At 40.5% G+C, this 56,780-nt stretch carries 56 protein-coding genes (2 of these 56 only partly in view); 24 read left to right on the forward strand and 32 right to left on the reverse strand.

What is annotated here, in order from left to right:
• The 3 genes from folE2 to CWC16_RS00775 all read right to left on the reverse strand — a co-directional run.
• Positions 1–307: the 5' end (the start) of a GTP cyclohydrolase FolE2 gene (gene folE2 / locus CWC16_RS00765; protein WP_138540100.1), read on the reverse strand. Its footprint begins 602 nt before the window's first position; only the first 307 of its 909 coding nucleotides appear in the window; the start codon lies at positions 305–307; the stop codon falls past the left edge of the window.
• A 17-nt stretch (positions 308–324) separates the two neighbouring features.
• Positions 325–1,659 (reverse strand): dihydroorotase, encoded by a 1,335-nt coding sequence (locus CWC16_RS00770; protein WP_138540101.1) that lies wholly within the window; start codon positions 1,657–1,659, stop codon positions 325–327.
• Positions 1,660–1,720: 61 nt separating this feature from the next.
• A complete protein-coding gene (locus CWC16_RS00775; RefSeq protein WP_138540102.1) occupies positions 1,721–2,233 on the reverse strand; it encodes a ZrgA family zinc uptake protein in 513 nt (170 codons plus the stop codon).
• Positions 2,234–2,607: 374 nt separating this feature from the next.
• Here CWC16_RS00775 and CWC16_RS00780 point away from each other — a divergent pair, with 374 nt between their 5' ends.
• The 3 genes from CWC16_RS00780 to CWC16_RS00790 all read left to right on the forward strand — a co-directional run bounded on the left by CWC16_RS00780 (position 2,608) and on the right by CWC16_RS00790 (position 4,999).
• Entirely contained in the window at positions 2,608–3,045 is a 438-nt protein-coding gene (locus tag CWC16_RS00780) for a GNAT family N-acetyltransferase (RefSeq protein WP_138540103.1), read from the forward strand.
• Between the two features lie 25 nt (positions 3,046–3,070).
• Positions 3,071–4,489 carry a serine hydrolase domain-containing protein gene (locus CWC16_RS00785; RefSeq protein WP_138540104.1) on the forward strand — a complete coding sequence of 473 codons (1,419 nt, stop codon included), beginning with the start codon at positions 3,071–3,073 and terminating at the stop codon, positions 4,487–4,489.
• Between the two features lie 147 nt (positions 4,490–4,636).
• The gene (locus tag CWC16_RS00790; RefSeq protein WP_249929164.1) at positions 4,637–4,999 is read left to right on the forward strand and encodes a GNAT family N-acetyltransferase; all 363 of its coding nucleotides are present in this window, start codon (positions 4,637–4,639) and stop codon (positions 4,997–4,999) included.
• Between the two features lie 218 nt (positions 5,000–5,217).
• Here CWC16_RS00790 and CWC16_RS00795 read toward each other — a convergent pair whose 3' ends face one another.
• From CWC16_RS00795 to CWC16_RS00825, 7 genes are all read right to left on the reverse strand, one after another.
• Positions 5,218–5,925 (reverse strand): TOPRIM nucleotidyl transferase/hydrolase domain-containing protein, encoded by a 708-nt coding sequence (locus CWC16_RS00795; protein WP_138540105.1) that lies wholly within the window; start codon positions 5,923–5,925, stop codon positions 5,218–5,220.
• Between the two features lie 82 nt (positions 5,926–6,007).
• Positions 6,008–7,372, reverse strand: coding sequence for an ATP-binding protein (locus CWC16_RS00800; RefSeq protein WP_138540106.1), 1,365 nt, complete (start codon positions 7,370–7,372; stop codon positions 6,008–6,010).
• Positions 7,373–8,243: 871 nt separating this feature from the next.
• Positions 8,244–8,510 carry a S24/S26 family peptidase gene (locus CWC16_RS00805; protein WP_138540107.1) on the reverse strand — a complete coding sequence of 89 codons (267 nt, stop codon included), beginning with the start codon at positions 8,508–8,510 and terminating at the stop codon, positions 8,244–8,246.
• A 49-nt stretch (positions 8,511–8,559) separates the two neighbouring features.
• On the reverse strand, positions 8,560–9,060 hold the full coding sequence (gene sodN, locus CWC16_RS00810; protein WP_138540108.1) for a superoxide dismutase, Ni: 501 nt from the start codon (positions 9,058–9,060) through the stop codon (positions 8,560–8,562).
• Between the two features lie 11 nt (positions 9,061–9,071).
• Positions 9,072–9,254 (reverse strand): hypothetical protein, encoded by a 183-nt coding sequence (locus tag CWC16_RS00815; protein ID WP_138540109.1) that lies wholly within the window; start codon positions 9,252–9,254, stop codon positions 9,072–9,074.
• A 13-nt stretch (positions 9,255–9,267) separates the two neighbouring features.
• Positions 9,268–9,675, reverse strand: a complete 408-nt coding sequence (locus CWC16_RS00820) for a DUF2753 family protein (protein WP_138540110.1) — start codon at positions 9,673–9,675, stop codon at positions 9,268–9,270.
• 3 nt (positions 9,676–9,678) lie between these two features.
• Positions 9,679–10,098, reverse strand: coding sequence for a hypothetical protein (locus CWC16_RS00825; RefSeq protein WP_138540111.1), 420 nt, complete (start codon positions 10,096–10,098; stop codon positions 9,679–9,681).
• Between the two features lie 177 nt (positions 10,099–10,275).
• Here CWC16_RS00825 and CWC16_RS00830 point away from each other — a divergent pair, with 177 nt between their 5' ends.
• Entirely contained in the window at positions 10,276–11,208 is a 933-nt protein-coding gene (locus tag CWC16_RS00830; protein WP_138540112.1) for a ChaN family lipoprotein, read from the forward strand.
• Positions 11,209–11,269: 61 nt separating this feature from the next.
• On the opposite strand, the gene CWC16_RS00835 is transcribed toward CWC16_RS00830, so the two are convergent.
• From CWC16_RS00835 to CWC16_RS00850, 4 genes are read right to left on the reverse strand one after another with little or no spacing between them, the layout of a single operon-like run.
• Positions 11,270–11,989 carry a HugZ family pyridoxamine 5'-phosphate oxidase gene (locus CWC16_RS00835; RefSeq protein WP_138540113.1) on the reverse strand — a complete coding sequence of 240 codons (720 nt, stop codon included), beginning with the start codon at positions 11,987–11,989 and terminating at the stop codon, positions 11,270–11,272.
• On the reverse strand, positions 11,986–12,774 hold the full coding sequence (locus CWC16_RS00840) for a heme ABC transporter ATP-binding protein (RefSeq protein ID WP_138540114.1): 789 nt from the start codon (positions 12,772–12,774) through the stop codon (positions 11,986–11,988). The genes CWC16_RS00835 and CWC16_RS00840 overlap by 4 nt, the downstream gene beginning before the upstream one ends.
• Positions 12,771–13,823, reverse strand: a complete 1,053-nt coding sequence (locus CWC16_RS00845; protein WP_138540115.1) for a FecCD family ABC transporter permease — start codon at positions 13,821–13,823, stop codon at positions 12,771–12,773. Before CWC16_RS00845 ends, CWC16_RS00840 begins: the two co-directional genes overlap by 4 nt.
• A complete protein-coding gene (locus CWC16_RS00850) occupies positions 13,820–14,629 on the reverse strand; it encodes a heme/hemin ABC transporter substrate-binding protein (RefSeq protein WP_138540116.1) in 810 nt (269 codons plus the stop codon). The genes CWC16_RS00845 and CWC16_RS00850 overlap by 4 nt, the downstream gene beginning before the upstream one ends.
• 139 nt (positions 14,630–14,768) lie before the next feature.
• On the opposite strand from CWC16_RS00850, the gene CWC16_RS00855 reads away from it, so the two are divergent.
• Complete coding sequence (locus CWC16_RS00855; RefSeq protein WP_138540117.1) at positions 14,769–16,850, forward strand: TonB-dependent hemoglobin/transferrin/lactoferrin family receptor; 2,082 nt, start codon at positions 14,769–14,771, stop codon at positions 16,848–16,850.
• Positions 16,851–17,231: 381 nt separating this feature from the next.
• Here CWC16_RS00855 and CWC16_RS00860 read toward each other — a convergent pair whose 3' ends face one another.
• The gene (locus tag CWC16_RS00860) at positions 17,232–17,894 is read right to left on the reverse strand and encodes a hypothetical protein (protein WP_138540118.1); all 663 of its coding nucleotides are present in this window, start codon (positions 17,892–17,894) and stop codon (positions 17,232–17,234) included.
• Between the two features lie 106 nt (positions 17,895–18,000).
• Between CWC16_RS00860 and CWC16_RS00865 the strand changes: the two genes are divergently transcribed.
• Positions 18,001–18,876 carry a LysR substrate-binding domain-containing protein gene (locus CWC16_RS00865; RefSeq protein WP_138540119.1) on the forward strand — a complete coding sequence of 292 codons (876 nt, stop codon included), beginning with the start codon at positions 18,001–18,003 and terminating at the stop codon, positions 18,874–18,876.
• Between the two features lie 77 nt (positions 18,877–18,953).
• Here CWC16_RS00865 and CWC16_RS00870 read toward each other — a convergent pair whose 3' ends face one another.
• Positions 18,954–21,035 carry a TonB-dependent siderophore receptor gene (locus CWC16_RS00870; protein ID WP_138540120.1) on the reverse strand — a complete coding sequence of 694 codons (2,082 nt, stop codon included), beginning with the start codon at positions 21,033–21,035 and terminating at the stop codon, positions 18,954–18,956.
• Positions 21,036–21,196: 161 nt separating this feature from the next.
• Here CWC16_RS00870 and CWC16_RS00875 point away from each other — a divergent pair, with 161 nt between their 5' ends.
• The 5 genes from CWC16_RS00875 to CWC16_RS00895 all read left to right on the forward strand — a co-directional run bounded on the left by CWC16_RS00875 (position 21,197) and on the right by CWC16_RS00895 (position 25,425).
• Positions 21,197–21,820 carry a fused MFS/spermidine synthase gene (locus CWC16_RS00875; RefSeq protein WP_055017023.1) on the forward strand — a complete coding sequence of 208 codons (624 nt, stop codon included), beginning with the start codon at positions 21,197–21,199 and terminating at the stop codon, positions 21,818–21,820.
• Positions 21,813–22,697: a spermidine synthase gene (locus tag CWC16_RS00880; RefSeq protein WP_138540121.1), complete on the forward strand. Its 885-nt coding sequence runs from the start codon at positions 21,813–21,815 to the stop codon at positions 22,695–22,697. The genes CWC16_RS00875 and CWC16_RS00880 overlap by 8 nt, the downstream gene beginning before the upstream one ends.
• A 121-nt stretch (positions 22,698–22,818) precedes the next feature.
• Positions 22,819–23,292: a MarR family transcriptional regulator gene (locus CWC16_RS00885; RefSeq protein WP_055013517.1), complete on the forward strand. Its 474-nt coding sequence runs from the start codon at positions 22,819–22,821 to the stop codon at positions 23,290–23,292.
• Between the two features lie 8 nt (positions 23,293–23,300).
• Positions 23,301–24,365: an HlyD family secretion protein gene (locus tag CWC16_RS00890; RefSeq protein WP_138540122.1), complete on the forward strand. Its 1,065-nt coding sequence runs from the start codon at positions 23,301–23,303 to the stop codon at positions 24,363–24,365.
• Positions 24,366–24,375: 10 nt separating this feature from the next.
• Complete coding sequence (locus tag CWC16_RS00895) at positions 24,376–25,425, forward strand: DUF2955 domain-containing protein (RefSeq protein WP_138540123.1); 1,050 nt, start codon at positions 24,376–24,378, stop codon at positions 25,423–25,425.
• 140 nt (positions 25,426–25,565) lie between these two features.
• On the opposite strand, the gene CWC16_RS00900 is transcribed toward CWC16_RS00895, so the two are convergent.
• The 3 genes from CWC16_RS00900 to arfB all read right to left on the reverse strand — a co-directional run bounded on the left by CWC16_RS00900 (position 25,566) and on the right by arfB (position 27,606).
• A complete protein-coding gene (locus CWC16_RS00900; RefSeq protein WP_138540124.1) occupies positions 25,566–26,483 on the reverse strand; it encodes a histone deacetylase family protein in 918 nt (305 codons plus the stop codon).
• A 2-nt stretch (positions 26,484–26,485) separates the two neighbouring features.
• Positions 26,486–26,803 carry a hypothetical protein gene (locus CWC16_RS00905; RefSeq protein ID WP_212747434.1) on the reverse strand — a complete coding sequence of 106 codons (318 nt, stop codon included), beginning with the start codon at positions 26,801–26,803 and terminating at the stop codon, positions 26,486–26,488.
• A gap of 389 nt (positions 26,804–27,192) precedes the next feature.
• The gene (arfB, locus tag CWC16_RS00910) at positions 27,193–27,606 is read right to left on the reverse strand and encodes an alternative ribosome rescue aminoacyl-tRNA hydrolase ArfB (protein WP_138540125.1); all 414 of its coding nucleotides are present in this window, start codon (positions 27,604–27,606) and stop codon (positions 27,193–27,195) included.
• 193 nt (positions 27,607–27,799) lie between these two features.
• On the opposite strand from arfB, the gene CWC16_RS00915 reads away from it, so the two are divergent.
• The gene (locus tag CWC16_RS00915; protein ID WP_055013512.1) at positions 27,800–28,372 is read left to right on the forward strand and encodes a hypothetical protein; all 573 of its coding nucleotides are present in this window, start codon (positions 27,800–27,802) and stop codon (positions 28,370–28,372) included.
• A 273-nt stretch (positions 28,373–28,645) separates the two neighbouring features.
• Here CWC16_RS00915 and CWC16_RS00920 read toward each other — a convergent pair whose 3' ends face one another.
• Both CWC16_RS00920 and CWC16_RS00925 read right to left on the reverse strand, forming a co-directional pair.
• On the reverse strand, positions 28,646–29,236 hold the full coding sequence (locus CWC16_RS00920; RefSeq protein ID WP_138540126.1) for a uracil-DNA glycosylase family protein: 591 nt from the start codon (positions 29,234–29,236) through the stop codon (positions 28,646–28,648).
• 150 nt (positions 29,237–29,386) lie between these two features.
• The gene (locus tag CWC16_RS00925; RefSeq protein WP_138540127.1) at positions 29,387–29,743 is read right to left on the reverse strand and encodes a VOC family protein; all 357 of its coding nucleotides are present in this window, start codon (positions 29,741–29,743) and stop codon (positions 29,387–29,389) included.
• 223 nt (positions 29,744–29,966) lie between these two features.
• Here CWC16_RS00925 and CWC16_RS00930 point away from each other — a divergent pair, with 223 nt between their 5' ends.
• The 3 genes from CWC16_RS00930 to CWC16_RS00940 are packed head-to-tail and all read left to right on the forward strand — an operon-like array spanning position 29,967 to position 32,235.
• Entirely contained in the window at positions 29,967–30,305 is a 339-nt protein-coding gene (locus CWC16_RS00930; protein ID WP_055013498.1) for a hypothetical protein, read from the forward strand.
• On the forward strand, positions 30,302–31,897 hold the full coding sequence (locus tag CWC16_RS00935) for a PepSY-associated TM helix domain-containing protein (protein ID WP_138540128.1): 1,596 nt from the start codon (positions 30,302–30,304) through the stop codon (positions 31,895–31,897). The genes CWC16_RS00930 and CWC16_RS00935 overlap by 4 nt, the downstream gene beginning before the upstream one ends.
• Positions 31,894–32,235: a DUF3325 domain-containing protein gene (locus tag CWC16_RS00940; protein WP_138540129.1), complete on the forward strand. Its 342-nt coding sequence runs from the start codon at positions 31,894–31,896 to the stop codon at positions 32,233–32,235. The genes CWC16_RS00935 and CWC16_RS00940 overlap by 4 nt, the downstream gene beginning before the upstream one ends.
• Positions 32,236–32,478: 243 nt before the next feature.
• Here CWC16_RS00940 and CWC16_RS00945 read toward each other — a convergent pair whose 3' ends face one another.
• Positions 32,479–33,000, reverse strand: coding sequence for a lipocalin family protein (locus CWC16_RS00945; protein WP_138540130.1), 522 nt, complete (start codon positions 32,998–33,000; stop codon positions 32,479–32,481).
• A 120-nt stretch (positions 33,001–33,120) separates the two neighbouring features.
• Between CWC16_RS00945 and CWC16_RS00950 the strand changes: the two genes are divergently transcribed.
• Genes CWC16_RS00950 through CWC16_RS00960 form a run of 3 tightly spaced genes read left to right on the forward strand, consistent with a single transcriptional unit; the run spans position 33,121 to position 34,536 of the window.
• Positions 33,121–33,576: a YaiI/YqxD family protein gene (locus CWC16_RS00950; RefSeq protein WP_055013495.1), complete on the forward strand. Its 456-nt coding sequence runs from the start codon at positions 33,121–33,123 to the stop codon at positions 33,574–33,576.
• Between the two features lies 1 nt (position 33,577).
• Entirely contained in the window at positions 33,578–34,120 is a 543-nt protein-coding gene (locus tag CWC16_RS00955; RefSeq protein WP_138540131.1) for a DUF6942 family protein, read from the forward strand.
• A gap of 17 nt (positions 34,121–34,137) precedes the next feature.
• A complete protein-coding gene (locus CWC16_RS00960; RefSeq protein ID WP_138540132.1) occupies positions 34,138–34,536 on the forward strand; it encodes an ACT domain-containing protein in 399 nt (132 codons plus the stop codon).
• Between the two features lie 63 nt (positions 34,537–34,599).
• On the opposite strand, the gene CWC16_RS00965 is transcribed toward CWC16_RS00960, so the two are convergent.
• The 6 genes from CWC16_RS00965 to CWC16_RS00990 all read right to left on the reverse strand — a co-directional run bounded on the left by CWC16_RS00965 (position 34,600) and on the right by CWC16_RS00990 (position 41,454).
• On the reverse strand, positions 34,600–35,031 hold the full coding sequence (locus CWC16_RS00965) for a hypothetical protein (RefSeq protein ID WP_138540133.1): 432 nt from the start codon (positions 35,029–35,031) through the stop codon (positions 34,600–34,602).
• 165 nt (positions 35,032–35,196) lie between these two features.
• Positions 35,197–35,853, reverse strand: a complete 657-nt coding sequence (locus CWC16_RS00970; protein ID WP_138540134.1) for a class I SAM-dependent methyltransferase — start codon at positions 35,851–35,853, stop codon at positions 35,197–35,199.
• A 20-nt stretch (positions 35,854–35,873) separates the two neighbouring features.
• Positions 35,874–39,524 (reverse strand): AAA family ATPase, encoded by a 3,651-nt coding sequence (locus tag CWC16_RS00975; protein ID WP_138540135.1) that lies wholly within the window; start codon positions 39,522–39,524, stop codon positions 35,874–35,876.
• Complete coding sequence (locus CWC16_RS00980; protein WP_138540136.1) at positions 39,521–40,768, reverse strand: exonuclease SbcCD subunit D; 1,248 nt, start codon at positions 40,766–40,768, stop codon at positions 39,521–39,523. The genes CWC16_RS00975 and CWC16_RS00980 overlap by 4 nt, the downstream gene beginning before the upstream one ends.
• 77 nt (positions 40,769–40,845) lie before the next feature.
• The gene (locus CWC16_RS00985) at positions 40,846–41,082 is read right to left on the reverse strand and encodes a hypothetical protein (protein ID WP_004588266.1); all 237 of its coding nucleotides are present in this window, start codon (positions 41,080–41,082) and stop codon (positions 40,846–40,848) included.
• A gap of 135 nt (positions 41,083–41,217) precedes the next feature.
• Positions 41,218–41,454, reverse strand: a complete 237-nt coding sequence (locus CWC16_RS00990; RefSeq protein WP_138540137.1) for a hypothetical protein — start codon at positions 41,452–41,454, stop codon at positions 41,218–41,220.
• A gap of 380 nt (positions 41,455–41,834) precedes the next feature.
• Here CWC16_RS00990 and CWC16_RS00995 point away from each other — a divergent pair, with 380 nt between their 5' ends.
• The 4 genes from CWC16_RS00995 (at position 41,835) to CWC16_RS01010 (ending at position 46,480) form a co-directional block, all read left to right on the forward strand.
• A complete protein-coding gene (locus CWC16_RS00995; RefSeq protein ID WP_138540138.1) occupies positions 41,835–44,267 on the forward strand; it encodes a M1 family metallopeptidase in 2,433 nt (810 codons plus the stop codon).
• Entirely contained in the window at positions 44,267–44,758 is a 492-nt protein-coding gene (locus CWC16_RS01000) for a DUF6702 family protein (protein ID WP_055013486.1), read from the forward strand. The genes CWC16_RS00995 and CWC16_RS01000 overlap by 1 nt, the downstream gene beginning before the upstream one ends.
• Before the next feature lie 257 nt (positions 44,759–45,015).
• Entirely contained in the window at positions 45,016–45,633 is a 618-nt protein-coding gene (locus tag CWC16_RS01005) for an HAD family hydrolase (protein WP_138540139.1), read from the forward strand.
• Positions 45,634–45,754: 121 nt separating this feature from the next.
• Entirely contained in the window at positions 45,755–46,480 is a 726-nt protein-coding gene (locus tag CWC16_RS01010; RefSeq protein ID WP_055013484.1) for a YebC/PmpR family DNA-binding transcriptional regulator, read from the forward strand.
• A gap of 90 nt (positions 46,481–46,570) precedes the next feature.
• Here CWC16_RS01010 and CWC16_RS01015 read toward each other — a convergent pair whose 3' ends face one another.
• Complete coding sequence (locus tag CWC16_RS01015; RefSeq protein ID WP_138540140.1) at positions 46,571–48,763, reverse strand: malate synthase G; 2,193 nt, start codon at positions 48,761–48,763, stop codon at positions 46,571–46,573.
• A 236-nt stretch (positions 48,764–48,999) separates the two neighbouring features.
• Between CWC16_RS01015 and CWC16_RS01020 the strand changes: the two genes are divergently transcribed.
• Positions 49,000–50,601, forward strand: coding sequence for an isocitrate lyase (locus tag CWC16_RS01020; protein WP_055013482.1), 1,602 nt, complete (start codon positions 49,000–49,002; stop codon positions 50,599–50,601).
• A 682-nt stretch (positions 50,602–51,283) separates the two neighbouring features.
• Here CWC16_RS01020 and CWC16_RS01025 read toward each other — a convergent pair.
• From CWC16_RS01025 to CWC16_RS01035, 3 genes are all read right to left on the reverse strand, one after another.
• Positions 51,284–53,320 (reverse strand): S9 family peptidase, encoded by a 2,037-nt coding sequence (locus CWC16_RS01025; protein ID WP_138540141.1) that lies wholly within the window; start codon positions 53,318–53,320, stop codon positions 51,284–51,286.
• 139 nt (positions 53,321–53,459) lie between these two features.
• Positions 53,460–54,191, reverse strand: a complete 732-nt coding sequence (locus CWC16_RS01030) for a 5-oxoprolinase subunit PxpA (protein ID WP_138540142.1) — start codon at positions 54,189–54,191, stop codon at positions 53,460–53,462.
• A gap of 19 nt (positions 54,192–54,210) precedes the next feature.
• Positions 54,211–56,007, reverse strand: a complete 1,797-nt coding sequence (locus CWC16_RS01035) for a glycoside hydrolase family 3 protein (protein WP_138540143.1) — start codon at positions 56,005–56,007, stop codon at positions 54,211–54,213.
• Positions 56,008–56,751: 744 nt separating this feature from the next.
• Here CWC16_RS01035 and CWC16_RS01040 point away from each other — a divergent pair.
• On the forward strand, positions 56,752–56,780 hold the 5' end (the start) of the coding sequence (locus tag CWC16_RS01040) for a cold-shock protein (RefSeq protein WP_004587186.1). 181 nt of this gene lie beyond the right edge of the window; the window shows 29 of its 210 coding nt (coding positions 1–29); the start codon lies at positions 56,752–56,754; its stop codon lies off the right edge, out of view.

Below are 56,780 nucleotides of genomic sequence, written 5' to 3' on the forward strand. Positions count from 1 at the left end.
AGCTTAAGCCTTGCTGAGAGCTCAGCATGTTTTCAACTAGCGTTGTTAAAACTTGGCCATTGAGTGGCTTATTAGCCAGTTGTTCATTAAGCAATAAATACAAGCGCGACATATGTATGCCTTTTGCATCCGCTTTATTTAAGCTCACAAATACGTCGGCTTTAGCGTTTGTATGAATAGGTTCGCCAGCGAGAGGTAAAACATGCAAAGGCAGCGAAATTCCTTCCATCCCTACCCATTGTAAAGGTTGTGCATTCAAAGAGTTATTCTGCGAAGTAATATCTGGCAAATGGCTTTTAGCATTCATAAATTTAACTATTCCAATTAACGATTAAAAACAAGAGGCATGGCAGGTTTGCTTGGTTTAGAGACCGTTTTGCCATCGTAAAGGCGCTCGCCATTAACCCACGTACTTACTATTTTTGATGAAAACTCAACGCCATCAAAAGGCGTCCAACCGCAAAGGTAGCGGCAAGCGTCGTGGCTCACTTTTGTGGTTTGATGTGTACTTACCAGCACTAGGTCGGCGTAGTAACCCTCTTTTATAAAGCCGCGTTTATCTACTTTAAAACGCAGCGCGGGGTTATGTGCGGTTTTTTCTACTACTTGTTCGATGCTCAGGCGGTTGTGTTTAACATGCTCTAGTAAGCTTAAAAGTGCGTGCTCTACTAAGGGTAAGCCTGCAGGCGCGTTAACATAATCGGTTTGTTTTTCTTGCCATGTATGCGGAGCGTGATCGGTGGCAATAATATCTATTTGATTATTTTTAACCGCGTTTATTAGCGCATCGCGATCGGTTTTAGCTTTTATGGCAGGGTTACATTTTATTAAGTTGCCTAAGGCTTCGTAATCTTGCTCGCTAAAATATAAATGGTGTACACAGGCTTCTGCGGTAATACTTTTATTGGCTATATCGCCTTTAGTAAACAAACTCAGCTCTTTTTCGGTGGTTATGTGTAATACATGCAATTGCGCATTGTATTTTTTAGCAAGCGACACCGCATACGACGATGAGGCATAACACGCCTCTGCATCACGTATTTTTGGATGATCGGTAATACTAGGCACAATGCCTTGTTGCTCATAGCGCTGATTGTTTTTGCTAATGATTTTTCCATCTTCGCAGTGGGTAACTATAAGCACAGGGCATTCGCGAAATATCCCCTCAAGCGCTTGTGGGTTCTCTACTAATAAATTACCGGTAGATGCGCCCATAAACACTTTTACACCACATACTTTTTTAGGATCAAGCGCTTTAATGTCATCTAAATTATGCTCTGTAGCGCCAAGGTAAAAGGAGTAATTAGCATAAGAATGCTGCTCGGCTATGGCGTATTTTTCCTCAAGTGCGGCTTTATTAGTGGTTGAAGGATTAACGTTGGGCATTTCCATATAACTTGTAATACCGCCGGCCACTGCCGCGCGCGATTCAGTTAATATAGACCCTTTATGAGTAAGGCCAGGCTCTCTAAAATGCACTTGGTCATCTATCATGCCCGGCAGTAAGTACGCACCTTGCGCGTCAAATACATCATCGTTTATGCTCGGGGTGATATTAGCAGCAATGCATTCAATAAATTGGTTGGTAATGCGTACATCAGCACGTTGCGTTTTACCTTCGTTAACTATTTGGGCATTTTTTATTAGTTGGCTTTTCATGCTTACAGCTCTTATTTAGTCAGCAATGTATGTTTAATGGGTGTGAATTGGCGGCTAAATATTAGCTTTGCCAGCTTATTACAGGATTATTGCGCGTCACTTCTGTTGAGCCTTGCCCAGTGTTACTAATCCATTGCACGTTAAGCGCATTAAGTGAAGGCATTAACTTAAACAACGTGACCGTAAAGCCCCTAACCGGTGTTTTGCAGTTAAAGTTGTAGGTGGCTTCAACATTATGATGATCGTGGCTATGAAGGTCTGCATGTTCATCATGGCTGTGAGCAAGTGAGTTTTCGGTGCTTTGTAAAATACACTGCCCCTTTATATCAATGGCGTGGCTGCTATTTTTTAATTGCTGAGCAAGTACATCAATAGCATTTTTATCTGTTGAGCTTGCAGCTTGATGCTCAAAACCAAGCGCATCAGCAGCCGGAATAATAAACTGCATTTGCAGCACATTGCCCTGTTGAGCAATAAGTAACTCACCTTCCCCATGTACATGCTTTTGCGCATTAGCACTAAATCCCAACCCTAATAGCAGGGCAATAATGAACCCTTTTGTAAACGTTTTCATAAGCTAACCCTTATTCAAAATAGAGCTAAATATAGCAATTGTTATAATATAACATATTGATGAGATCCTAAAAAGATAATAATTAAGGCTCTTTGACTAGTGGGCTGGTAAAGCTATTTATTGTTTATAGGTACAGATACTGGTAAGTTAGTTAATCTAAAATTTGGTTAAAATACGTACCAACGTATTTGATTAAAGCAATGTTTAAATTTATTTTCTCTAGCTAAAAATTTTCAGCAAAAACAGGGCTAACTTAGGCGCCAATAGCCAGCCTATTGCAAGTAAGGTTAACTTAGTAGGCGCTGAAAATAGCTACTGAGATTTATTATTAAAAGCTCGGTTAGTTATATAAGTAATTAATTTTAAGGAAAAATATGACACTGTCATTGGAAGACATCACCGCAGATAATTACGAAGCCATATGTGATTTAGAGGTTGCTAAAACACAAGAAGAATACGTAGCGTGTAATATGTGGTCGTTAGTTGAGGCGCACTACAATAGCGGGTATACCTGTAAAGCTATTTACCTAAATGCTCTGCCGGTAGGCTTTTTTATGTGGGTACAAGAAACCCCAACAAAGGTTTCTATTTGGCGCTTCATGGTTGATCAAACTCATCAAAATAAAGGCATTGGGCGCAAAGCACTAGCGATGGCAATCGAAGAGATTAAAACAAATCCTAAGCTTGAACAAATCGAGATTTGTTATAACCCGCAAAACCCTGTTGCTAAAGACTTTTATTCAAGTTTTGGGTTTGAAAAAGTTGGCCTCGATGAGGATGAGGACGACATGTTAGCGGTTATTAAGCTATAACTTTAATTATTAAAAAGGGATTTTTATGAAACAACTTATTACTGGTTTAATTGCACTTTGCCTATCTTACTCGGCTCATAGTAATGAAGATACAGCGCAAAATTTCATTACTGTTTTTAACGAAGGTTCTCAGAGTGAAGTTATCGAGTACCTATCAAATAATATGTCTCAAAGCAGAATAGACACCTACGGCCTTGATGCTTATGTTGGGGTATTTTTAAACGAGAAAAATACTTATGGAAAACTCAAAGTATTAGAGTACCTACCAGAAAAAAATAATAATGATCGTATACGTGTTATTTCTCAAAATAATAATTTTGAGTATGAACTTGTTATAAATAAACAAAGTTCTCCTCCTCACAAAATTAACTACAGCAGTTTTAATGATGTTGAGTCAAAAAATATAAAAAGTGCTGTACTCACCCCAAAAAGCTTTAGCCAAGATTTAGCGCAATTTATTGATCACTTAGATAATAACAATGCTTTTTCTGGTGCTGTTTTAGTGGCTAAAGGCCAAGATATTTTATTTCAAAAGGCGGTAGGTTATGCCAGCAAAGAGTGGCAGGTTAAAAATAACTTAGAGACTAAGTTTTCTTTAGGCTCTATGAATAAAATGTTTACCGCTATAGCTGCGTTACAGCTTGTTGAAAAAGGCAAACTCAAACTCGACGATAAGCTAGTTAACTTTGTAGATAAAAGCTGGCTGCCTGAAGGCGATACAGATTTAATTACTGTTAGGCACCTTTTAACGCACACATCAGGATTAGGTAACTTTTTTAATGAAGAATTTAATGCCAGTAACAAAGAGGCATATCGCGACCTTTCAGCTTATAAACCCTTAGTGGCAAGCACTCCTCTTCTTTTTAAACCAGGCACACGAAACCGATACAGTAATTCAGGAATGCTAATGCTCGGGCTTATAATCGAAAGTGTATCTGAGGAGTCTTACTACAGTTATATAGATAAGCATATTTATAAAAAAGCGGGTATGCAAAATTCGGGGAGCTTTGCATTAGATGATGTAAACGATAACCTAGCAACGGGTTATTTAAAACGAATGCATAGCAATGGTTGGGTCAATAGTATTTACACCAGAGCTATTAAAGGCAGCCCTGCCGGAGGCGGTTTTTCAACGGTTGGGGACTTGCATCGCTTTTCTTTGGCACTAACACAATTTAAATTATTAAATAAAGAGTTAACACAAGCCGCTTATAGTGAAAAAACAGAATATAACTCAGCGCCTTGGTATGGTTATGGTTTTTCAGTCGGTGGAACCGATACTAATAGAATTATAGGGCATGGCGGTGCATATTTAGGTGTTGATGCGCGGTTAGATATACATTTAGACGATGACTTCATTGTTGTTATTTTAGCTAATCAGTCAGATGTAGTGTCACCGGTAAGAAGAAAAATCAATGATTTGATTTCTCGGTATGAGTCCTAACAATTTCAAATTGGAGTAACAGCCATCATAAGGCCATTCGCAGAGAACGACTTTTTAGCCGTTCAAAACATATATCAGCAAGGTATTGATACCGGCAACGCGACCTTTCAAATCAAAGCTAAAAGTTGGCAGTAGTGGAATAGCTCTATGCTTAACTGTTGTCGCCTTGTTGCCGTTGAGGATGAAAAGGTGCTTGGCTGGGCGGGGTTATCGGCGGTTTCAAGTCGTGAGGTTTACTCGGGCGGTGCCGAGGTAAGTGTATATGTTGCAAACCAAGCCCAAGGCAAAGGCTTAGGGCAGGCACTGCTTTGTGCACTTATTAATGAGTCAGAAAAAAGCGGTATATGGATGCTACAAGCTAGTATATTCCCTGAAAACTTAAGTAGTATTGCTTTACATACTCGCAATGGTTTTAGGCAGGTTGGAAACCGAGAGAAATTAGGTAAATTGCAAGGCGTATGGCGCAATGTAGTTTTAATGGAAAGGCGCAGCGCCGTAGAGGGCCTATAACCATACAAACAGCGCAATAAGTTCGTATGTGCTTTTGATTAGTATTAAACCGTATTAGCGACCACCGTGGCGCCAAAAAACTAATCATTAGAGTAAGATTCCTTGCCAATTATTATCAATATTTTATGTTGTTGAATGGCTAAATGGTACTGTGGGCGGTCATTGGTAAACTTTGATGTATGAAGTCAAGATTTGACCTCATTTGCTTTAGACTCTTGTTATATTTTTACTTTTACTGGATATTTAGTTCGTATTTGTTCAATTAAGTCTGCTAATTTTATATATGTATCAGGTTCAGGTGTGCATGACACAGCCATATTCTCCGCTATTTCAGGCTTCGGTAAGGTGTAGGTCGACAACCCTTGTTGCTTTAAGAATTTTACAATTTGAGTATAAAATGGCTTAGTTTTGTCAAAATTATTAATAAAGCTTTGTTTGGAAATCTGAGGATTAGCTTTTAAAAAGTCTGTTTCAAAACATGCATCAATAAAGTCACAAGACTTAAAAGACTCTTCAAAGGAACCTCCTTGCAACCCGTTTGGTAAAGTCACTGTCGGTTTACAAGGAACTTTGAACAAATGAACGTTACTTGGCAAAGTATTTTTTAAAGGAACTTTAGATGGGTCGTCATCGTCAAAAGTAAAAATCATTGGCCTTTCATGGCTCAATGTTTGGTTCATTATTCGGATTACATGTTTTAAATTGCCAATTCCATTGTAATTAGCGATAACGATACCGTATTTAGAAAAGTTAATTCCTAACCCTTCTTCCAACAAAATCCTAAAAGCGACTTCTTCACTTTCTCCTTCAACAAATAAATATATACACTGTTCTAGTGCTGATTCTTTACTTGCTTCATCCCATTGCATCTCTTGAGCAAGTTCTTCTTGTATTACATCATATTGAATACTTTCGAAATCAGACATGCTTCACCTAAAAATATAACGCCGCAATAAACGGCAAGTAACGCTTGGCTAATATCGGCGAGGTACGAGTGCGAGCCAAGCGTTACGCGTCCGATTTGATTGTTTTGTTAGCTTTTGTTGCTTCTTTATCATTAAGAGTTTTCTTGGTTGCTATACCTTGAGACACAGAAAGGTTTTTACGCATCGCTCCGAAAGCATAATTCAAAATATCGTTAAGTTCAGCCTGTGTTAGCCGTTTCTTAGTATTTTCTTCATCTTTATACTTAAAGAAAGCCAATGCAAATGTCCTATAAAATGGATCTGAAAAGCTATATTTATGAGAGTCCTCGTCATATTTAATTAACTCACCATACTTTTCATCTATAAGGTTTTCTAAAACTCTAACAATTTGCTTCTCACTATATCTTAAATCTCTTGATTGAAGCTCAGCTAGTAACTCAGTAACCTTGGCTCCATTTTGATCTACTCTAGATAATGAATAAATGATGTCATCTGAATCCTTTAACTTTAATGAATTATCAAATGCACGTTTAATCGTATCTGACTCTAACTCTAAATATTCAGATACAGCATACGAAATATTCGAAAAGTCAAAGCTAATATAATCAAGTTCAGAAATAGTATTGTAAATATCCATCTCTTCACACATCAAGGAGCATAATTGGTGACAGATAGAGGCTACGCCATTGGAGTGGTGGCAAATATCATCTATTAGTCCACTGTCAATTTGTATGTTTAGTAAGTAGCAACCATTACTAACAATTTTTGCAATTTCAGCATCGTTCATTAAGGGGACGTGAATTTCAGCTAGTCGCCTTCTCATCTCAGAATCATATTGAACTACTTGCCTTGCTGTATTTACAGCACCAACGGCTACTATTTTTAACTCTGGATAAGTATCGGATAAATCCATAAAGAGCTTCATTAATTGAGTTAGACGCTTTTTATCTTCGCCTTCTATTTTATGAAAGTCTTCTAGTACCCAACAGTATTTAGCTTCACCAAACAACTTTGCTAGGTTAGAACCTGTAAGTTGTGGCGGAACATATCGTTTTGATTTTGATTGAGAAGAATCTTCTTTTTTTGAAGTTAGATGAGATTTGATTAATTGGAAGTTAGCTTTAACACCGGCGTCAACTGAAATTTTTCCAGATACAACTTTCTCATCTACGTAGAAAGACTCAAGTTGGTCAAAGGCATCTAGAATTACACTATCAAAAGACATTCCCTTCATGCAGTTTGTCTTTATGTGTCTTTCATAAACTTGTTGCAGTTTATTTTCTAGGAGTGTTGTTTTACCTGAACCTGAGTGACCATAGACGACAACTTGTTTGCCTCTTGTTTTTAAAGCGCGCACAATACGTTTGTTTATCGTCTCTCGCTCAACAAAATTAACCCTTGCTGGCGAGGAAGGTGTAAATATCTCTTCTACTGAATATTTTTTCATTTTATCTGAACTCCCTAGCCTTAGCTAACAGCTTGTTGAACACCGTTTAGGTGGTTTATAACACACCTAAACGGCATAGATTACATCCCATGGATAATTCCATTAATAATTACATTTGTAAACAAGTAATTAAAACAGCTAGAAATTAAGCATGTTATTTTGCCCAAAACGGCGGTTAATAATGCTATAGGAAAAAGTTAGGCTTCTACTTAAAAAAACAGGAATAAATTTAACTTTTTCAGTGTCCAGTTATTGCTCATAACCGCCTCTGAGCTGCCGTTATTAGCTATCCATTAAAATTCTAAACTCAAGTATCACCCTCTACACATAACGTTTTAGCATTTCAAAATACTGCTCAACACCTATATTCACTGCATCCACATTATCAGCAACATAGTCTGGAAATTATACCGACAATATTCACTGCTAATACCTACTAAATTTTGATGCCTCGGACCATTTGCACTTTTATATGTTGCTTGTGCATGGGTATTAGCTGCGTGTGTAGCTAAAGGTTTTGCTGTGAGTGGTCTTATGTTCAGTCTTTAATAGTGGCGGCTTATGCGCCAAGAAGGTGTGTTGCATATGGCAATATACTTAGCGGGGGCCATAAAGGTTGTGGTATTTTGCCACTGTGTTATTAAATCTTAGGTACTTTTTTCAGGTGGGTTATTGAGTGTCTATGGTTGGCACATAGTTTTATGGGTTTATTATTACATTTATTACAGGCGGTTATTGATTTGATCTTAACCAAAAAAATACAGAGCCAATTTTAGTGAACCAGCCTGAGCATAAGTTATTAAGCGGCTTGCAAAGCAATTTATATTTGCAAGCTAAAACTTATTATGTTGTTGGCAAAGTAGTCTTATTTTTATTTTTTGTTGCGGTGCTGTTTTATGTGAAATATTACGCGTCCTAAAATATTCCTTTGCTTGATTAAACCAATCTCTTTTGTACTTGTGCTACTGACATGATCGCCGGTTAATAGGTAGGTATTATACAGCCCTATATGGCAAATACGTTTAATGATCCGCCCATATTTTGGGTGCTCTACAAGTACTACATCACCCAATTTGTAGTTTATTTTTGGCCAGCGCATACTCAGTACATAATCTAAATCAAAAAAAGTAGGAGACATACTCTGCCCCCTTACTTTGCTTATGTTGCACTTTAACACAACGTGAGAGCTAGGCGCTTTTTAGGTCTGGGTAGACCACGTGCTCGCTTGGCGGGTATGGGCTTTTTGCTTGGTAGGTTGCAATGCCTTTGGTTTGCCAAAACGAGTCTGCAAATTGATTTACTAGCACGAGTAATTGTTCAGCGTGTTCGCGTTCTATATGTTGTTTACACTTTGATGCAGTGAGCATAATTGAATGCACTAATGCATGCGTATCTGGATACTGATCAAACTGAGGTTGTTTAAAATAGTCGCCCCAAATTACGCGTACTTCTTCTTTTACTTTAGCTGCATGAATTTCTTTTTCGCGCACTAACCGCGCAAGTTGTGCACTATTTGCCATTGATAGCGGTTGTTCTAATTCGTTAATAATATCTGTAAATCTAATTACGCTTAATGCTGCAATTTGTGCGGTGCTTGGGTCGTATATTTTGCAAGGAATATCGCAATGTGCTGCTGCACTTTTAAATTTTAATAGTTTATCTAGGCTGTTAATTAATGAGTAAAGCATACTGCGTTTCCTTATGATTTATTGCGCTTAACGCGTTTGTAAAACGAAAACGAAAAAGCGGCTACTACGGCTATAATTGCGCCATAAAACAATAGGTGTAAGTACCCAGCAGACCAATGCGCGTGGTCATGACCTTCGTGGGCTAAAAGCGGCAAGCTCACCATGGCTATAAAAATAACGAGTAAGTTTTTCAATTGTTTATCTCCTTTAATTAAGACTCTGTGCTGCAAACGATTGGGGTGTATATGAATGCGTTTTAACAAACACCATAAGCTCACTGCGGTTTTTGCTGAGCCCCCACAATAAAGCTGATAAGTCGTTGTGTTTATGGCTATTGCTAAGCTGTTTTTCTAGGCGCTGTTGGGCTTGTTTTAATAAACTGTAAGCTGAGCCGTATTGCGTTTGCTGCGCCAGTAACGTTGCTAAATTATGATGAGCGACCAACATGGCACATACAGCGGCTTTGTCTGTTGGGTGTGCGCTTAACAAGTTATTAGATAACGATAAAGCAACATGGTAGTGGCTTTTAGCACTGTTGTTATTGCCGTTGTTAAAGCATTCGTTACCTGCTTTTGTATAGTTTTGCCATTGCTGGTAATCGCTTAAATTACGCATATTTTAGTGCTCTGTAAGGTATTGTGGGTGTTGTAATGCGAGTTGTTTAAGCTGCGCAATACACAAAAAAACAAAATCACTGAGTTTGTCGTCACAATAAAAAAGATCGTATAGCAGACTAATTGATTGTGCTAAGGCGTTATGGGCTGCGTGTTTTTCGCCTAAAAAATACAGCGTGGAATAGAGGCGCTCTGTTAGTGAGGTTATTTGTACAAGCTGCGTTTTATCGGCGTAATTATGCATTTGCGTTAGTAGCGTAACGCTTTCTAGCGCACTACCTAAATGCGGTAAAGCCTGTGCAAACTGGTACTGTTTAAATAATGCTTCGCCACTTAATTGTGCGGTTTCAATATCTATAAGCGCTTGCTCAGGTTGGCATAAAACATGTTGTTTATGCCTAGCGCACAGAAATGGCAAAGCCATAATATGTTCCTCATTTATTTACTTGCTAAAACTGTAAAGCAGAAACACAAATAGATCAAATGATAATTGTTTTTATTTGTATTTGCTTGGGTTTATGTTTTATTGGGGTGGTATAAAGCGGATTATAAATATATGATATTGATTATTATTTGTATTATCGGGTTATGAAAGGTGTGTATGAAAAAGTCTATGTTAACTCTGGCGTTAGTTATGGGTTTGAGTGGTTGTAGTACAACCACTGTGCTGCCCGATAAAAGCTCATCGCTGTATTTCTCAGCACTTTATAATGCCAAAGCAAAGGCTGTTAGCTCTGTATTATTAGAGCCCACGCTATTAAATGCCGATGTGGTTTTAGTAGGTGAATGGCATACGCACCCGGGCGTGCATTTATTTCAGGCTGAGTTATTTGAGCAATTAAGCAAAAGTAATAAACGCACTGCCCTTTCGCTTGAACAGTTTAGCCGTGCCGATCAGCCTATCTTAAACCAGTATGTTAAGGGTGAAATTGGCGAGCAATACTTAATTGATAACACTCAAGCGTGGCCTAATTACAAAAGTGACTACCGTGCGCTTATAGAGCTGGCAAAAACAAACAATAGCGATGTAATAGCTGCAAATGCGCCAAAAAATATTGTTACGTGTATTGGCAGGCAAGGCATAAGTTACCTAAATAAACTTGATGATAAACAACGCCGCTACATTGTAGCCACTATTGATACGTCCCCCAGTGATTACAAACAACGTTTTATGACCTCAATGCACCACGGCTCACCGAGTCAAAACGAAAACTATTATGCTGCGCAAGTTACCTGGGATGAAACCATGGGTGAGTCTATCGTTAACTATTTAAATAATCATAAAGATGCGCAGGTAATGCATATAGCGGGCGATTTTCATGTAAAAAATGGCGAAGGTATAGCACGTGTTATTAAGCGTCTAGCGCCAGAGTTAAATGTTGTTTGGGTATCGCCGGTAACAAGTGTGCAAGCTAATCAAAGTGGGTACCAATTGCAGGTTAACCCTTTGCCTACTCGCTATGTACAAAAAGAACATCAACAAGCGGCTTTTAAGGCTTTAGCCAAACGAGGCGAGCAAACAGCTTGCTTATGAAACAACGACATAGTTAGTGAATCTCTTAATCAGAGTTCAGGTTAACTATGTCGTCATTTATTTAGTCACTTCGAGCTTGGTTAGTTAACGCAACCAGCGCTTTACGTACCTCTAACGGGCTGTTGCACTGGGTTTTAAAGTTAATAAAGTAGTTACGCTTTTGGCTTTGTATATAAAAACCTGTGGGTAATAAGCCGCTCATTATTGGGGTGTTATCAGCAACGTTATAGTGCTGCATTAATATGAGCGACATAGCATCTTGATGATCGTCGTTCATATGGCTTATCATGCTTTGCTGCTGGTTTTCGTCCCAGTTTTTTGCCTCGCCTTGCCATTCGTTTTGTTCAAGCCAAAATATTTTTCCAAAGCCGCCAATGTAGCGCACGCGCACTACGTCTAATTGCCATAACTGAAAGTCGTGCGCGTTGCGATAGCTAGCGGCTTCGGGATATAGGGCAATATAGTTATTAAGTAAAGTGTGTGCGTGCTCACTTGGCACAACAGAGCCATCCCCTACAAGCGTTACTCGCCCGTGCTCGTTTTGATCGCCGTAGTCGGCAGCATCAAATACGGTAAGGCTCATGCGAGAGTCGTGCTTTAGGTTTTTAGTGTGCTGGGCTATATCGCTAATAAAAAAGTAAACACGGCCTTGTTCGTCGCACATATAAGGGGTTACTGATCCAAACGGGTAGCCGCGTAAATTATTAGAAATAGTCGACATTACACCGGCATTGGTTTTGTAAACCAAGGTGCGTGCATCGTTTAATGCTTGCTCTCTCATAAAAACTCCTGACGTTGAGAAAAAACCATGGGTGCATCGTTATAAGGATGAGGATTTACATGCAGTTTCATGGCGTACATTTGTTGTAAGTTTTGTTCAGTTAATACGGTGTTTATAGGCCCGCTTTGCAGCACTTTTTTGTTGTGCAGTAAAATAGCATCGGTTGCATAAAGGCTGGCCAAATTTAGATCGTGTATTGCAATAATGGCGCTGTTACCCTGCTCCACAAACGCTTTAACGCAGCTGAGCAAAGCATGTTGGTGGCGCATATCAAGTGCTGATGTAGGCTCGTCGAGCAACATGAGTTTTGGCTCGGCCGATTGTGTAAAGGCGTTTAGCTGCGCTAAAGTACGCGCCATATGCACGCGTTGTTGCTCCCCGCCCGAAAGCGCACTTACGCGGCGAGTTAAGTAATTACTTAAATCCATAATTGCGGCGTATTTATGTACTTTTTCGCTTTGCATTTTTAATGACTCTACATACGGGTAGCGGCCCACTGCAATAAGCTCAAATACAGTAAAATCAAACCCTACGTGGTTTGCTTGCATCATCACCGCGCGCTGTGTGGCTAGGCTTTTTTTAGCGTGAGAGGCCAATGGCTTGTTATTAAAAAGTACACTACCTGTAAAGGCATGCATACCCGCTAAGGTATGTAGCAAAGTAGACTTACCAGCGCCATTTTCACCAAGTAGTGCAACAAGTTGCCCTTGTTTAGCACTGCCATTAATGGTGTTTAAAACGCTATGGTTGCCAAAGCCAACGCTTAGATTACTAAACGCGATCATGACCAACCTCGCTTATTTTTAACGATTAAATAAATAAACAATGGCGCACCTAAAAGCGCAGTAATAATGCCAATAGGTAGCTCTGCAGGCATAACGACTAAGCGTGCTAACCAGTCTGAAAGTAGCAATACTACTATGCCAATTAACATACAAAGCGGCAGCATATTACGTAAATGCGGCCCCACCATTAAGCGGGCAATATGCGGGACTACTAAACCAACAAACCCTATTAAGCCGGTAAGTGCTACAACCGCACCTACCCCTAAGGCTACAAGTATAATTACGTATAATTTAAGCTTATTTGTGTCTACTCCTAGGTACTGAGCTTGTGACTCGCCAATAAGAAGTAAGTTCATAGGATTTTTTAAACGCCACAGGCCAATTAGGCTAATAAGCAGTAATGGCGCAGCTTGAATAATTGTGCTCCAGCTTGCTCCGCCTAATGAGCCCATGGTCCAGTAATTTATTAATCGTAATGCGCTGTCGTCGGCAAAAAAGCTCAGTAGCCCAATAACCGCAAAGGCTAATGCATTAATAGCCACACCCACTAATATAAGTGTGGTGATATTAATTTGCCCTTGTTGCTTGGCAATAAAATATACCAGCGAGGTAACACCAAGCGCCCCTAAAAACGAGGCATAAGGTAAATACAGCTGCGCGTTAAAATCAAACTGCGCGCTAAGTGCTATAAACGCCACAGCAACCATAGCCGCGCCTGCACTAATGCCAATAATAGATGGGTCGGCTAATGGGTTGCGACACAGCGCTTGCGTTGATGCACCCGTTTGAGCAAGCACCAATCCTACAAGCACTGCAAGCATAAAGCGTGGCAAACGTATTTGCATAACCACGTTAATTTGCAGCGCATCAAACTGGTTAAAGTACTCGGGCGCAAGCCAAGCAATGGCTAAACGCCAATCCCATCCTGCAGGGCCGTATCCTATACTTAGTAGCGCCAAAGCAAAAATAAAAACAGAGGCTAATAGCATCCATTTATGGGGTTGGCTAAGTGTTATGGGCACAAAGCGGCTTAACGTTAGGGTGTTCATAAGTGGGCTTTGTACTCGCTAAGCTCATTAATTGCCGTGGCAATACGCGGCGACATGCCAAGCGAAAGCAAGCTATCCATTACAAGTAAGTTACAGCTTTGCGCGGCTTTTAATAAACGTAGTGTAGGTTGCTCACAAAATGCCTGCTTACCGCCAAGGCTTTGCACAACATGCTTTGGTGCAACTAAAAAGTCAGGCTGATTTACTGCAAGTACTTCATTATTAATTGCTTTAAAGCCTGAATGTGTAGCCCCTATATTGGTAATGCCTGCATAGCTAAATAATAAATTAGGCACAGTTTCTTGCCCTGCAGCAACAAGCCCGCGCTCATTAGCTGAGAGTAAAAATAGCGCACTGTGCGTTTGCTGTTTTGCTTTTTCGGGCAGCGATTTAGTAATTTGAGTAATAAGTGACTGTGCTTTTTGCTGGGCCTTTAAATCGTCACCCAGGCGTTTAATTAGCGCAAGTAGCTCGTTAACTGAGGTGGGCTTTTTATAATGAATGAGCTTAACCCCTGTTGCCTCAATTTGCTTAAGTGCTTGGCTTCGCCCTGCGCCTTCAAGCGCTAATAAGGTAGTTGGGCGCATAGAAAGCACGCCTTCTGCTGCTAAATCGCGGTAATAACCCACTTGCGGTAATTGCGTAGCTTGTGGCGGGTACATGCTAGATTGATCAACCGCTACAAGGGTACTTTGTTTGCCTAGCGCATAAATTATTTCTGTAAGGGTGCCGCCCGCGCTAATAACGCGTTCTTGCGCAAGTGCAGGTTGGGCCATTAAAGCAAACAATATAAATAGGTATTTCATTCCATACTCCGGTTTTATTTTTTGGTTATTATAACTAATACAATCTAAATGAAAATGATTATCATAACCAATTGATCTTATTTTGACTTAGTTGTAACATTCCCGCCATAAATAATAACTATTATCATTTGGAGTTGATATGAATCCCTCTGCTTTTAAATTTACTGCTATAGCAACCTTATTACTTGGCTCGGGCACTGCATTTGCCGAAAACATAATTGACGATCATATTGTTGTGAGCGGCTCTCGCTTTGAACAAAAACTTAAAGATGTAACAGGCTCAGTTACTGTTATTACCGAGCAAGACATAGAGCGCCAGCTAGCTGTAGATTTACAAACCATGTTTAAGTACGATTCAAGCATTGCAACTACTGGCAGTGGCGCAGGCGCGCAAACACTTACCGTACGTGGTGTTGGCGGTAACCGTGTTGTATTTATAAAAGATGGCCGACGCACTAACGATGGCTACGCAGGCGGAGGGGGTTATTTAGTTGGCCGCAATTACTTTGATGTAGCTGGTGTAAAACAAGTAGAAGTCGCCAAAGGCGCTGCATCGTCTTTATATGGCTCTGACGCACTTGGTGGCATTGTTGTTATAACCACTAAAGATCCTAGTGATTATTTAAAAAATAACGACAGCTTTGTAAAAATGGCACTTGGCTACCAAGGCCAAAGCAACCAAATTGCTGCTGATATTACCGCGGCAAAAGATTTAGGCGATATTGCAGTAAGCGCGGTTTATAGCCACCGCGACAGTGAAGAAGTACAAAACTATGACGAAAACCTACCCGGTTATGATGCAAAATCGGATGCTTTATTAGTTAAATTTGAGCAGCAACTTGATGAAAAGCGCACACTTAAATACACCCTCGATTACTTTAATCAAACTATTGATCAAGTAATTACTCCTGCCGTTCAAGAAACCGAAGAAGACGACACTAATTGGTCGCTGGCGCTAGATTACCATTCACAGGTAGCAACCGCTGCGTTTGATAAATGGCACGGGCAAGTGTCTTATAGCAGTTACGAGCAGCAAAGCGATCAAATTAGTGGCGCAAGCTCCTACACCGATTATAACGACTATCGTTTTGAGCAAAATATTTTAGGTTTAAAAGCGGTATTTAATAAAGGGCTTAAAGGAGAAACGACCGATCACGAAGTGGTATACGGCATTGATATAGACTTATACGACACCACTCGCCCACGTTTTAAAACACGTATTTTAGCCGATGGCACCGTTGATTTTACCGATCAAAAACAAAAAGCGTTTCCGGGTGCTGATACTTCTTTAATTGGCGCTTATATACAAGATAGTATTTCGTTTAATAACAGTGCCTGGTCGGTTATTGCTGGTGTGCGGTATGATTACTACACCCTAGAGGCTAAAAGTGATGAGCTATACGCCGATGCACAGCTTGATGATATTACCGAGTCTGCCTTTTCGCCTAAGCTAGGTGTTATTTACCAAGTAGATGATAACTTATCGTGGTACGGGCAATACGTACGAGGCTTTAAAATACCGCCGCACGATCAAGCTTATCAAAGCCACGGCGTTGAACCGTTTTATCAAATATTACCAAATGCCGATTTAGACCCAGAAAGCAGCGACTCATTTGAACTTGGGCTTAGATACGCAAGCAGCGATATTAGCGTAAATGTAAGTGCTTTTTATGCAGCCTACGATGACTTTATAGAAACGGCTGTAGTGGGTGTTGAGCCAACGTTTATTCCTGGTGTAAACAAAACGCTGTACCAATATCAAAATATTAGCGAAACACAAATAAGTGGCGTAGAAGCAGGAATTGCCATGTATGTCGCTGAAAATATACTACTAGAGGCAAACGTTGCCTACGTTGATGGTGAAAATAAAGAAACCGATCAACCACTTACCAGCATTAGCCCGTTAAATGGCTCAATATTGCTAACCACAGAGCAGGGTAATATTAATTGGACCGCTGCGTGGCGTTTAGCTAAATCGCAATCTGACGTAGTACTTGATGCAAACGGCGATAAAACCACACAAGGGCATGGCTACGGTATTGTTGATTTATACGCAAACTACGAGTGGCAAGCATGGCAGCTTAATGTAGGCGTACTTAACTTGCTTGATAAAGAATACGTACCTTTTGAGCTAATTGCAGGGCAATCACAAGGCGCTGATTTTAGCCAATACACCCAACCTGGGCGTAACTTTTCAGCCAAAATAAGCTATGAATTTTAATTAGCGTTTAACGCAGTACATGACATAAAACGCTGCATAAAGCTGTAGCGTTTTATGTTTATTTTTGAAATAACACCCATCTTTATTTTGAGTAAAAGCGGTGTTGACTCCGACAATTGGCAAATAAAATAGCCCAGCGTAATATTGTATTTAGATTTAGTTAAAATGACACCCATTTTAACTTATCGGTATTAACTGGAATAATTATAAGGTGACACCCATCTTAACTTTTCAATCGATTGATTGGGTTAACGACCTAAGCTTATAAACTTAACAAGACACCCACTTGAATCTGGCAATGGCTAAAGTACAAAATTAACAGTGGGTGTCACTGTAAACTTTTAGCTCTTTATCATCTTAAACTTACTAAATAGTTACACTTTATAAAACTGTAAAGTCTCGGGTTTCTAAATAACTCGGCGCATTTTTAAAACAGGCCTCTAGCTTACTTTTAAGTGCAGTATTTATCGCAGTATCACACTTTAACTCTGCGTTATATTTACCATTTCGCAAAGGTACTAAGCTTATTGAGTCATAGCTTGGCTTGCTTTGTATTTTATGAATTACCAAACCTTGTTGCGCTGAAATCTTTATTAAATCAAACTCTGCTTTTTTGGGTTTAGTTATAGCGAGCTTTTTTACATATAACGGATTTTTGAAAGTAAGTTTTGTTGAAAACAGTGCGCTGCCTCCACGCTCAAAATGGCCATTAAACACAATCGTTTTTAACGTGGGTGTCATCTTATTTATTAATAAGCTCAAATCAAATTTAGTTGGTAAAATAGTGATCTGAGTTTGCTTTATAAGTGATTCGTTTAGTGCATCTTTGATTATTTTAAGATGGGTGTCATCTGTTGTTACTTCATACACTATTTGGTAGTCGTGTGGAGGAGCGTATAACGGCATGTGGCTAGCCAGTACTTTATCGCCCGCTAATATAAGTGCCATACCATGAAATCCCACGTAGCTGTGGGTTTTGTGTTGATGTGTGTTTGCAAGTGCTGTGCTCGTTAATGAAATAAAAAGTAGCAGTATGTATTTCATGTTAATTCTCAAAAATAAATATAGCGCTACTATAAGCTGGTTTTTGTGTATAAATAATCGATAATAAATAACTTGTTGTTTCCTTTTAATCAATACGGCTTGGCGCATGCACATAGATGACATTGAAAAAGTAATACATATGGCGGGTTCGCAAAATCTGCATACAACCGCTAAGCATTTTAATATTACCCCAGGAGCGTTGTCTAAAACGCTAAAAAAGGTTGAGGCAAACTTAGCCACGGAGCTGTTTAACCGTGTGGGTAAAACCTTAGTACTTAATGATAAAGGCAAAGAGTTTGTTAAGCACAGTAGCGATTTAGTTCATAATTACCAGCAGCTCACTAGCCGTTTTAAAAGTGATAATCATAAATTTAATGCGGTTATTGCAGGCCCTGCCATGTTACTTAAAAGTGGCCTTAAAAAGCTGCTTACACCTCTTAGTAACCTGTCCTGCTCGGTGAGTATTAATAATGTGTTTGAAGGTGAAGCCATAAGCCAAGTTGCGTCTGGTGCGGCGCATATTGCGTTAGTGACTCGCGAGGTATTAGTTAATAGCTCACATACTAATTTAGTGGCGGTTGATTTATTTAATACTGGGTTTAGTGTGGCTGCACACGCTTCGCACCAGCTAGTACAAAAAGGGGTATTAACGCTTAATAAAAACCAATTACTGCAGACGGCTTTTGCATGCCCTTTGTTTTCGCCTTTATGCGGCTTAGAGCAAGGTATAGGTTCCGACGGCTGGCAAGATGAAATAGCCCCGCGCAATATTGTTTTTAGATGTAGCGACTACAGTGCGTTAATAGAGGTTGTGCAAAGTGGCTTGGCGTTGGCGTATTTTCCTAACTTTGTGATTGACGATTTAGGGCTTACAAAATTAACTGTAAAGGGGGTTAACAGTCACTACAGTGAAAGCATTGTAATGATATACAAACCTTCAAAGGCTGATGGTTGGCTTAATAAACTTATGCATTCTTTATAAAAAAGCGCTTAAAAATATAAAGCGCCTTAACCACTACATTAAGACGCTTTAGGATGAAAACTTTAAGTTGCTAGCTATTAAAAATTATAAGCTAACGACATTTTAAATTGAGTTGGCGCACCTGGGTAAACCCATAAAGCGTTGTAGCTGCTTTCGGCGTAATCTTCATCAAAAATGTTATTAACACTGATATTAAGCTCGGTTTGCTCGGTTAAGTTTACGTTGCCAAACAGGCCGACTAATTGGTAGCTTGGTAGCCTAAAACTTAAATCGGCGGCATCACCTAAACGGCTACTTGTGTATTGGTAACTTGCGCCAAACTTTAGCTCTTTGCCCATTAATGCTGTTTGATGGCTAAGCGTAAGGTTGAGGTTGTTTTTTGGCACATTAACCAGCGGGCTGCCTTTTTTAATTGGTACGCCCCAATCGGCATTAATAATGTCGTTTGCTGTGGTGGCATCTATATAGGCGTACGATAAGTTAAACGCGGTTGCATCAGTAATATAGGTATTTAAATCAAGCTCAAACCCTTTGCTATCGGCTTTACCAATAGGGGCTGAAAAACCGACGTTTACAGGGTCTGCCACTAACATATTGCTTTTAGACGCGTCAAAAATAGCCACAGTACCGTTTACGCCTAGGTACTCAAACTTAGCGCCAACTTCAAACGAGTCGCTGTACTCAAAGCCAAACGGGTCGCCACTTGCATCAGTGCCACTTAGTGGTAAAAAGCCTTCTGAGTAGCTGCTGTATAACGTTAATGCATTACTTAGCTCGTATACTACGCCAACACGCGGGCTTACTTGGCTTTCAGAGCTGGTTGAAAACACGCCGCTGTTGGTTTCTAAAATGTCTTGGTCAACGCTGTCAAATCTTAGGCCAACTAACAGCTTAAATTTGTCGGTAATATCCATTTGGTCTTGAACATAAATACCGTATGCGTTTTGCTCTTCGTCGTTTTCGTAAAGTAAGCTAACTGCTGGGCGCTCAACATCGTAATTTGGCTCAAAAATATCAACAGTATAAGTACCATTACCGCCACGGTAGCGTGAAAGCGCTGTACGTAAATCGTATTTATATGCATCGGCACCTATTAATAAGTGGTGCGTAATGCCAGCTGTATCTACACTGCCGCTAACTTCAAATTTAACGCTTGTGTCTTCTACTTCGTAGTCGCGATAGCGCTGTTGGCGAGTAAGTGTGCGGCCATCGTCAAATAACGATTGGCGCGACGGCGAAAGTTCAGCATCCGACGAAAACCCCGTTAATGTAGAGCTGCGGTAGTTTGCACCTAAAACTAACGACCATTCGTCATTAATGTCGTGATTTAACGTAATTTGGTGACCGCGCGAATACACCTGCGTGTCGCCATCGTTTGGATTACCTAAATAGCGCGAGTTTGGTACGGTGTTAAAATCGTTATTAAGTACTACAACGCCACGGTCAAATAGCTGGGCTAAATCTACGTATTCAAACTCATACGTTACACTGGTCGATGCGTTTATTTGATGATAAACAGACGGCGTAATCACCTTTTTATTGGTGTACACCTCATCGCGGTAGCTGTCGCTATCTTGCCACGCGCCATTTATTCTAAACGCAGTGTTATCGTTAATGCCGCTTGTGTAATCGCCTTCAATACGGTTAAAGCTGTCGCTGCCTAAGCTTAGTTTTAGCTCACCTTGAGAATCAAACTGTGGCTTTTTAGTCACAATATTAACAGTACCGCCGGGCTCTGAGCGCCCATAAAGTGCTGAACCTGGGCCTTTTAATACCTCAATGTAATCAATGTTAGATACATCACGCGGGCCGCTAAAACCACGCCCACCGCTAAAGCCATTAATTAAATAGCCCGATGGCATGTTTTCGTTACCCGAAAGGCCACGAATAGAAAAGCTATCCCATAATGCACCGCTGTTATTTTTGCGAGAAATACTCGCCGAAAAATCAAGCGCGTCTTGTAATTCAGTAATGCCTTTTTGATCAAACGCGGCGCTGCTAACACTTACAATTGACTGCGGCATTTGCTTTTGAGGAATGTCGCCACGGTATGCTTGTTTATAAGTAACCGATATTTTTTCAATTTCGTCGGTTTGTGCTTGAGCAAGTGTTTGCGCACTAATGCCCAAACAGGCTAAGTAAATTAAAGAGTACTTCATGATTGATAATAGAGAATATACAAATGTGATGTTATAACGATAAGTTTAGCATGTGTTACTTTATAACAAAAAGACTTTTTTGAATTTAAAAATTGCATTAGCAGCTTTGTATACATCACGTTAGTATGGTGTTCTATTTAGGTTACATAACGATGATTTTTATGAGCATAAAAACAAACGCATTAATTTACTTTTTAGCCTTTTGCAGTGGTTTTTGCATTATGGGTATTGAGCTTTTAGGTGGGCGCATATTAGCGCCTTTTTTTGGCAGTAGTGTGCATATTTGGGGCAGTATAATTACCGTATTTATGCTCAGCCTTTCTTTTGGTTATTTACTGGGTGGTAAGCTCAGTACTAAAAATGCATCGCTTACAAAGTATGGTTTAATATTTTTAACCGCCAGTATTATGGTGGTGCCTATTGCGCTGTTTTCGCAGCCAATAATGGAATTTATTTTTACCCACATTGAAGACACACGCTATGGTTCATTGCTTGCCTCTACAGCTTTATTTTTTGTTCCAACGGTAATTTTAGGCATGATCTCGCCTTACTCGGTGCGTTTGTTAGTTACCGATAGCGAAAAAAGCGGCCAAGTGGCGGGTATTTTATATTTTGTAAGCACGCTAGGTAGTGCCCTTGGCACTATTATTACCTCGTTTTACTTTGTACTGGCGTTTGATGTAAATACTATAATTAGCGCATTTGCGTCTACGCTTGGTTTACTTGGCGTACTGGCTATAGCTATTAATAGCTTGGCTGGTAATAAGGAGTTGGCTCATGCTTAAATATTTGCTCTTAGCTGTCAGTGTGTTCTCAACCGCGGCGCTAAGCGATGTAATACACGAGGAGCGCTCTTTATATCGCAATATTATTGTTGATGAAACACGCGACTTACGTTGCTTAAAATTTAATACAAAAAGTAGCCAAACCAGCCAAAGCTGTATGTATAAAAACGACCCCGACAAACTGGTTTTTAACTACACCAAGCTTACTTTTGCCAGTTTGTTAGTAACCGAAAATCCTAAAAACGTGCTTATTATAGGACTAGGTGGCGGGACGCTTTCTAATGTAATTCATGAGCTTTACCCTGCGGCTAAAATTCATAACGTTGAAATAGACCCAGCAGTTTTAAAAGTAGCCCGCGATTATTTTAACTTTATAGAAACCGGCAACGTTACATCAAGCGTGCAAGACGGCCGTATATTTATTAAACGCGCTGCTATTAAAAAGCAAAAGTACGACTGGATTATTCTTGATGCATTTAATGGCGACTACATTCCAGAGCATCTGCTTACTAAAGAGTTTTTTGAAGAAGTTAAAAGCGTACTGGCCGAAGGCGGTGTTATTGCAGCTAATACGTTTTCGAGCAGTAAATTATACGAGCACGAGTCGGCAACATACCATAGCGTATTTGGTGACTTTATAAACGTAAGCCGCCCTAACCGCTCTAACCGTATTATTTTAGCAGGCGTTAAAACGATGCCAACCCAGGCGCAACTTAACAAGCGTATTAAAGCCCTTGCGCCACGTTTAAAAAAATACGATGTAGATATGAAAGCAATAAGCACCTATATGCAAAGCACCAAAAACAATCAAGACTGGCCTGCTAACACCAAAATATTGACTGATCAATACTCCCCCGCTAACCTTCTTAATTTTTAAACGTACAGAATTTACTTAGCCCCAGTTTTGGGGCTTTTTTATTTTTGAAAAACACCACACATTTACTTAGCACGCTAACTAATGTTAAAATGCTTAGCATGCTAACTAATTTGGAGTGGTGATGACGACTCAAAAACCTTTTCACGAAACGCTCGATTTAACCTTAATTGGTAATATGGGCCGGGTCCATAGGCTATGCCGCGAAGCAGTTACCATCGCAGTAGAGCCCTTAGGGCTTACGCAATCACGTTGGACCGCACTCATGCATATAGATATGCATGGCGAAGGATTAACACAACTTGAGCTTGCTAACAGCTTAGGGATAGAAATGCCCTCTCTTACCCGCACATTAAAACAATTAGAAGAGCAGCAATTAATTACCCGTAAAGTAGATGAGCACGATAAGCGCAGTAAAAAGATTTACTTTACTAATAAAGGCGGCTCTGTTTTACAGTCGCTAAACAAAAAGCTCGTTGATATTAAAAGCCAGCTTTACAGCGGTTTAAGCACTGAGCAGCTCGACGCACTCGCGCGTGGCATAGTTGAAATAGAAAAAAACGCACTAAACTGTATTCAAAACCAAGTTAAAGGGTAAAGCACGTAATGACCCCGGATCAAAAATTTACACGTTATGTAAGGCTCTCATTAGGGGCTTTTGTAATTGTATTTATTTATTATTTAATGGCCGACATGTTCATGCCGGTAACACCACAGGCACGGGTTTTTCACCCTGTTGTGCAAATAGCGCCGCAAATAAGTGGCCGTGTAACTAACGTATTAGTAGCTAATAACCAAGCTGTAAAAGCGGGCGATGTACTATTTGAAATAGACCCAAAACCGTATAGATTAGCACTAGAGCAAGCACAGCTCGCCCTCGACGACGCCAAATTACAAAATAAACGCCTAGATACCAATGTAAAAGCACTTGAGGCGCAAATTTCGGCGGCCAAAGCAAAGCTACACGAACAGCAATTACTCAATAATCGTGGCGAAGCATTATATAAGCAACGCTCTATTTCTGAGCAAGAGCTTGAAAGCATTAAAGCTAACTTTGAAGCAAGTAAATCAAATGTCGCCTCATTAGAAGCGCAATTGGCCGAGGCAGTGCTTGCACGTGGCGAAAGCGGTGCACAAAATTTAGCGCTTCGCCACGCTGCAAACCAATTAGCACAGGCTGAGCTTAACTTATCCTACGCCCAAGTACGTGCGCTAAGTGCGGGTGTGGTGTCTAACTTACAACTGCTTGACGGCGCATATGCTGTAACCGGTAGCCCGCTATTAGCTATTGTGGCTAATAAGGCCGACTTAGTTGCCGATTTTAGAGAAAAATCATTACTCAATATGAAACCAGGCAGCCAAGCACGAGTGGTATTTGATAGCCGCCCAGGTGAGGTTTACAACGCGTATATAAGTACATTTGAGGCAGGTGTTAGCGACGGGCAACTCAACGCCAATGGCGCGCTAAGTAGCACCGAAACCAGTAATCGTTGGGTGCGCGATGCACAGCGTCAGCGTATTCATTTAGTGATGCCAGATAACGCCAAGTTAATTGCAAATATGCCAAGTGGCGCACGTGCTACTGTACAACTATTGCCAGAGTCAACAATTGGCCAGTGGTTAGCATCGGCGCAAATTAGGTTTATTAGCTGGCTACACTATATTTATTAATGGAGGGAGTATGACTCAGGCAGTTAGCCAAGCACCTCAATTAGACTCAAATGGATTACGCCAAGCGCTACGCATAGCCGGTGGTTGTACCTTAGGGTTTACTATCAGTAAGTTAATGAACTGGCCATACGGTATATTTTTTACTGTTTACCCTATGTTACTACTCGGTTTAGTGCCAGTGTTAAATAAACACATTGTGCGCCAGTTTTTAGCCAGTGCCGCCATTAGTATTCCTATGGTGTTAATTATGCAGGGCTTTTTTTCTCACCTGCCTGTTTTAATGACCATTATTGTATTTTTAGCGTTTTGCTTTTTGTTTTATCAAATGAGCTCAGGTGCGGCTTTTTTATTTGGCGCATTAGGTGTGGTGGGGTTATCTATTCAGTTGCATTTTTCAAGCTATGTAACCGGTACAAGTAGTGTTTACCCACTTATTTTAAGTAATGGTTTGGCGACCCTACTCTCTACGGCTATCGCTTTTGCTATGCATGGTATTTTTCCTGATGTAACCGCGCGTGCTGTAAGGGCGGTACCTGCAAAGGCAAAAGAAAGTATTCGCCATGAGGTACTACTGTGCGCTACGGTCGCTACGCTTTCGTTTGTAGTATTTCAGGTGCTTGATTTGCAAGATTCAATATCGGCGCAAGCCTCATCCGTTTTAATTTTGTTTTCGCTGTGCTGGAAAGCGGCAGGTATGGCGGGTTGGCAGCGTGCTATTGGCACACTCATTGGGTGTAATGCGGCGTTGTTAGCACAAGTGTTATTGTATAACCACACCGATTTTTTATTGTTTCCGGTATTAATATTGTGGACACTTTCGTTTATTTTTAGCCGCTTTCATATTTTAGGTGGAGGCCCACCAGGTATAGGGTTTGGTGTATTAACTACCTTTGGTATTTTGTTTGGCAACTCACTCGGCCCAGGGCAAGATTTAGTTTACAGCGCGCTGTATCGCTTTAGCTCGGTTGCTGTAGCCATTGTGGCAAGCTTATGTGCAGTTTACATAATGCATCATATATTAAACCGCTTTAGTGCAACCCGCCACCATACCTATGAGTAGCTTGTTTACGCCTAGAGGTAATTTTACCTGTAAGCGGTGCAGCCCACTACGCAAACAAGTTTCGCGTCTACAAGTAATTTAAACTCAAAGGTTAGGATTATGCCGTAGGCGCAGAGCTTGCTCGCGCGAAAAGCGAAGCTTTACAGTTCTGAACATGCCTTAATTGATGCAGCTATTGCTGAGGCACTTTGTTTTGAATATCCACCGCCACCAGTAACTACAGTAGGTATATCTAGGTTTTTCAAATATGTAAGTATGGCTTTCTCTCGCTTAGCAACATCTTCAACAGTAAGCTCAAAACCACCTAACTTATCAACGGCTAACACATCAGTTCCAGCAATAATAAATGCTAAAGCATAATCAGTTTCTACTAACTTTAGCGCTTGATTTAACTTATCCAAGTATTCATGGCCTTCAATGCCACTTTTCAATGGAACGGGGAAGTTAACTCTATTACGCGTAAAATCAGAGGTTGGATAAATATCTGCGTTGTATACATCTAGTAAATGTACATTTTGGTTATCCTTGAAAGAGTATGCATTACCGTTACCGTGATGAGCATCAACATCTATAATTAATACTTTATCCGTTTCACTTAATTGGCCATTTTTACGTAATTGCTGATAACTAATGCCAATATCATTATAAATACAAAAGCCTTCCATATTAACATTGCTAGCGTGATGGAAGCCTCCTGATAAATTCCACATAATATCGCCAGAGCTTAATGCTTTTTCAGCACCTAGCAAAGTTCCCGCAACAGCTAGGCGCATAGGTAGCAAAATTTTATTATCTAGAAAATTAAAACTAACAAAAGGAATTTTTGGAACTTCCAAAGCCCTAAGTATAAGCGTTTTACTTAAAACTAATTTTCGCATTAATTCATTGAGATATTCATTAATCTTGACTGACGAAACAGGCCCCTGTGGGTAGATGATTTCAATATCTAAGTTATCAAGTTCTGTAATTACTTTTGCAAACTTTTCACCATCAAATGGGTGTAAGTATTTTAGTAATCCTAAATGATAATTAAAGCGGGGCTCATAAATAATTTTCATGTCTATGCATTTTCCGTTTCTGCAAGTTCCATAGCGTAACGTAAAACTTCATGGGGCGTCCATATACCGCCACCTAACGTTCTTGCTAATTTACCATAGGCACCAGCATTAGGTATAAAGCTAGGCTCTTTAGCACAAGCTACTCGTAAGCAATCAGCTACAACATTTGAACAATTGAATTTAGCTAGCTGATATTGAGGTATATTTTCCATTAAAGAAACAACATAATCTTCTAAGGCGCTAGTGTCTGCACTTGAAATAGTAACAGTTATTGGGCGGCGGTTACCCTCACTTTCAATATCAAACTCTAGTGCTTGCATGAAGTGACCAGGACGTCGACGTTTTATTTTTAAATCTTTTTTACCAGCATCATCAGCTGGCCAAAAGCTAATCTAAGTAGTGCCAAATGAAATTGAAGCATGACCTACCATTTTTTTGTGAGGTAACCAGACGTGTACTTTTAATATATTAAAATCCTTTTTTGTATTTTCCTAATTGAGGTTCAATTTATATACTTGCAGACTAAAAATTAATACATAGAATTAGAAGCTTTCTTACAGTGCGTTACGTATCATTAATTTACACTCTTACACTCTATCTCCTATTTCGCTTTGCTAAATAAACCAGCACGTTATTTATGGGTTTTGCTCATTACGCAAAAAGGTTTCGCGTCTACAAGTAATTTAAACTTATTATCCAAAGCTTTTTATTAAAACTTAATGTTGCCGCGCAGGGCTTTGGTTTGCCCGTGCTTGGTTTTTTTATCCATGCGTTTTCGCTGCGAGCTGCGGCTTGGTTTGGTTGCACGGCGGGCTTTATTTACTTTAGTTGCGCTTAAAATTAAATCTTTTAAACGCTTTAGTGCATCTTCCCGGTTTAGCTCTTGGGTGCGAAAGCTTTGAGCTTTAATTACCACCACGCCCTCTTTTGTAATGCGTGAGTCGTTTAGTTTCAGTAATCGTTCTTTGTAAAAATCGGGTAACTTTGAGCGGTTAATATCAAAGCGCAAATGAATGGCACTGGCTACTTTGTTAACGTTTTGGCCACCGGCACCTTGCGAACGAATAGCAGTTAGCTCTAGTTCCCATTCATCTATAGTGACAGTATTTGAAATAGTTAACATTACGTTCAGCTCTTATCGACAAAAATGCAGTATAACATTAGTAGCTATATTTTTGCTGAATCAGCTTAAGTTACAGCACTTTAAAGTATTTATACTACTTTATAACCTAAATACACCTGTTACTTTAGTTATGTATTGGCAAGCGCTTACATTTAGTTTTAAATAGCGTTAAATAAATAATAGGAAAAGCCCCATGAAAAAAATACTTGTATCTCTTAGTTTATTAGCAATGAGTTTTTCAAGCCTTGCAGAAGATATTAGCGAAGGCCAATTACAAAGCTACATGAAAGCACTACCGGCTGTTTCTAGCTGGGCTAGTAGCCAAGATTCGTTAAAAAACCTTGATTTAGCAAGCATGCTAGGTGGCTCTGCCGAGCAAAGTGTTGAAGAGCAAAGCTCGCTTGCTAATAGCGCATTAAGCATGATTAAAGAGCAAGGCTTATATAAAAGCTTTGCCGATATTACTAACCGTTACGGTTTTTCGCCTGAAGAATTAGTTTCTGTGGGTTCTGAGGTATCTATGGCTTACATCGAAAACCTCAAATCGGGCCTTTCAGCTGAAAACCAAGAAACAGCAAATAAAGTAATGGGTGGCCTACAAAGCCTTAAAAGTGCCAAAAGCAGTGATGCTAGTTCACTGATGGGTGCGTTTGGTAAAGCTTCAAGCGCGGCTGAAGAATCTACTGACCCACTAGTAAGCGAAAACAACCTTGAGCTTGTGGGCGAGTACATGCCACAGCTGCAAAAGATATTTGCACTACTATAACTTTACAAATAACCTAAACTGAGGTTAAGTAGACACTTACACAAAAGGTGGTATTTACCACCTTTTTTAATGCCCAAATTTTAAATAATTACGACATTTATTAAGCGTACTGAGTGGCGCTATGTGTAAAGTCCAGCGCATGAGTACCCTTAGCCAGCGTGGCACAAAGCTGTTGGCTTTTTCATAATAAGTTTCTTTTTAACATGTGCTGTTTGTATAAACAGCACATGTAAAGCCCCTTTACAAGCATATAACCATCAGTTTTATAGCTATTCATAGTGGCTCTTTATTTAATATTTTAGCTACACGTTCGCTTAGCTCTGGCAATACTGTTTGCTCAAACCATGGGTTCTTTTTAAGCCAAATATTATTGCGTGGGCTTGGGTGCGGTAGCAACAAATGTGCCGGCCAATATTCACGCCACGATTTTACTAACTCGGTTAAAGGCCTATTTTTTGTGTGAGGTAAATGGTACGCCTGCGCATATTTACCAAGCACTATTGTCAGTTCTAAATTTGGCAGAGCATCCAGTAATTGCGCTCTCCATGCCGGTGCACATTCTTTACGCGGGGGTAAGTCGCCCGACTTACCTTTACCAGGGTAACAAAAGCCCATAGGTAAAATAGCTATTTTTTGGGCATCGTAAAACTCTTCAGCACTGAGCCCTAGCCATTCTCGCAGGCGATTTCCGCTGGCATCGTTAAAGGGCTTGCCAGTTTCGTGTACTTTTATGCCCGGTGCTTGGCCGGCAATTAAAATACGCGCATTGGCATTAAATTGTATAACGGGGCGAGCACCTAACGGTAAATGAGGTTCACAGATCACGCATTTACTAACTTGCTCAATTAAATTGATCGGATCCATATAAATCTGGCCTTAAATGCTTAAATGTTGTTCTAAATGGCCATTTAGACCTAATGAGTTGGTAAAAAATCGGTTTATTTTACTCAAATTAGTTATTAGTTGGTAAAATCGTGATCTCACCTAAAAATAACAACTAATCACTTGATATATTTATTTTTTTTCTGACCATACGGCAAATTCGTTACCGCTTGGCTCGGTAAAATGAAAGCGGCAACCACCGGGGAACTCAAAAATAGGTTTTACTATTTTGCCGCCATATTGCGCTACTTTTTCATAGGTTGCGTTAATGTCGTTACTGTAAAACACCAGCAGTGCGGCCCCATGTTGTGTAAGTGATTTAAGCGGTGCTTTAAAAAAGCCACCATCCAAGCCTTGGCCGCTAAACGCCGTATATTCTGGGCCATAGTCGGTAAATTGCCAGCTAAACACGTTAGTAAAAAAGCTTTTTGTGGCTGTTAAATCGCACGCGGGAAACTCTACATAATTTAGTTTTTCGTGGTTGCTCATCTTTAATTTACTCTTTGGCTTGCCAGTATTGACCACTGTAAACCTTCGTTATTAGCTAAGCAATATAGCTAAACCGCTTGAGATCATTATTTTACTAACATGCTAAGGGTTGTTATTAAATTATCTAAAATATACAAATGAGAATCGCTATCTTTTGTATTTGTAAGCTTTATAATAACGCCTTATTTTTTATCCTCGTATTCGAATAAGGGATTTGTTAACTATGCAAGCACCTTTGCACATTGCACCTTTTACAAAAAATAGACTAGCTGGGCTTTTTAAAGCTGCGCAAAGCTATAGAGTGTTAGTGTTTTTGCGTTTTTTTATTGCCATTTTTGGGGGGTATGCGTTTACTTCAGCATGTATTTCATTATTAAGTGTAGTGCTGCCAATTCCTAAGCAAGATGCCGTATTGCTGTGCGTGTCTATCAGTATTTTAATTTATGCTTTGGTGTTTATTTATGCGTTTGCGATTAAGTCATTAAAAACTGTATGGATCAGTATTTTACTAAGTAGTGGCTTTTTTGTTGTTGTATTAGCATTACTTAAGGGTTGGCTATGAAAGACAGTTTTTTTAGGTCGATGACCTGGCTACATACGTGGGTTGGTTTACTTACGTGCTGGATTATTTACACAATATTTTTTGCAGGCACGGTTAGCTTTTTTAGAGACGAAATAAATCTCTGGAATCAACCTGCTATACACAATGTGCAAGCCCAAACCGACAGGGTGGCCGCACAAAGGCAGCAAATTATTAAGGGCTTTGATTACTTAAATCAGCATGCTGCAAATTCCCCAAGTTGGCGTATTACCTTGCCCGAAGAGCGTATACCGTATTTAGTATATGGTTATGCAAAACCTAAAGAGCCAGGGCAGCGACGCAGCCAATTTGTAAATACCCAATTAAACCCAAACACCATGCAAGAACTAGCACCTTTTGTAAAAACTAAAGGTGGTAACTTTTTTTACCGATTGCATTATCAGCTTTACTATTTAGATGCCATAACCGGGCGCTGGGTCGTGTGTTTTGCCAGCTTTTTTATGTTGCTGGCAATAATTTCGGGCGTGGTTATTCACAAGCGAATATTTAAAGATATGTTTACGTTTAGGCGTAATAAAGGAGTACGTAGCTGGTTAGATGCGCACAACTTAAGCTCGGTACTGGCTTTGCCGTTTCATTTAATGATTACCTATACAGGCATTATTACCCTTATATTTATGTTGTTTCCTTATCCTGTATTAACCAATTACGACAATGGTATACGAGGCTTTTTTAACGAGGTAAGCCCTAGTAATAAGGTGACTAATAAAGCGCAAGGTAGCGCAGATATGCTCTCTATAAACACTATTTTGGATCAAGTTTATACTAAGTGGCCAGATGCAGACATTACGCGTGTTCAGGTTAGCAAACCTAATATGGCGGCTTCAACAGTAACAGTACTGGTGAGTCCGAAAAAGGCCCTTCGCGATCAAGCACCGCGGCTTTTGTTTAGTGGCGCTACAGGAGAGTTAGTAGCGCAAACAGATGACGAGCTTAGCAATAGTAAAGCACTTTACGAGTCACTTAACTCTATGCATACAGGGCGCTTTGCCACACCTTTATTGCGCTGGTTATACGTGCTTGGTGGCATTGCAGGCTGCGTGATGATTGCCTCTGGCTGTATAATGTGGGCTAAACGTATACGCGAGCGTAACAAAGGCAAAGCCTCGTTTGGTTTACAACTGGTAGAAGGGTTAAACCTTGCCACCATTATGGGCTTACCATTGGCCACTTGCGCCTTTTTTATTGCCAATAGATTGCTAAGTCCAACCCTCGCTGGGCGCGCTGATAAAGAAGTAGCTGCGTTCTTCTTAGCGTGGTGTGTAGTTGCCGTTATGGCACTTTTAAAGCGAGATAGGCTGCAATGGCGTGTAATGGCGAGTATAAATGCATTAGCGTGTTTAAGTGTGCCCGCCATAAATGCGCTTACTACGCAGGGCAATATAGTGAGCTACTTACTAAATAAGCAATGGGACTTGTTTATTTTCGATGCGTTATTTTTACTATTTAGCATACTGTTTTTAGTACAAACCGAAAAATTACGTACTGCTTCTAATACATCTAATAAAACAGCAAATAGCTCAACCAATCATAAAAGGAGGAAAAAGGCATGATTGACTTACTTAGCTTTAGCCTCTGTTTACTGGCTTTTAATGGTTTTGCCTTAGCAAAACCAGCGCATTTTAAAACGGTATTTAAAACGCGCCCCTCTGAGCAGCAAAGTAATTTGCTGCTAATTGTTGCTTGGATCAGTATTTTACTAAGTTTAGTGTTTTGTGTAGTTGCCCAGCAGGGATACGGCGCTTTACTTTTTTGCGGCTTCATGAGTCTAAGTGTATTAATTATAATGCTTTTTTATAATTTTATAGACTCATTAGTAAAGCCATTTAGCATCTTAAATATGCTATTAATTGGAGCATCAGGGTTATTATTAGTAATAAATGCACTTTAGTTAGTAAAAACCTGATCCAAAAAAGACTGTTAATTTTAGGCAAAAAAATGGCAAGCTATAAAGCTTGCCAACAATAGGGGGATGTTCAGTATGTCCAACACTTGCATGTCTCGTTGCAAGTGCAGCTAATATAGCCCTAACATATTTAACTTACCTTACAGTGAAATGAAGGTTTTATTACAGCTGTAACAATCACAATCACATTCACAGCAACTGTAAAGCCCCTTTACAAAGCTATGGTGTTTACTGCTCAACCCAAATAATTTGCTCTGTAGCAAAACCAAGTTGTTTAGCTTTCGCTATAAAATGCTGTTTTAGTTCATTACTCACCGTTGGCGTGCGAGATAAAAACCATAAATAGTCGCGGTTATAACTAGTAATAAACGCGTATTGGTAGTCGTTTTGGTCGAGCTCAAAAATCACATAAGCGCCATAAAATGGGCCAAAAAATGATACTTTAAAATGGCCCGTATCACTGCCTTCTACAAATTTTGCTAAACCCTGCGCTTCATCCCATTTTTGCTCTTTAGTGATAAACCCTTTGTTGAGCACCTTTACTGTTCCATCATCGTTTACTGTGTAAGTTGCGGTTACTTGTTCCATGCCCTCTTCAAATGAGTGGTCAAGGCGGGCAATTTCGTACCACTTACCTTTGTATTGCTCTAGGTCAAAGTTTTTAACCGGCGTAATACCCTCTGGTGCACTTGTGCAGGCGGTGAGTAAAAATAACCCTGTAATGAGTAAAATAGTCGTAATGGCCTTCATGAAAGCTCCCTTTTAAAAGTGATAGTGTTTGTACGGCGCTAAGCCAATAAAGTTTGCTAGCCGATTAAAATAAATTGCTATAGGATCAGCTAAATACTAGAGCAATTAAAAGATTACAGCATGAAAATATGGGTAGATGCCGACGCGTGCCCCGTGGTTATAAAAGAAATTCTTTTTAGAGCCGCTGAACGTACGCAAACACCAACCATTTTAGTAGCTAACCATGCAATGCGCATTCCGCCTTCAAAGTTTATAAGCCGCGTACAAGTTTCAAGCGGGTTTGATGTAGCCGATAACGAAATAGTAAAACGCGTAGAAAAAGGTGATTTAGTTATTACTGGCGACATCCCCCTTGCCAGCGAAGTGATTGATAACGGCGCCCAAGCACTCAATCCGCGTGGTGAGCTTTACACGCCAGAGAATATTCGCTCGTTATTAAACGTACGCGACTTTATGGATACTATGCGCTCAAGCGGCGTTGAAATGAGTGGCGGACCACCACCGCTTAGCCAAACCGACCGCCAAAACTTTGCCAATAACCTTGACCGTATTTTAGCGCAAAAAAAGGCGAGTTAGTGTGAGTGAGCAACTAATAGGCTTAGGTGAGCAAGCCTTTAGCGTAGCCGTGTATGTTGCTAAAGCGCCGCCTATGCCCTACTTTCAAACACTACAAAGTGTTGAGCCCGTAATAAACGAGCAAATAAATACCATAAATCAGCACTGTGGAAATGGCTGGCGCAAGGTGTTTAACGTATACGCCAAAGTATTATTTGCGCTACCGAGTGAGCATTACAGCTTTGCAAAACAAGCCGATAGTTGGCAAGCGTATCGCGATGCATTTTTACTGCAAAAAAACAGTAAAACAGCATTGTTATTTAGTGCACCCATTATTAACGGCACCAATAAAAACCAGCTGCATATTATTGCAGGTCGTATGCACGCTAAAAACTTACTACAACAAGGTAAGCTTAAAGCGCAATTTAATTGGCTTGATGATGAGTTTGCAATTGATACGACGAATAACATTATTGTGTGCCCGTACTTTGATTATAGGCAGTTAAGTAATATTAAAATAGCCCGATTAAGCGAGTTGGTTGCTCAACTAAAAATGGCTAAATAAACATTGTAAGGACAACCATGGCGGGAATTTTAGAACTAAACACTTTGCTTAAAACAATGAACCCTGAGCTTAAACAAGGTGAATATATATTTTGTTGTTTAGCAGGCAGCCTTGCCGACTACGTTCATTTAAACCCGCTTGCCAGTTACGTTGAAGATGAAGGCCTAACCCTTATTTTAAATGCTAACACCGCCGATAAAGCCGGTATTACTTACGAGGGTAAATATAATTTAATTACCCTTAATGTGCATTCAAGCCTTGAGGCTGTTGGGTTAACCGCTGCGGTATCGGCCAAATTAACCGAGCACAATATTAGCGCGAACGTAGTGGCTGCGTTTTATCACGATCATATTTTTGTACAAACCGATAAAGCGCAGTCGGCCATTAAGGCACTAAGCGAGATTGGTAAGGTTTAGTTGGTAAAAATCTGATTCACTTAGGTAAAAGTCAAAGCCGGTATTGCAGTACCGGCTTTTGTTTTATTTATCGCTGCAAAAGTGCTGCGCTACAGACTCTAATTTTACTTTATCACCTGCAGTTACGGCTACGCATTGCGTATTTTTATCGAGTTTTTGCTTTTGAATAACAGTAAACGCCCCTTCGTTAGCAGCGTATAAGTTATATTGATAGGCATCATCGCCCCCTTCAAACAGTGCGGTAAATAGTCCTCCCACTAAGCCGCCAATGATGGCTCCGCCGAGCATTTCTTCAGTGTTACCATCTAAGCTGTCTACAAAGCCAACCCCGGCGCCTGCTGCTATGCCTGTGCCTACTTCAGATGAGAGTGTTACGGGTTGCATTGATTCTACCGATGCATAGTAGCGCTTAACTATTTGGTTTTGATTGTTTCTATCGACCCCCTGTGATGCACAGCCAGAGAGTAGTAATACCGCAATAAGATACTTTTTCATGTTGAACCCCTTAAATATTTAATAGGGAGATAGTAAGCGTGTGAGCATAAAAAATATGTGAGGAGTTTGTTTGTAGCTGTCAGGAAATGTAAGGATGTGTATAAAATAAAACACCGAGTACGCATACTCGGTGTTTTGGGATTACAGTAGGTAAATTTTATATTATTAAACCACGTAACCACTAAAACCAAGCGCTTTAAAATAAAGCTTAGGAATGCCGTATTTACACTCGTTAAGTAACTCGCTAAAGCGCATTCTATCAAGCGGGTAAAATTCACTCTCTAAGTTTTGAGCTGTGTAGGCTTGCCCTGCATCACTTAAGCCTAGATTGGCACACACAGTAATTTGCGCTTCACGTTCAAAGTCGGTTTCGGGTTTCATTAAATCGCTAATAAATAGGTTTGCGTCTTTATTTAAATTAGCTTTAATGTTTTTAAGTAGCTGCTTTTTGCTGCCGTCGTCTTCTAAAAAGTGCAGGACGAGTAGGCAAAGCGCCGCATCGGCCTTAGTAGAAAGTTTATCGAGCTCGCCTTCAATAACCTTAACACGCTTTGTTATGCCATGCTGTTCAAATGCTTGTTTAGCAATAGCAAGCATATCACCTGAGGTATCTTGTGCGGTAAATTGCCAAGTTGGGTTAAGCGCTGCGAGGGCGAGTATTTCTTTACCTGTGCCAGCCCCTACCACTAAAATATGTGCGTTATCGTTAAGAGTTGCTTTAAGCTGTGCATTGGTAAGTTGGTGTAATAACTCATATCCTGGTACTAAACGGGTAATGCGATTGTCGTAATGCGTTGCTTGCTCGCCTTTAAATGTTGGCATTTTTAACTCCTTTAATCAGCTTATATAACTTCAACAGTGGAGTATCCACCACTTTTTTTACTTACATGTACTTGCGTAGCTACGCGTTCACTCATTTCACTCACATGCGATATAACCCCTACTTTGCGGCCTTGTGCTTGTAATGAGTCGAGTGCGTCCATAGCAACGCTGAGTGTTTCGCTATCTAACGTACCAAACCCTTCGTCAATAAACAAAGAGTTGATTTGGACTTTGTTTGATGAAAGCGATGCAAGCCCTAATGCCAGTGCCAAAGATACTAAAAATGATTCCCCCCCAGAGAGCGTATTAACCGAGCGTTGTTCGTCGGCCATGTCGCGGTCAATAATGGCTATATCGAGCGATTGCGCAATAGCTGTAAGCTCATAGCGTTTATTAAGGGTTTTTAAATGGCTATTAGCATAATGCAGCAATATTTTAAGGGTTTGTGTTTGTGCTAAATTGCGCATGGTTTTACCGGTTGCATCCCCTAATACTTTATTAAGCACGTGCCACTGCTCTACCTGTTTTTTAAGAGTAGTAAGTTCAGCGTGTTTGCTCTTAAGTGCTTTGGCGTTTTGATTGTGTTGCTCAAGCGCGGTATTAGTGCCAAGCAAACTATTTTGTAGTTCAGTTTGCTGATTAGCTAAAAACGTTTCTTGCTCTGCTAATTGGCTTTCGCTTTTGTCTGGCTTGTTAGTATTATGGTGATCTGTTTGCGCTTTTTGTTGTTGTTTAAGCGCTGCATTTGCGTCTGTAAGTGCTGTTAAACGCTGCTCAAACTGCATTAATTGCGCTTTTATTTGCTCACTAGTCAGCGTTAGTAAAATAGCGATCTGTTCGTGGTTTACCTCGCTATACTGCGCTTTAAAGTCGCTAAACCAAGCATTGTAGCGCTCTTCAAGTGTGCTTTGCTCTTGAATTTGCTCTGCCAATCGCTGCTCAACGTTTTTAAGTGTTATAGCGTGCTCATCGCGTTTTTTAATGGCGTTGTCGTGGGCTTGTTGGCTTGTATGTAACTCTTTTTGGCATTGCTCAAGCTGCGCATTAAGGTTTGCTTGGTAATCATCGGCGCTTAATGGCTCGTTGTTAAATAAAGCAAGGCGCGCAGTGTGCGTGGTGTTTTGCAGTTGTTGTGCTTTGGCTAAGTCGTCTTTTAACACTTTAAGTGCCTGCTCACTTTTAGCCATTAACGGAGTGAGTTGCTGTAATTGCTGTTCAGCGCTGTCTATTTGTTTTTGACTTTGTTCAAGTTGAACGTGTGTTTGCTGGTACTGCTCAACCTGCTGGCTTAAATCGCCCATATTAAGCGTGTTATTTTGCAATTGTTGCCAAAAGTCACTGTGCTCAAACTGCGCGTTTAGGGTACTAGTAAGCTCGTTAATTTGCGCACTTAGCTCTGCATGCTTTGTGTTTATTTGATTAAGCTTATTGGTTAATTCAACATGCTGATTATGCAATTGCTGTTGTGTGTGTTGCTCAGTTTTTAAGTTATTTATTAGTTGGTTTACTTTTTCTTGCAGGGCTGTTTGCTGTTTTTGCGACTCAAAATAGTGCGACTTTTGACTGCTTAGCCGGGCATGGGTGTCATCAAGCTGCTGTGCTGTTAACTCGTTAAGCTCTGTACGTGCCCCTTGCATTGTCGTTTTAATCTCTAGCTGCTTAGCCTGTGCGCTTTGTATGGCTTGGCTATGCTGGGCGTGCTCAGTGATAAGTACCGCATGTTGAGTTTGGTGCTGATGCAGCTTAGCTTGGGCGCTATCGTGTTGCTCTTTAGCTTGGTTATAACTTGTTTCAAAGTCGGCTATTAGGTTATTTAATTGCGGGTTTTGGCTGCTGGCATACGGGTGCTCTTTTGCACCGCACACAACACAGGGCTCGTTAGGGGTAAGCTGCGTACGTAAATGCTCTACGTTTTCGCTGGCACGCAGGCGAGCTTGGTTTAATGCATATTCACTGTGTTTAAGTGCTTGCTCGCACGAGGCTAAGCTTTGTTGCAATGATGTTTGCATTTGCTCACTGTGTAAAAGCTTCGCGGCCACCGCGGCTTGTTGCTGTGTACTGGTTTTTATTTCTTGATTAAGCTGCTGATAGCGCAAGCGCTGATCTTTTAAATATTCAATATTTTTAAGCGTGCTATCGCATTGCTCAATATTAAATTGGTGTTGTTGCTCAGTTAGCTGACTTAAGTTTTTCTGTTCAGATGCTAGTTGTTGCTCTTGCAATTCTACTTTTTTAGTTTGATCTGCTAGCAGCGTCGCTTGTTTAGCTTGTTCTGCTAACAGCTGTTTATTTTGAGAAGCGGCCGCTTTTAGTTGCTCATTGGCACTTAAATACGTATTAAAGCTATGTTGGTAATAATTCCAATCAGTGGCTAATGGTTTTAGCTGCGCGTACTCGTTTAACCATGTTTGATGCCCTGCGTTGAGTTTTTTTGCTTCATCAAGTGCATTTTTGCTTTGCGTGTACTGCGTTTGTAATTCGCTAAGTTGCTGCTGCTCTTTTTCGCTTTGCTGAGTCAGGCTTGTGATTGTTTGCGTATGTATAGCAAGTTGGCTATCAAGCTCACGAGCTTTAGCAATAATAGGCTCTGCCGTTTGTTTTTGTTGCGTGGCAGTTTGCAGTGCAGCTTGGTGTGTTTTTAATTTTTCGGCTTGTTCACTTATTAGCGCTGCATGGTCAATCGCTCTTAAATCGCTTATTTGCGTGCTAAGTGTTTTGTTTTGCGCCGTTAAGTATTCATGTCGTTTGCGGTTGTCTTTTATTTCAAGGGCGCTTTGGGCTTGTTTTGCTTGCTCACTTTGCTTTGCTATTGCATCAAGCTGTTGTTGTGCGTGTTTTTGCTGCTCTACTGCGTGTTCAAGTGCCTGCGATAAGCGAGCTGCTTGCTTGTACCAATTTAAGTCTTGCTCTGTGGCTGCATGTGTTTTTTTAGTTTGCTCAATTTTTTCAAGTAACTCATCACGCAGGGTTTGTTTAGCAGTTAATTCGTCATCGCTTAGCAAGGTGTAGCTTGCAAGGCTTGCATTAAGTAATTCATATTGATCTTTTAGCGCTTTATTGCGCTCAAAAATACGTTTACCAATTAGGCTAAATTTATCTGTGCCGGTTAAACACTCTAAAAGTTGTGCGCGTTCATCGCCTGTGGCTTTTAAAAAGGCGGCAAATTCGTGCTGTGCTAATAAAACCGCACGGGAGAACTGATCAAAGCTTAGCCCTATTTTGTTCTCTATTGTTTTTATAGTTTGGCTTTTATCGGCTATCAGGGTTTCATTGGGCAAGGTCACTAACGTATGCTCGGCTACTTTTAGTTTGCCTGTTGCCTTTTTGTGAGTACGTTGTATTGAATAACGTGCACGGTAAAGCGCTTTGTCTTGCCCTACAAAATCTACTTCGGCAAAACCTTCCCACTTTCCTCTGCGTAATAAGTTACGCGCATCGTTTAATTTTATACTGTCGCCATTAAAATCTATTAAGTTGCCTTTATCACCTTTTAAGCGTGCAGTTTTGGTATAAAGCGCTAAACAAATAGCGTCTAAAAAGGTACTTTTACCTGCACCGGTGTCGCCGGTTATTGCAAATAAACCAGCGTCTTTTAGTGGAGCTTGGGTAAAGTCGATTTCGGCGTCAACTATTGAGGCTAAGTTATGTATGCGTACTGCGGTTATTTTCATAGTTGCGCTTGCTCCGTCAGCTCACTTATTACATCGTTTAAAAGCGTTTTAAGCTCATCCGGTACAGTTTGGCCGGCCATGTCTTTGTCGTTCGCAAAGGCTTGTTCTAATAAGTTTAATGGGTTGAGCATTTCAATTTCGCTTAAATCTTCAAACACGGCGCAGTTATCGCTTGTTGTGGTTTGTTCTCGCACCCGTTCGATGCCACAAAATTTTATGTGTTTACCCTCAAGAGCTTGCTCTATTTGCTCTCTAAAGGTGGTGTCGGTATCACTTGATTTAAGCTTTACGCGTAAATAAGGGGCAATCGTATGTTGTGATGTATCAAGTGCTTTAATTTGCTCGCATAGCTCGCTTAATGGCACACACTCTCCCTCTGGTAGAATAATCACCTCAGCAGAGCGTGGAATGTAAAGGGGGTTTACAGATGTGCTAATAGATTGTTTTTCATCATTTTTAAATTCGACGACATTAACTTGGTGTGTGTACTTACGTTCCGAAAACGACATAGGAATAGGCGTACCGCTGTAACGTATAACGTCTTTTTTAGCAACTTGCTGCGCTTTGTGTAAGTGACCTAGGGCTACGTAGTCTGCTTGACTGCCAAATACATTAGCCGAAATAGACTCCTCCCCACCAATTACTAAATTACGTTCTGAATCACTTGAAATATCACCGCCTTTGGCATGTAAATGCCCCATTACAATTAACGGCGAATTTTGCGCATTAATGCTATAGGCGTGTTCAAGGGCAAGCTTATAGGCTTTTTCTACGCCTTGTGTGTAACTAGGGCCATTTTTAGTGTGACTAAGTGAACTTATATCGCTGGTACGTAAAAAAGGCATAGCGACGATTACAGCGCGTTTATTTTGCGTATTTATTTCGATCACTGTATTGGCTGGGTTGGTTATGTCAAAGCGCCCAACCACATGGGTGTCAAACTGAGCAAGCAATGGCAGCGCTGCTAATATACGATTTGCTGAGTCATGGTTGCCGGCAATAATAACAACATGTAGTTGTGGGCAACGCTTTTTAGCATCTTTTATAAATTGGTAGAGCTGGTTTTCGGCGCTGGCACTCGGTGTGGCTGTATGGTAAATGTCGCCTGCAACTAAAAGTATATCTATGTGTTGCTCTACGAGGGTGCTAAGTAGCCAAGTAAAAAATGCAGCGTGCTCATCGCGGCGGTCATGTTCATAAAATTGTTGGCCTAGGTGCCAATCAGAGGTGTGGAGAACTTTCATATCGCGCTCTTAAAAAACCATAAGAGCGCCAATATACCCAAGGCAAGTAAAGATGCAAGCCTCGGGAGGGCTTTAGTTTAGGTAAAACTATATATTGCAATAATAATGACAGGAAGCGCTAGCAAAGCCATGCCTAGCGGCATTTTTAAACTTTTAGTTTGCTTTGCTTGCAATGCTTTTATGGCATTTGTTTCGTTACAGGCGGCTACTTTATCAATATAAAAATAACCTGAGTCTAGATACTGCTTACAACTTTGCTGATTTGCTGGAATGGCTATTAGCTCTTGTTGTTTTTTTAGGATATAAAAATCCATACACCCACCACATTGCTTACCGGTAATAAGTACATATTTGAGAGTAATCGTAACGATTTTATTATGCTCAAATAAAAAAAGTGGGCGATTTTAAATATAAAATGCACTAAATATCAACCTTAAATTTCACTATTTTTAATTTATCGTATAAATAGTTAATATTAGTGAGAACACGGCAATATTTGCGCCAATTATTAGCCACATTTTACTGTGTTTTTGTTCAGTATGAAGGCGCTTTAGCGCATCTTGTTTGTTGCATGCCGACACCACATTCACATACGAATATTGGTTTGATTCGTAGCGTTCTAGTAAGTCTTTATCAGCAGGGATCGCTTCGAGCTGATGATCTTTTTTAACAATGTAAAATTTCATATCGGGCTCCTTAAGTTTAAATGTGCTGATTATTTACATTGAGCTTAAGCGCATTAAACCTTGTAAACAGCGCTCACGCTATAAATTTAAGTTCACCTTAAACAACATATTTTTACACCTTAATTTAATCCTAAGCTAATGGCATGAATTAGGCCTGAACCCTCATAAATACAGTGCTTGTACCTTAATTTATACATGCTCTTTCGGTGCAAGGTGTAAACCCCCTTTACAGTTTTAAAAGCAGCTTAATTTACTGATTGAAAAAGCATGTTAAAACAACGTGAATATTACCGTGTTTAATAGGCGGTTGGTCGCTAATTAATTGAACAAAAATAGTAACTTTGTCAAAGTACGCTCACAAAATCCCACTAGGACTCATAATGAAAAAAACAGTTCTTACGCTTAGCGCTTTTGTGTTGCCTTTGGCAATGTCGAGTGCTGTGCTTGCATCATCCGTTGAGCAAACTAAAGGCTCATTTGTTGATAAGTTTCGTCAGTTAGACGAAGCCCTTCCTACCCCAAATGTTTATCGTAGTGCTGCAGGTGAGCCTGGCGAAAAATATTGGCAGCAACGTGTTAATTACGATATAGACGTAAAGCTTGACGAAAAAAAGCGCCGCTTAACAGCAAGTCAAAGCATTGAGTATAAAAATAACTCGCCGCATACACTTAAATATTTGTGGTTACAGTTAGATCAAAATATTTTTAAAAGCGACTCAATTGCCGAAACCACAAAAACCTTTAAAAGCACGCTAAATAGTTTACCTGCACAAAAGCCGGCTAAATTAAGCTTAGGTGAGCTGCGCCGTCAGCAATTTATGAGCGACAACGAACTTGGCTACACAATTAGCAATGTAAAAGACGACAATGGCGATGAGCTGCGCGTTACTGTGGTTGATACGCTAATGCGCATTGATTTAAACGAGCCGCTAAAACCAGGCAAAGAAGTTGAGTTTAGTATGAACTTTGCTTTTAACATTGTTGAAGAAGATGCTGTAGGTGCACGTTCTGGTTACGAGCATTTTGAAGAAGATGGCAACGATATATTTTTACTTGCGCAGTGGTTTCCGCGTTTAGCTGCTTACACTGATTACGAAGCATGGACTAACAAGCCGTTTTTAGGTCGTGGTGAGTTTACCCTTGAATTTGGTGACTACGATGTAGAAATTACTGTGCCTGCTGATCATATTGTATCAGCAACGGGTAAGTTAGATAACGCAAGTAAAGTACTTACGCGTACACAGCGTAACCGCTTAGAAAAAGCCGAAACGGCTAAGCGCCCAGTGTTTATCGTGACAGAAGAAGAAGCGCTCGAAAACGAAAAACAAGGCACCGATAAAACAAAAACGTGGCACTTTAAAGCAGAAAATGTACGTGATTTTGCTTGGGCGTCGTCACGTAAATTTATGTGGGATGCAAAGGGTTACCAGCAAGGTGGTGAAGAACAACCTTTAGTGATGGCTATGTCGTTTTACCCTAAAGAAGGTGGCGATTTATGGAAAAAGTATTCAACTGAATCTGTAGTGCACACCATGGAAGTGTATTCTCGCTATTCATTTGACTACCCTTACCCGGTAGCGCAATCGGTTAATGGCCCAGTTGGCGGCATGGAATACCCAATGATCACCTTCAATGGCCCTCGTACTGAGCTGCAAGATGATGGTACGCGTACTTATTCTCAAGCTGAAAAACGCTTTTTAATAGGCGTGGTTATACACGAAGTGGGTCATATTTATTTCCCTATGATTGTAAACTCTGATGAGCGCCAATGGACTTGGATGGATGAAGGCTTAAATAGCTTTTTAGATGGCGTTGCTGGGCGTGAATGGGACCCAACTATACCGTGGGGTGTTGAGCCGCGCGATATTGTAAGCTACATGAAATCGCAAAACCAAGTACCAATTATGACACAGTCAGACAGCGTATTACGTTTAGGCCCTAATGCTTATACTAAACCGGCTGCAGCGCTTAATATTTTACGTGAAGTTATTTTAGGTCGTGACTTATTCGACTTTGCTTTTAAAGAGTACGCACAGCGCTGGAAGTATAAACGCCCTACACCAGCTGATTTTTTCCGTACCATGGAAGAAGCATCAGGGGTTGATTTAGATTGGTTTTGGCGTGGTTGGTTTTACAGCACCGACCATGTAGATATCTCGTTAGATAAAGTGTATCAATTACGTTTAGATACCAAAAACCCAGATATTGATTTTAAACGCTTACGCGATATAGAAGCCGACAAACCAACATCACTATTTGTTAAGCGCAACCGTGAAGAAGGTAAAAAAACGTGGGTTGAAAATAATCCAGATATTACCGACTTTTACGACGAGAACGACCGCTTTACTGTTACCAATAAAGAGCGTAATGCGTACAATAAGTTTTTAAAAGGCTTAGAGCCGTGGGAGCGTAAAACGCTAGACCGTGCGCTTGAAGAAGACAAAAATTACTATGTAATGGAGTTTTCGAACCTCGGTGGTTTAGTAATGCCTATTTTATTAGAGCTAACGTATGAAGATGGCACTAAAGAAGATCGTTACATTCCAGCCGAAATTTGGCGCCGTAACCACAAAAATGTACAAAAGCTTATTGTGACAGATAAAAATAAGCCGTTAGTATCAGTAACCGTTGACCCACGCTGGGAAACAGCTGATGTAGATGTTGAAAACAACAACTACCCTCGTCGTATTATTCCTTCACGCATCGAAGTGTATAAAAAGGAAAAGAGTAAAGCGAAAGTGAGTCGAGATATTATGCAAGACATTAAAACTGAGCTTAAAAAAGACGACAAAAAAGGTGAGGAGCAACAATAATGCGCTTTTTGCTTATTATTGTTTGCCTTTTAGTTGCTGCGCCAAGTTTGGCGCATCAGCTAAAGTCATCGGTTACTACAGTGCTTTTTAATAAGCGTACCCACAATATTGAGCTCATGCATCGCTTTTATCTACATGATACTGAGCATGCGGTAGCGCATTTATTTGATGGAAAAGCCGATATCATTAGTAATAAAGCAGACCAACAACGTTTTGTAGACTATGTTGAGTCGCATGTTGCACTGCAAACCTTAAAAGGCGAGCCATTAACGCTTAGCCAAGTAGGTGCGCAAATTGATGGAAAGTTTTTTTGGGTGTACCAAGAAGCGCCTATCCCTAAAGGGATTAAAGGTATAAAAATGAGTAACGGAGCACTGCGTGACCTATGGCCTTCACAAGTAAATATGGTAAACGTAGAAGGTAGAGGCAAGATTAAAACCCTTCATTTTACCCAAAATGATACTTGGCTTGAGGCTAAGTTCGAACAATAAATGCTTCCCCAACCTACGCGCACTGCAGTAAATGTGCGCGTATTCTTCTTTTATTTATACTGTGTTCATTTTTGATCTGTTACTAATAGATGATCGTAGAATTTTAGTAATAAACTGCTGTTTACAAAGCTTAGTATTAGATAAGCGATTACTTTTCTAATAATTTGTTTGATAAACATTTGCTAAATTATTCTCATGAAGTAGAGTCATTATGTTTACGCATGTTGTATTGATTTTTACCCCATTCAAGGAATGATATGAAAGCACAAGTAGAGGCTATTCAGGGAGTTATATTTGATTTAGATGGTACACTAGTATCGTCGGAGTTAGATTTTTCTCTTATAAAAGCACAAATAGGTTGCCCTTGCGAGGAAGACCTACTTGATTATATTGCCCAATTGCCATCGCCCTACATGCGCGAAGAGGCGATGAATATAGTGCATCAACATGAGCTACAAGATGCTCAATTTGCGACTATATTGCCAGGGGTTACCGAAGCCGTTAATGCTCTAAAGGCTAAAAATATTCCTATGGCAATTGTGACTCGTAATTTTGATAAAGCGGCGGCAATAAAGCTGCAAAATAATCCGCTCCCCATTGAAACAGTATTGACCCGTAGTGATGCTCCTGCCAAACCCGATCCCAGTGCCTTAAACGCAATTGCAACACTTTGGAATATCAGTGCCAGCAATTTGTTATATGTTGGGGACTTTTTATACGATATCCAGGCTGCACATAATGCCAATATGCGCGCTTGTTTGTATGCGCCTAATATGGTGCCTGTTTATGCCGATCAGGCTGACTACGTTTTACGCGACTTTATTGAATTAGTGACTTTAGTTGAAAGTTACTCTCAAAAAGTTGAGTTATGTTAAATAGGCTTTCAGTGGTTTTTTTGTGTAATAAACCTTGCTTTATTTAAATATCATAACTAGCCCAATAGGATTTGAATTGGTAAAATATTGGTAAAATTAACGTATTGATTAGAGGCACAAGATGGGCAGAGCATTTGAAGTCCGTAAGAGCTCGATGGCTAAAACAGCCAACGCAAAAACTAAAGTTAACTCAAAGTACGGTAAAGAAATTTATGTTGCCGCTAAAAATGGCGAACCAGATCCCGATGTCAATCAATCACTGCGTCGCCTTATAGAAAAAGCAAAAAAAGACCAGGTACCCGCTCACGTAATAGAAAAAGCAATCGAAAAAGCAGCCGGCGGGGCAGGGGAAGATTATTCTCCTGCACGTTACGAAGGCTACGGCCCAGGCAATTGCATGGTTATTGTTGACTGTTTAACAGATAACCCAAACCGCACAATTAAAGATGTTCGTTTGCCGTTTACTAAAACAGATTCAAAAATTGGTACTCCGGGCTGTGTTGCACACATGTTCGATCACCTTGCTGTACTGGGTTTTGCTGGTGATGACGACGAAGTCGTACTTGAAGCACTCATGATGGCTGATGTTGATGTAACCGATGTTGAAGTTGAAAATGGCAAAGTGTCGGTATTTGCACCACATACTGAATACTACAAAGCAAAAAAAGCACTTGAGGAAAACTTTGAAGGGATCAACTTTGAAGTAGACGAAATTACATTTGTGCCGCAAGTACATGTTGAAATCGAAGACGAAGAAGTAATTGCTAACTTTGATAAGTTCATCAATATGCTTGAAGACTGTGATGACGTACAAAACGTATATCACAATGCAATTGTTAAAAATTAATTTAAAGCAAAACTACAGTTAGCTTTAAATAAACAAAAAGCGCGTTTTGTGTAGGCAAAACGCGCTTTTTTTGCATTAAAGAAATGTTAGCTATTCAGCTAGGTTATGGTGTTTTGCTTTATATTTTAAGCGGTAGCTGTGTAATAGGGGCTCGGTGTAGCCACTTGGCTGCTTAGCACCTTCTAATACAAGCGCTAAAGCGGCTTGATAAGCAATACTATTTTTAAGTGACTCTTGGGTTTGCGCCATTGGCTTATACGCACTATCGTGCTCATTTTGGCCATCGACTACCTTGGCCATTTTAGCCATAATCGACTCTATTTGTTGCTGTGTACACACCCCATGCTGTAGCCAATTTGCCATATGTTGGCTTGAAATTCGTAAGGTTGCTCTGTCTTCCATTAAACCTATGTGATTAATATCAGGCACTTTTGAGCAGCCAATGCCTTGGTCTATCCAACGTACTACATAGCCTAAAATGCCTTGTGCATTGTTCTCAAGCTCACTTTGAATATCTTCTTTACTGAGCGTTTGCGGCTGGGCCATTAAAGGCGGTGTAAGTAAATCTGTAAGGCTTGCCATGCCGCGTTTGGCAATTTCTTTTTGCTCGGTAAATACATCTACATCGTGATAATGCATAGCGTGCAAAGTGGCAGCGGTAGGCGAGGGCACCCACGCGGTATTAGCGCCAGATTGCACATGAGCCAGCTTTTGCTCCATCATAAGGGCCATTTTATCTGGCATTGGCCACATACCTTTGCCTATTTGCGCTTTACCACTTAGGCCGCAGGCAAGGCCTGTATCAACATTACGATCTTCGTACGCTTTGATCCACGGCTGAGTTTTAATAGCAGCTTTTGGCAAAGCAACCCCTGCGTGCATTGATGTATGAATTTCATCGCCGGTGCGGTCTAAAAAGCCGGTGTTTATAAATACTGCGCGCGCTTTGGCTGCATGTATACACGCCTTTAAATTGACTGAAGTACGGCGCTCTTCATCCATAATTCCCATTTTAAGGGTGTTTCTTGGCAAGCTAAGCGCATCTTCTACCATGGTAAAAAGTGTATTTGTAAAAGCAACTTCTTCGGGGCCATGCATTTTTGGTTTTACAATATTGATACTTTGCGCACTGGTATTTTTAATGCCTGAGTGTTTATTTAAATCGTGCAGGGCGGCGGTCGCTGTAAACATTGCATCCATAATACCTTCAAATACGTTTTGACCGTAAATGTCGGTAATGGCGGGGTTTGTCATTAAGTGGCCCACATTACGGACAAACATCATGCTGCGGCCTTTTAGTGTAAGGCTACTGCCATCAAGGGCGGTATATTGCCTATCGTTTTGTAAGGTACGCTCTATGGTTTTATCACCTTTTTTAAACGATTCAACTAAGTTACCTTGCATCAAGCCAAGCCAATTTTTATAAACTTGTACTTTATCCTCGGCATCTACTGCGGCAACAGAGTCTTCGCAATCCATAATGGTTGTTAGAGCAGCTTCAAGCCGTACGTCTTTTAGGCCTGCTTTATCAGCTTGACCGATAGGGTGATGGTGATCTATTTGTAGCTCTACATGCAGGCCATTGTTTTTTAATAAAATTGCGCTTGGGTTTTGCGCCTCCCCTTGGTAACCAATAAGTTGCTCGGGGTTTTTTAGTTGGGTATGCGAGCTGTCTCTTAGGGTGATAGACAAGGCTCCTTCAACAATGGAATAGTTAGTGCTTTCTATGTGTGAGCCATTTTTAAGGGGCAGGGCTTTATCTAAAAATTGGCGCGCATACGCCATTACTTTAAAACCACGCACAGGGTTATACGTAGTGCCTTTTTCGGCCCCGTCGTCTTCACTGAGTACATCTGTGCCGTAAAGGGCGTCGTATAACGAGCCCCAGCGTGCGTTAGCCGCATTAAGCGCAAAGCGTGCGTTACTAACAGGCACAACAAGCTGAGGGCCTGCACTAAGCGCTATTTCGGGCTCTACATTTTGCGTTTCTATGGCAAAGTCTGCAGGCTCGGGTACTAGGTAACCAATCTCTTTTAAAAATGCTTGGTAGTGCGCGCTATCCCACGTTTTATGTTCTTTATGGTAGTTATCTATTTGTTGCTGTAATTGCTCGCGCTTAGCGAGTAGGGCGTTATTTTGTGGTGTAAGCGTTTGTACTATATTTGCAAAGCTTTGCCAAAACTGCTGCTCTGATAGGTGCGTGCCTGGGAGTAGCTGAGTTTTTACAAAGTTGGCCAGCTGTGTATCTACGCTTAGCCCTGAGTGTGTGAGAGTGTGTGCCATATTTACCTTCCTTAAACGGTCGCGGTGTTGTTGTGTGCGTTAAAGCAACCATAACGCAAAAAAGCCTCAGTGCGTGCTTTTTAACCATTCATAAAAAATATAGCGGTAATAACAACTATAAATTTACTAAATCTAAAAAATAAGCCTAATGTTGAATTAAGCGATACGGAGCACACACTCCTAGCCACTCTCACAACAATTTAAATAATTTATAGACCCGTTCGAAGGATTTTATTATGACAACATACACACGTGAAACCGATACTCTAGCAACACTTTGCCAATCTCAAGGTAGCGCATGGAAAGCCATTAACCCAGAGTATGCAAGCCGCATGCGTTTGCAAAACCGTTTTCGTACTGGGATTGAAATTGCACAATACACCGCAGATGTAATGCGTGAAGATATGGCCGCTTACGATAAAGACACCAGCCAATACACGCAGTCTTTAGGTTGCTGGCATGGTTTTACTGCGCAACAAATGATGATGGCAATAAAGCGTCATCAAAAAACAACTAAGCGCAGTTATGTTTACTTAAGTGGTTGGATGGTTGCTGCGCTTCGCTCTGCGTTTGGCCCGTTACCGGATCAAAGTATGCACGAAAAAACCTCTGTGCCGGCACTCATTGAAGAGATTTATACGTTTTTAAAGCAAGCCGATGCACGAGAGTTAGACCACTTATTTAACGAGCTTGATGAAGCCAAAGCCAATGGCGGCGATGTGCAAGCGGTACTTAATAAAATTGATAACTTTGAGACACATGTAGTGCCCATTATTGCTGATATTGATGCAGGTTTTGGTAACGAAGAAGCAACCTACCTACTTGCTAAAAAGATGATTGAAGCGGGTGCCTGCGCTATTCAAATAGAAAACCAAGTGTCTGACGCTAAACAATGCGGCCATCAAGCAGGTAAGGTAACAGTACCGCACGAAGATTTTTTAGCAAAAATTAATGCTGTACGTTACGCATTTTTAGAGCTAGGAATTGATAACGGTATTATTGTTGCGCGTACCGACTCATTAGGTGCAAGCCTTACGCAAAAAGTGCCTGTGTCGCAAACACCAGGCGACTTAGCTAGCCAATACAATGCGTTTTTAGAAACCACGCCTATTAACGGTGTAGATGATTTAAACGAAGGTGATACGGCAATGAAAATTAATGGCCAATTATGTAAGCCAACGCGTTTAGAAAACGGCTTGTACCAGTTCCGCGAAGGCACTGAAAAAGACCGCGTAGTACTCGATTGTGTTACAAGCTTACAATCAGGCGCTGATTTATTGTGGATTGAAACCGAAAAACCACATGTTAAGCAAATTGCAGAGCTAGTAAACCGCGTTAAAGAACAAGTACCGGACGCTAAACTTGTTTATAACAATTCACCATCATTCAACTGGACACTTAAATTCCGTGAGCAAGTGTATCAACAGTGGGTAGAAGAAGGTAAAGATGTAAGCGCGTACCCAACTCTTGGCGATAACAAAGGATTTATGGCACCAGAAATGGACGCTACAGAGCTTGCAGCCGAAGCGGATGTACTAGTACAAAACTTCCAGCGTGATGGCGCACGTGAAGCAGGTATTTTCCATCACTTAATCACGCTACCTACTTATCATACGGCTGCACTAAGCACCGATATTTTATCAGAAGGCTACTTTGGTGACATGGGTATGCTTGCCTATGTTCGCGATGTACAACGTCAAGAAATACGCCGTGAGCAAGCTTCAGTTAAGCACCAAGATTTAGCTGGCTCAAATATTGGCGATACACACAAAGAGTACTTCTCTGGTGAGAACGCACTTAAAGCCGGTGGTGAAGATAACACCATGAATCAGTTTTAACGTTTCTAGATAGTGTTACTCAAGGGCCTTACGGCCCTTTTTTTGTGGTTGATTATTAATACTATTCAGCAATAAGGCTTAATCACTTCGAGAGTTAAACGTGTCGTTATTGGCGTTAAAAAAATCTCATTTACGACTGCATGGAGGCAAAGCAAGGCAGGGGCAATTTCCAAGAGCAACTAAATAGCTAATTTTTGGTTAGCTATTTACACGTTTTCCATCTTCAAAATTGTTCACTTAAATAGGCGGATTTGTATGACTGTTTGAGGTTTAGATCAGCTTTTAACTAGCTCAGTTATTTTGAGATCAGAATTTAACTAGCTTTTAAGTCGGCCTGATTTAATAGCTTATTTTTACTTTAAATACGATGAAATAGAGGAAAAAACAAAAGAAAACAGCCGTTTTTAAGTTTATAACAGGTAATAAGTAAAATAATAAACCGAATTTTTACTAACTAAGCTCTGTTATAAAACATTTTTTTACTAACTGAGCGCTTATAAACAGTGACTCAAACCGATTTTTTACTAACTCAAACCATTAAAAACACAATAAACCGAAATTTTACTAACTGAAAACCACCTAAGTCCGATATGGTTAAATATTAAAACTGTAAAGGGGGTTTACAGTTTTAGCAAAATATTAGCCACGCAGAGGTGGCTAATATTAAATTTAGTCACAGTACTTACTTTTTGTTTGTATGTTTATCAAACCACCATTGGATATAAGCGACTTTGGTCATTAAATTAGAAGGGCGAGCTGTAATTCCATGCGAGGCATTAGGTATACGTACCATCGCAGTATCAACGCCTTGGAGCTTAAGAGCTTGGTAAAATTGCTCAGTTTCTGAAATTGGAGTACGGTAATCAGACTCACCTGTTAAAAGCATAGTGGGAGTTGTTACGTTCCCTACATAGCTAATAGGAGAGCGTTTCATGTAATGCTCCATATGATCCCAAGGCTTACCCGGAAACCAGTAATCAGCGAAGAATGGATAGAAATCGGCAGTTAGTACAAAACTGATCCAATTAATAACAGGTTTTGCAACTACGGCAGCGGCAAACCTATCAGTGTGACCTACAATCCATGCGGTTAATACACCACCGCCTGAGCCACCTGTAACAAATAGTTTAGACTCATCAATAAAGCCTTTTGCTATTAGCGCATCAACACCGGTCATTAAATCGTCAAAATCGTTACTGGGATAATTATGATGAATTGTCTGCGCAAAGGCTTTACCGTATGAATCGCTGCCACGAGGATTCATGTATAAAACCACGTTACCTTTGGCTGCAAATAATTGCACCTCGGTACTAAAATGCGGGCCGTAGTTAGCTACAGGGCCGCCGTGAATTTCTAGTACCAGTGGGTATTTTTTTGATTTATCAAAGCCTGGTGGATAGGCTACCCAGCCTTGAATCGGTAATTGATCGTGGCTTGATTTAAGCCAAATTTCTTCTACTTTTGCCAGTTGTTTATCGCCTAGTGCATCGGCATTGAGTGTGGTGAGGCGCTGAACTTTACCGCGTTTTATAGTGGCTATATCTGCAGGACGCTGAGTATCGGCAAGTGTAAAAGCAATGTCGCCATCTTCGCTTATATCAAAGTCACCCCCAGAGTAGGGGCGGCCAAAAGCAACACTGCCAATTTGCTCAGTGATCACTTTACGTTTGCCACTGCGAGGCTGATAGGCAAGGGTGGTTTGACCTTCATCTGCGTAGCTAAAGTAAACCCCTTTAGAATTAGCACTCCATTTAATTTGCCCCACGCTTCTATCAAAGTTAGGGGTTAGGCTTGTTGTTTTACCAGACTTTAAATCGCGTATATAAAGTTGCGTGTTTTCGTAATTAGTACGTTTATCGTCATACCCTGTATACGCTAAGTAACGCCCATCGGGAGATACTTTAGGTTGTTGATCTGGCCCATTGCGGTTGGTAATGGCCTTGATGTCTAGGGTGGTTAAATTAAGTTGGTATATTTCACTGTTGATTGGTTTTAATTGATTTTGTTCATGGCGATTGGCAGAAAAATAAAGGGCTTTACCGTTTTTACTGAAACTTACTTCACCCGCATTATCAAACTTATCGTGTGTAAGCTGCTTTGCATTACCGCCGTTGGCATCTATAGCAAATAATTGATTATAGCCTTTTTGTGTGTAGCCTCCACCGTCGGCTCGGTAGTAGACATCGTCTATAAATTTTGCTGGTTTGGCCCACGTCGCGCCTTTAGGCTTTCCAGGCAAACTTACAGGTGCGGCACTGCTACTGGGCACAAACATACTAAAAATAAGCTGATTAGAATTAGGGCTCCAAGTAATTGCACGTGGGCTGCTGGTTAGGTTACTTATTTTTGCTACAGCACCTGTTTTAAGCCATTTTATATAAATTTGGCTGCTACCATCGCGGTTAGATATAAATGCAAGGCGCTGGCCATCAGGTGAAAGTACTGGGGAGTGATCCATATGTACGCCAGAGGTAAGCGGCTGTAGTTGTTTGGTTTTATAATCAACTGACCAAATATTACTGACTTTACGGTCGGTTTTTATATCCATACGATTACGTACAAAGTACACCGTTTTACCATCGTCGGTTATATCAATTTGATTGGCATATTCAAGATTAAACACATCTTGTAGCTGTAATGTGTTGTCCTTTGCAAAAGCTAACTGGCTACTAGCTAGTAATAAACTGCTACTTAAACTTAGTGCTATAAGCGTCTTCATTTGTATTCCCTGTTGTGTTTTTTGTATACATAGTTATATGTCAGCAGGGAAAGGATGAAAAGCGCAATGCGGTGAAACAATAATTTGTAACTACGAGTTAAAGCTGTAAAGGGGCTTTACAGCTCGAAAGTATGAGTTATTAAGTTAATTCACACAGGGATTTAATTTCTTTAATAAGTGCAATACCGGCTGCATTGTCGCCATGTACACATAAGCTGTTAGCGTTTAAATTAAGTGTACTGCCTGAGCGGGTGGTGACTGTGCCATCGTTTAAAAGCTGTTTTACTTGCGCTAAAAGCGCTGGTTTATCGTGAACACTGCCCTCAAGGTGGCGAGATACTAAGTGTCCTTTATCTGTGTATTGCCTGTCGGCAAAGGCTTCTAAAATTAGCTCAACGCCTAAACTGTTTGCGGCTAAAGAGTGTTTAGCAGAGTCTTTAGTGGCTAATAGCATGAGCTTTAATGGCGACGGGTAGTGCGCAACGGCTGTAATAACCGTTTGTAAAATATGATCGTTTTTCATCATATCGTTATACAAAGCACCATGTGGCTTAACATAGCTAAGTGTTAAGCCTTGCACTTTGGTCATGCCATCAAGGGCAGCAATTTGGTAATGTAAGCAATTAGTCAGTTCTTGCGCACTCAGCGCCATAGAGCGCCTACCAAAACCTTGTTGGTCGGGATAACTTGGATGCGCACCTATTTGAACGTTATGCTGCTTTGCTAAATATAATGTATCAGCGATGACATCTGAGTCACCAGCATGAAACCCACAAGCAATATTCGCCATATCAATATGAGGCATTACCTCATCATCTAACCCCATTTTCCATGCGCCAAAGCTCTCGCCTAAATCGCAATTAAGTTTCATTTTATATCCCTTGTTTTTATTATTTTATGGTAACAGGCAGCACGCCGTGAGCCGCTACATTACCCAACAATACCTTTGCTAGCGCTGTAAATGCAGGCCCTGCAACCGCATTGTTTTTATCTGTATCTATATTGTACGCATAAGAAGCAAGCACTGCATCAGCTTTGCTACCAAACTGCGCTATGTCGTAGGGGGCACGTAAGCTTATAAAAATTGTTTTTTTATTCACTGATGCTGCAATATCCAGTAAAGATGCCAGCGCTTTAGGTTGCTCTGCCGTATTGAGCGCAAAGCGAGGATTGTCTTTTAAATCATCCATTCCGCCAATCTCTACTGCACTTTGGTTTGGTGTGGCGTTGCCCGCGATAACAATATCTGCGTTTTTAATTAAGTTATGTGCTTTTACTGGGTCAAAGCCTTGCAAACTGCTGCAACTATATTTAAGCGTAATGGAGCTTGTTGCGCTAAGTGCTTGTTGCATAGCCATGCATTTTCGTGTGTCGGGCATAATAATATGTACATGCTGCCCTTTAGTTAAGTTAAGGGGTAATGCGTTATTATTATTTTTAACCTCGGTAATGGCGTTTACGGCAAGCTCAGCTTCTATTTTTCGATGAGCTTTAGAGCCAATAATATTTTTTGCTTTAGCTAAGGTGCTTAATGGGTCTAACTTGGTCGTTAATTTAAACTTATTTTTTAACGTTGTTATACGCGCAGCCGATTGAGCCACTTCGTTTTTATTTAGCTGGTTGCTGTTAACCGCTGCGATTAGTTCATCCATGAGTTCGTCTAGTGCGTTTAAATCATCCGGTGTTCTTATTTCTATGGGCATTAGGGCTAAATCTACGCCTGCTGCAAAAGTATTAATAACCGCTTGGGTAGGAGTGAAAAAATCGCTAATGCCAGCCATATCAAGTGCGTCGGTAACAACTACGCCTTGATATTTTAACTCGCCTCGTAAAATATCAGTAATGATAGTACGCGACATAGTTGCAGGCTTAATCATACTTTTGCCTTTAGTACTAACAAATGTACTGCTATCGAGCTGTGGGTATTGAATATGCGCCGTCATAATCATCCCCGGGTTTTGCGTAGCAGTAATATCCTTAAATGGAGCGAGATCTTGCTTGTAAATTTCTTCTTTAGAATGGTTAACTTGTGGCAAGCCTGTATGGCTATCTACGTTGGTATCGCCGTGCCCTGGGAAGTGCTTTAACGACGTTATTACCCCATTGTTTTCGTACCCTGCAACTTGGGCTGCGCCAAGCTTACTGACCAAAGCTGGATTTTCACCAAATGAGCGTACATTAATTACAGGGTTGTCTGGGTTCATGTTTACATCTACGGTGGGAGCGAAGTTCACATTAATACCTAAAGATTTAAGTTCTTTTGCTATAACCGTCGCTATTTGCGTCGCGTATTTTGTATCGTGCTTTTCATATGTAGCCCCAATAGACATGTTACCAGTAAATGAGGTGGCCACGTCGCGAGGCAGTCTAGCAACGCGCCCGCCTTCTTGATCTATTGAAATAAATAAGGGCAGCTTAGAGCTCGACTTGCTAGCAGCATTTTGTAATTGGCTATTAAGGTTAATGGTTTGCTCAATAGATTGGGTGTTTTCAGAAAATAAAATTACCCCACCAATATTATGCTTTGTAATGGCCGCTGCTAGTTCATCAGGGAGAGACGTAACCGGTGTTCTACATTGTTTGCTTGACCCTTGTTGGCAAAAATAGCGTAAATCGAGTATTAGTTTTTGCCCCAGTTGTTGCTCAAGAGACAGAATAGGCTTAGCAAAAGAAGATTGTAATGGCATTAAACACCCAGATAAAAAAACAACAGACGAAATAAAGCATTTATTTAGCAAAACACACTCCAGCGCTAAATAGATAAGTACCAGTAGCTTATCTACTTTTTTATACAACTGCAAAGTGCAGCTGCTTGTATGAGCAGGGTAATTTATTAGGCGTGTATCATTGCTGAATACAGGTATTAGTTTGTACCAACATGTACAGCTAAAGTGCTTTTGGAGTAAGTAGTAATGCACTTTGCGTAAGCCACAGTATATATTTACACCGTTTGGTAACAATACACTTTTAACGCATGCAGTGGATGTTACAAAGGCGCTAACGTACATAGGTTTTGGCGCAATTAAACGTGGCAGGTGAGGGTGATGTTATTTCCAATGGTGGGTATGCTTATAAATAGGGGCTCTGCAAAGGGGATGATAAAAAGCTGAGAATTTAATAGTGTGCAGTTTAAATAAGTTCGTTAACTGCAAAAGCCTTGCTGTGGTTAGGTTTCAGGTTAGTTGCGAGGCTATTTATAGCAAAGCCCAAGCACTATTTATAAATTGTATTACCATAAAGGCTTGACATAAATAGTTAACTCTATATAGTGGGCCGCAGCTAGAAAGAAAGCATGATAGTTTATAAATCTTTATTTCGTTGTTGTATAAGTAATACTTGTAGTACCGTCCTGAAGTTTTTAAGTACCATCTCATTTTTTGCTACACCCGCTCTTACGAGCATATTTTTTATTTTTATATCAGGATATTACAATGTCTAACATCGTATCAGGTACAGTTAA

The sequence above is a fragment of the Pseudoalteromonas sp. S3776 genome, from assembly GCF_005886915.1.
GTDB lineage: Bacteria > Pseudomonadota > Gammaproteobacteria > Enterobacterales > Alteromonadaceae > Pseudoalteromonas.

What these genes read in the sequence shown, in the direction of transcription:
- CWC16_RS00915 (WP_055013512.1), top strand. Translation starts at nt 27,800, where the DNA reads ATGAAAAAAATACTTGTATCTCTTAGTTTATTAGCAATGAGTTTTTCA.
- CWC16_RS01020 (WP_055013482.1), top strand. Translation starts at nt 49,000, where the DNA reads ATGACAACATACACACGTGAAACCGATACTCTAGCAACACTTTGCCAA.
- CWC16_RS00780 (WP_138540103.1), top strand. Translation starts at nt 2,608, where the DNA reads ATGACACTGTCATTGGAAGACATCACCGCAGATAATTACGAAGCCATA.
- CWC16_RS01025 (WP_138540141.1), bottom strand. Translation starts at nt 53,320, where the DNA reads ATGAAGACGCTTATAGCACTAAGTTTAAGTAGCAGTTTATTACTAGCT.
- CWC16_RS00835 (WP_138540113.1), bottom strand. Translation starts at nt 11,989, where the DNA reads ATGAGAGAGCAAGCATTAAACGATGCACGCACCTTGGTTTACAAAACC.
- CWC16_RS00795 (WP_138540105.1), bottom strand. Translation starts at nt 5,925, where the DNA reads ATGTCTGATTTCGAAAGTATTCAATATGATGTAATACAAGAAGAACTT.
- sodN (WP_138540108.1), bottom strand. Translation starts at nt 9,060, where the DNA reads ATGCTTTACTCATTAATTAACAGCCTAGATAAACTATTAAAATTTAAA.
- CWC16_RS00900 (WP_138540124.1), bottom strand. Translation starts at nt 26,483, where the DNA reads ATGAAAATTATTTATGAGCCCCGCTTTAATTATCATTTAGGATTACTA.
- CWC16_RS00870 (WP_138540120.1), bottom strand. Translation starts at nt 21,035, where the DNA reads ATGAAGTACTCTTTAATTTACTTAGCCTGTTTGGGCATTAGTGCGCAA.
- CWC16_RS00865 (WP_138540119.1), top strand. Translation starts at nt 18,001, where the DNA reads ATGCACATAGATGACATTGAAAAAGTAATACATATGGCGGGTTCGCAA.
- CWC16_RS00875 (WP_055017023.1), top strand. Translation starts at nt 21,197, where the DNA reads ATGAGCATAAAAACAAACGCATTAATTTACTTTTTAGCCTTTTGCAGT.
- CWC16_RS01005 (WP_138540139.1), top strand. Translation starts at nt 45,016, where the DNA reads ATGAAAGCACAAGTAGAGGCTATTCAGGGAGTTATATTTGATTTAGAT.
- CWC16_RS01035 (WP_138540143.1), bottom strand. Translation starts at nt 56,007, where the DNA reads ATGCCATTACAATCTTCTTTTGCTAAGCCTATTCTGTCTCTTGAGCAA.
- CWC16_RS00785 (WP_138540104.1), top strand. Translation starts at nt 3,071, where the DNA reads ATGAAACAACTTATTACTGGTTTAATTGCACTTTGCCTATCTTACTCG.
- CWC16_RS00990 (WP_138540137.1), bottom strand. Translation starts at nt 41,454, where the DNA reads ATGAAATTTTACATTGTTAAAAAAGATCATCAGCTCGAAGCGATCCCT.
- CWC16_RS01000 (WP_055013486.1), top strand. Translation starts at nt 44,267, where the DNA reads ATGCGCTTTTTGCTTATTATTGTTTGCCTTTTAGTTGCTGCGCCAAGT.
- CWC16_RS01010 (WP_055013484.1), top strand. Translation starts at nt 45,755, where the DNA reads ATGGGCAGAGCATTTGAAGTCCGTAAGAGCTCGATGGCTAAAACAGCC.
- CWC16_RS00950 (WP_055013495.1), top strand. Translation starts at nt 33,121, where the DNA reads ATGAAAATATGGGTAGATGCCGACGCGTGCCCCGTGGTTATAAAAGAA.
- CWC16_RS00890 (WP_138540122.1), top strand. Translation starts at nt 23,301, where the DNA reads ATGACCCCGGATCAAAAATTTACACGTTATGTAAGGCTCTCATTAGGG.
- CWC16_RS00805 (WP_138540107.1), bottom strand. Translation starts at nt 8,510, where the DNA reads ATGTCTCCTACTTTTTTTGATTTAGATTATGTACTGAGTATGCGCTGG.
- CWC16_RS00960 (WP_138540132.1), top strand. Translation starts at nt 34,138, where the DNA reads ATGGCGGGAATTTTAGAACTAAACACTTTGCTTAAAACAATGAACCCT.
- CWC16_RS00940 (WP_138540129.1), top strand. Translation starts at nt 31,894, where the DNA reads ATGATTGACTTACTTAGCTTTAGCCTCTGTTTACTGGCTTTTAATGGT.
- arfB (WP_138540125.1), bottom strand. Translation starts at nt 27,606, where the DNA reads ATGTTAACTATTTCAAATACTGTCACTATAGATGAATGGGAACTAGAG.
- CWC16_RS00925 (WP_138540127.1), bottom strand. Translation starts at nt 29,743, where the DNA reads ATGAGCAACCACGAAAAACTAAATTATGTAGAGTTTCCCGCGTGCGAT.
- CWC16_RS00825 (WP_138540111.1), bottom strand. Translation starts at nt 10,098, where the DNA reads ATGGCTTTGCCATTTCTGTGCGCTAGGCATAAACAACATGTTTTATGC.
- CWC16_RS00945 (WP_138540130.1), bottom strand. Translation starts at nt 33,000, where the DNA reads ATGAAGGCCATTACGACTATTTTACTCATTACAGGGTTATTTTTACTC.
- CWC16_RS00880 (WP_138540121.1), top strand. Translation starts at nt 21,813, where the DNA reads ATGCTTAAATATTTGCTCTTAGCTGTCAGTGTGTTCTCAACCGCGGCG.
- CWC16_RS00930 (WP_055013498.1), top strand. Translation starts at nt 29,967, where the DNA reads ATGCAAGCACCTTTGCACATTGCACCTTTTACAAAAAATAGACTAGCT.
- CWC16_RS00800 (WP_138540106.1), bottom strand. Translation starts at nt 7,372, where the DNA reads ATGAAAAAATATTCAGTAGAAGAGATATTTACACCTTCCTCGCCAGCA.
- CWC16_RS00860 (WP_138540118.1), bottom strand. Translation starts at nt 17,894, where the DNA reads ATGAAATACATACTGCTACTTTTTATTTCATTAACGAGCACAGCACTT.
- CWC16_RS00905 (WP_212747434.1), bottom strand. Translation starts at nt 26,803, where the DNA reads ATGCAAGCACTAGAGTTTGATATTGAAAGTGAGGGTAACCGCCGCCCA.
- CWC16_RS00850 (WP_138540116.1), bottom strand. Translation starts at nt 14,629, where the DNA reads ATGAAATACCTATTTATATTGTTTGCTTTAATGGCCCAACCTGCACTT.
- CWC16_RS00980 (WP_138540136.1), bottom strand. Translation starts at nt 40,768, where the DNA reads ATGAAAGTTCTCCACACCTCTGATTGGCACCTAGGCCAACAATTTTAT.
- CWC16_RS00965 (WP_138540133.1), bottom strand. Translation starts at nt 35,031, where the DNA reads ATGAAAAAGTATCTTATTGCGGTATTACTACTCTCTGGCTGTGCATCA.
- CWC16_RS00935 (WP_138540128.1), top strand. Translation starts at nt 30,302, where the DNA reads ATGAAAGACAGTTTTTTTAGGTCGATGACCTGGCTACATACGTGGGTT.
- CWC16_RS00830 (WP_138540112.1), top strand. Translation starts at nt 10,276, where the DNA reads ATGAAAAAGTCTATGTTAACTCTGGCGTTAGTTATGGGTTTGAGTGGT.
- CWC16_RS00985 (WP_004588266.1), bottom strand. Translation starts at nt 41,082, where the DNA reads ATGGATTTTTATATCCTAAAAAAACAACAAGAGCTAATAGCCATTCCA.
- CWC16_RS00995 (WP_138540138.1), top strand. Translation starts at nt 41,835, where the DNA reads ATGAAAAAAACAGTTCTTACGCTTAGCGCTTTTGTGTTGCCTTTGGCA.
- CWC16_RS00775 (WP_138540102.1), bottom strand. Translation starts at nt 2,233, where the DNA reads ATGAAAACGTTTACAAAAGGGTTCATTATTGCCCTGCTATTAGGGTTG.
- CWC16_RS01015 (WP_138540140.1), bottom strand. Translation starts at nt 48,763, where the DNA reads ATGGCACACACTCTCACACACTCAGGGCTAAGCGTAGATACACAGCTG.
- CWC16_RS00840 (WP_138540114.1), bottom strand. Translation starts at nt 12,774, where the DNA reads ATGATCGCGTTTAGTAATCTAAGCGTTGGCTTTGGCAACCATAGCGTT.
- CWC16_RS00820 (WP_138540110.1), bottom strand. Translation starts at nt 9,675, where the DNA reads ATGCGTAATTTAAGCGATTACCAGCAATGGCAAAACTATACAAAAGCA.
- CWC16_RS00790 (WP_249929164.1), top strand. Translation starts at nt 4,637, where the DNA reads ATGCTTAACTGTTGTCGCCTTGTTGCCGTTGAGGATGAAAAGGTGCTT.
- CWC16_RS00885 (WP_055013517.1), top strand. Translation starts at nt 22,819, where the DNA reads ATGACGACTCAAAAACCTTTTCACGAAACGCTCGATTTAACCTTAATT.
- CWC16_RS00920 (WP_138540126.1), bottom strand. Translation starts at nt 29,236, where the DNA reads ATGGATCCGATCAATTTAATTGAGCAAGTTAGTAAATGCGTGATCTGT.
- CWC16_RS00845 (WP_138540115.1), bottom strand. Translation starts at nt 13,823, where the DNA reads ATGAACACCCTAACGTTAAGCCGCTTTGTGCCCATAACACTTAGCCAA.
- CWC16_RS01030 (WP_138540142.1), bottom strand. Translation starts at nt 54,191, where the DNA reads ATGAAACTTAATTGCGATTTAGGCGAGAGCTTTGGCGCATGGAAAATG.
- CWC16_RS00970 (WP_138540134.1), bottom strand. Translation starts at nt 35,853, where the DNA reads ATGCCAACATTTAAAGGCGAGCAAGCAACGCATTACGACAATCGCATT.
- CWC16_RS00975 (WP_138540135.1), bottom strand. Translation starts at nt 39,524, where the DNA reads ATGAAAATAACCGCAGTACGCATACATAACTTAGCCTCAATAGTTGAC.
- CWC16_RS00770 (WP_138540101.1), bottom strand. Translation starts at nt 1,659, where the DNA reads ATGAAAAGCCAACTAATAAAAAATGCCCAAATAGTTAACGAAGGTAAA.
- CWC16_RS00855 (WP_138540117.1), top strand. Translation starts at nt 14,769, where the DNA reads ATGAATCCCTCTGCTTTTAAATTTACTGCTATAGCAACCTTATTACTT.
- CWC16_RS00895 (WP_138540123.1), top strand. Translation starts at nt 24,376, where the DNA reads ATGACTCAGGCAGTTAGCCAAGCACCTCAATTAGACTCAAATGGATTA.